The organism is Altererythrobacter sp. C41, assembly GCF_016803135.1.
Lineage (GTDB): Bacteria > Pseudomonadota > Alphaproteobacteria > Sphingomonadales > Sphingomonadaceae > Pelagerythrobacter.
Genome location: NZ_JAEVFE010000011.1, coordinates 1 through 54,595 on the forward strand (window position 1 = coordinate 1; position 54,595 = coordinate 54,595).

At 68.5% G+C, this 54,595-nt stretch carries 56 protein-coding genes, 1 riboswitch and 1 other annotated feature (1 of these 58 cut by a window edge); of the genes, 19 read left to right on the forward strand and 37 right to left on the reverse strand.

Annotated features, from left to right (window positions below):
• Window positions 1–331: 331 nt before the first annotated feature.
• Genes JNO53_RS13835 through JNO53_RS13895 form a run of 13 tightly spaced genes read right to left on the reverse strand, consistent with a single transcriptional unit; the run spans window position 332 to window position 9,835 of the window.
• The gene (locus JNO53_RS13835; protein ID WP_203112629.1) at window positions 332–1,162 is read right to left on the reverse strand and encodes a flagellar motor protein MotB; all 831 of its coding nucleotides are present in this window, start codon (window positions 1,160–1,162) and stop codon (window positions 332–334) included.
• Between the two features lies 1 nt (window position 1,163).
• On the reverse strand, window positions 1,164–2,027 hold the full coding sequence (motA, locus tag JNO53_RS13840; protein ID WP_203112632.1) for a flagellar motor stator protein MotA: 864 nt from the start codon (window positions 2,025–2,027) through the stop codon (window positions 1,164–1,166).
• Between the two features lie 25 nt (window positions 2,028–2,052).
• A complete protein-coding gene (locus JNO53_RS13845) occupies window positions 2,053–2,961 on the reverse strand; it encodes a flagellin N-terminal helical domain-containing protein (protein WP_203112634.1) in 909 nt (302 codons plus the stop codon).
• A gap of 7 nt (window positions 2,962–2,968) precedes the next feature.
• Window positions 2,969–4,297, reverse strand: coding sequence for a flagellar hook-associated protein FlgK (gene flgK / locus JNO53_RS13850; RefSeq protein ID WP_203112645.1), 1,329 nt, complete (start codon window positions 4,295–4,297; stop codon window positions 2,969–2,971).
• A 3-nt stretch (window positions 4,298–4,300) separates the two neighbouring features.
• A complete protein-coding gene (locus tag JNO53_RS13855; RefSeq protein ID WP_203112648.1) occupies window positions 4,301–4,612 on the reverse strand; it encodes a rod-binding protein in 312 nt (103 codons plus the stop codon).
• Entirely contained in the window at window positions 4,609–5,706 is a 1,098-nt protein-coding gene (locus JNO53_RS13860; RefSeq protein ID WP_203112651.1) for a flagellar basal body P-ring protein FlgI, read from the reverse strand. Before JNO53_RS13860 ends, JNO53_RS13855 begins: the two co-directional genes overlap by 4 nt.
• A gap of 13 nt (window positions 5,707–5,719) precedes the next feature.
• Window positions 5,720–6,382: a flagellar basal body L-ring protein FlgH gene (locus JNO53_RS13865; RefSeq protein WP_203112654.1), complete on the reverse strand. Its 663-nt coding sequence runs from the start codon at window positions 6,380–6,382 to the stop codon at window positions 5,720–5,722.
• Window positions 6,383–6,390: 8 nt separating this feature from the next.
• A complete protein-coding gene (gene flgG / locus JNO53_RS13870; protein WP_203112657.1) occupies window positions 6,391–7,179 on the reverse strand; it encodes a flagellar basal-body rod protein FlgG in 789 nt (262 codons plus the stop codon).
• Between the two features lie 40 nt (window positions 7,180–7,219).
• Window positions 7,220–7,963, reverse strand: coding sequence for a flagellar basal body rod protein FlgF (locus tag JNO53_RS13875; protein WP_203112667.1), 744 nt, complete (start codon window positions 7,961–7,963; stop codon window positions 7,220–7,222).
• Between the two features lie 4 nt (window positions 7,964–7,967).
• Window positions 7,968–8,780 carry a flagellar hook-basal body complex protein gene (locus JNO53_RS13880; RefSeq protein WP_203112670.1) on the reverse strand — a complete coding sequence of 271 codons (813 nt, stop codon included), beginning with the start codon at window positions 8,778–8,780 and terminating at the stop codon, window positions 7,968–7,970.
• Window positions 8,781–8,799: 19 nt separating this feature from the next.
• Window positions 8,800–9,084 (reverse strand): flagellar hook capping FlgD N-terminal domain-containing protein, encoded by a 285-nt coding sequence (locus JNO53_RS13885; RefSeq protein WP_203112673.1) that lies wholly within the window; start codon window positions 9,082–9,084, stop codon window positions 8,800–8,802.
• Entirely contained in the window at window positions 9,081–9,473 is a 393-nt protein-coding gene (flgC, locus tag JNO53_RS13890) for a flagellar basal body rod protein FlgC (protein WP_238401936.1), read from the reverse strand. The genes JNO53_RS13885 and flgC overlap by 4 nt, the downstream gene beginning before the upstream one ends.
• Before the next feature lie 14 nt (window positions 9,474–9,487).
• Complete coding sequence (locus tag JNO53_RS13895) at window positions 9,488–9,835, reverse strand: flagellar basal body rod protein FlgB (protein ID WP_203112678.1); 348 nt, start codon at window positions 9,833–9,835, stop codon at window positions 9,488–9,490.
• A 189-nt stretch (window positions 9,836–10,024) separates the two neighbouring features.
• Between JNO53_RS13895 and JNO53_RS13900 the strand changes: the two genes are divergently transcribed.
• The 11 genes from JNO53_RS13900 (at window position 10,025) to JNO53_RS13950 (ending at window position 19,392) form a co-directional block, all read left to right on the forward strand.
• Window positions 10,025–10,684 carry a MotA/TolQ/ExbB proton channel family protein gene (locus tag JNO53_RS13900; protein ID WP_203112857.1) on the forward strand — a complete coding sequence of 220 codons (660 nt, stop codon included), beginning with the start codon at window positions 10,025–10,027 and terminating at the stop codon, window positions 10,682–10,684.
• Window positions 10,681–11,151: a hypothetical protein gene (locus tag JNO53_RS13905; protein WP_203112680.1), complete on the forward strand. Its 471-nt coding sequence runs from the start codon at window positions 10,681–10,683 to the stop codon at window positions 11,149–11,151. Before JNO53_RS13900 ends, JNO53_RS13905 begins: the two co-directional genes overlap by 4 nt.
• 4 nt (window positions 11,152–11,155) lie before the next feature.
• Window positions 11,156–11,644 carry a flagella basal body P-ring formation protein FlgA gene (locus tag JNO53_RS13910; protein WP_203112691.1) on the forward strand — a complete coding sequence of 163 codons (489 nt, stop codon included), beginning with the start codon at window positions 11,156–11,158 and terminating at the stop codon, window positions 11,642–11,644.
• A gap of 90 nt (window positions 11,645–11,734) precedes the next feature.
• Window positions 11,735–12,025, forward strand: coding sequence for a flagellar biosynthesis anti-sigma factor FlgM (locus tag JNO53_RS13915; RefSeq protein WP_238401937.1), 291 nt, complete (start codon window positions 11,735–11,737; stop codon window positions 12,023–12,025).
• Complete coding sequence (locus JNO53_RS13920; RefSeq protein WP_238401938.1) at window positions 12,022–12,363, forward strand: hypothetical protein; 342 nt, start codon at window positions 12,022–12,024, stop codon at window positions 12,361–12,363. Before JNO53_RS13915 ends, JNO53_RS13920 begins: the two co-directional genes overlap by 4 nt.
• Window positions 12,364–12,442: 79 nt before the next feature.
• Window positions 12,443–13,306, forward strand: coding sequence for a lytic transglycosylase domain-containing protein (locus JNO53_RS13925; protein WP_238401939.1), 864 nt, complete (start codon window positions 12,443–12,445; stop codon window positions 13,304–13,306).
• Between the two features lie 26 nt (window positions 13,307–13,332).
• Window positions 13,333–15,408, forward strand: a complete 2,076-nt coding sequence (locus JNO53_RS13930) for a flagellar biosynthesis protein FlhA (RefSeq protein WP_203112864.1) — start codon at window positions 13,333–13,335, stop codon at window positions 15,406–15,408.
• Window positions 15,405–16,139: a sigma-70 family RNA polymerase sigma factor gene (locus JNO53_RS13935; protein WP_203112705.1), complete on the forward strand. Its 735-nt coding sequence runs from the start codon at window positions 15,405–15,407 to the stop codon at window positions 16,137–16,139. Before JNO53_RS13930 ends, JNO53_RS13935 begins: the two co-directional genes overlap by 4 nt.
• A 242-nt stretch (window positions 16,140–16,381) precedes the next feature.
• Window positions 16,382–16,597: riboswitch (cobalamin riboswitch) on the forward strand.
• A gap of 163 nt (window positions 16,598–16,760) precedes the next feature.
• On the forward strand, window positions 16,761–17,639 hold the full coding sequence (locus tag JNO53_RS13940) for an ABC transporter substrate-binding protein (RefSeq protein ID WP_238401940.1): 879 nt from the start codon (window positions 16,761–16,763) through the stop codon (window positions 17,637–17,639).
• Complete coding sequence (locus tag JNO53_RS13945; protein ID WP_203112708.1) at window positions 17,636–18,619, forward strand: FecCD family ABC transporter permease; 984 nt, start codon at window positions 17,636–17,638, stop codon at window positions 18,617–18,619. Before JNO53_RS13940 ends, JNO53_RS13945 begins: the two co-directional genes overlap by 4 nt.
• Window positions 18,616–19,392, forward strand: coding sequence for an ABC transporter ATP-binding protein (locus JNO53_RS13950; RefSeq protein WP_203112710.1), 777 nt, complete (start codon window positions 18,616–18,618; stop codon window positions 19,390–19,392). Before JNO53_RS13945 ends, JNO53_RS13950 begins: the two co-directional genes overlap by 4 nt.
• Window positions 19,393–19,400: 8 nt before the next feature.
• Here JNO53_RS13950 and purD read toward each other — a convergent pair whose 3' ends face one another.
• Window positions 19,401–20,690, reverse strand: coding sequence for a phosphoribosylamine--glycine ligase (purD, locus tag JNO53_RS13955; RefSeq protein ID WP_203112713.1), 1,290 nt, complete (start codon window positions 20,688–20,690; stop codon window positions 19,401–19,403).
• On the opposite strand from purD, the gene xseA reads away from it, so the two are divergent.
• Genes xseA through JNO53_RS13975 form a run of 4 tightly spaced genes read left to right on the forward strand, consistent with a single transcriptional unit; the run spans window position 20,689 to window position 24,341 of the window.
• Window positions 20,689–22,170: an exodeoxyribonuclease VII large subunit gene (gene xseA, locus JNO53_RS13960; RefSeq protein WP_203112716.1), complete on the forward strand. Its 1,482-nt coding sequence runs from the start codon at window positions 20,689–20,691 to the stop codon at window positions 22,168–22,170. The two genes, purD and xseA, sit on opposite strands and share 2 nt — an antisense overlap.
• Window positions 22,171–22,187: 17 nt before the next feature.
• A complete protein-coding gene (locus JNO53_RS13965) occupies window positions 22,188–22,394 on the forward strand; it encodes a DUF2093 domain-containing protein (protein WP_203112718.1) in 207 nt (68 codons plus the stop codon).
• Complete coding sequence (locus tag JNO53_RS13970) at window positions 22,391–23,329, forward strand: M23 family metallopeptidase (RefSeq protein ID WP_203112721.1); 939 nt, start codon at window positions 22,391–22,393, stop codon at window positions 23,327–23,329. The genes JNO53_RS13965 and JNO53_RS13970 overlap by 4 nt, the downstream gene beginning before the upstream one ends.
• A 40-nt stretch (window positions 23,330–23,369) precedes the next feature.
• On the forward strand, window positions 23,370–24,341 hold the full coding sequence (locus JNO53_RS13975; RefSeq protein ID WP_203112724.1) for an esterase-like activity of phytase family protein: 972 nt from the start codon (window positions 23,370–23,372) through the stop codon (window positions 24,339–24,341).
• A gap of 89 nt (window positions 24,342–24,430) precedes the next feature.
• Here the strand turns inward: JNO53_RS13975 and rpmB are convergent, their stop codons facing one another.
• On the reverse strand, window positions 24,431–24,718 hold the full coding sequence (gene rpmB, locus JNO53_RS13980) for a 50S ribosomal protein L28 (RefSeq protein WP_203112728.1): 288 nt from the start codon (window positions 24,716–24,718) through the stop codon (window positions 24,431–24,433).
• A 133-nt stretch (window positions 24,719–24,851) separates the two neighbouring features.
• Here rpmB and tadA point away from each other — a divergent pair, with 133 nt between their 5' ends.
• Window positions 24,852–25,307 (forward strand): tRNA adenosine(34) deaminase TadA, encoded by a 456-nt coding sequence (gene tadA, locus JNO53_RS13985; RefSeq protein WP_203112730.1) that lies wholly within the window; start codon window positions 24,852–24,854, stop codon window positions 25,305–25,307.
• Between the two features lie 58 nt (window positions 25,308–25,365).
• Here the strand turns inward: tadA and JNO53_RS13990 are convergent, their stop codons facing one another.
• The 11 genes from JNO53_RS13990 to JNO53_RS14040 all read right to left on the reverse strand — a co-directional run bounded on the left by JNO53_RS13990 (window position 25,366) and on the right by JNO53_RS14040 (window position 38,486).
• Window positions 25,366–26,082 (reverse strand): ribonuclease T2 family protein, encoded by a 717-nt coding sequence (locus JNO53_RS13990; RefSeq protein WP_338015366.1) that lies wholly within the window; start codon window positions 26,080–26,082, stop codon window positions 25,366–25,368.
• The gene (locus tag JNO53_RS13995) at window positions 26,079–26,504 is read right to left on the reverse strand and encodes a hypothetical protein (protein WP_203112732.1); all 426 of its coding nucleotides are present in this window, start codon (window positions 26,502–26,504) and stop codon (window positions 26,079–26,081) included. The genes JNO53_RS13990 and JNO53_RS13995 overlap by 4 nt, the downstream gene beginning before the upstream one ends.
• Window positions 26,505–26,561: 57 nt before the next feature.
• A complete protein-coding gene (gene nadC / locus JNO53_RS14000; RefSeq protein ID WP_203112743.1) occupies window positions 26,562–27,422 on the reverse strand; it encodes a carboxylating nicotinate-nucleotide diphosphorylase in 861 nt (286 codons plus the stop codon).
• A 150-nt stretch (window positions 27,423–27,572) separates the two neighbouring features.
• On the reverse strand, window positions 27,573–30,818 hold the full coding sequence (locus JNO53_RS14005; protein ID WP_203112746.1) for a TonB-dependent receptor domain-containing protein: 3,246 nt from the start codon (window positions 30,816–30,818) through the stop codon (window positions 27,573–27,575).
• A 90-nt stretch (window positions 30,819–30,908) separates the two neighbouring features.
• Complete coding sequence (locus tag JNO53_RS14010; RefSeq protein WP_203112758.1) at window positions 30,909–31,922, reverse strand: FecR family protein; 1,014 nt, start codon at window positions 31,920–31,922, stop codon at window positions 30,909–30,911.
• Window positions 31,888–32,478, reverse strand: coding sequence for an RNA polymerase sigma factor (locus JNO53_RS14015; RefSeq protein WP_338015367.1), 591 nt, complete (start codon window positions 32,476–32,478; stop codon window positions 31,888–31,890). The genes JNO53_RS14010 and JNO53_RS14015 overlap by 35 nt, the downstream gene beginning before the upstream one ends.
• A gap of 85 nt (window positions 32,479–32,563) precedes the next feature.
• Window positions 32,564–34,714: an alpha/beta hydrolase family protein gene (locus JNO53_RS14020; RefSeq protein WP_203112761.1), complete on the reverse strand. Its 2,151-nt coding sequence runs from the start codon at window positions 34,712–34,714 to the stop codon at window positions 32,564–32,566.
• A gap of 59 nt (window positions 34,715–34,773) precedes the next feature.
• On the reverse strand, window positions 34,774–35,640 hold the full coding sequence (locus JNO53_RS14025; RefSeq protein WP_238401942.1) for a universal stress protein: 867 nt from the start codon (window positions 35,638–35,640) through the stop codon (window positions 34,774–34,776).
• The gene (locus tag JNO53_RS14030; protein ID WP_203112764.1) at window positions 35,640–37,124 is read right to left on the reverse strand and encodes a SulP family inorganic anion transporter; all 1,485 of its coding nucleotides are present in this window, start codon (window positions 37,122–37,124) and stop codon (window positions 35,640–35,642) included. The genes JNO53_RS14025 and JNO53_RS14030 overlap by 1 nt, the downstream gene beginning before the upstream one ends.
• 90 nt (window positions 37,125–37,214) lie before the next feature.
• Window positions 37,215–37,268, reverse strand: a sequence feature (sul1 is cis-regulatory element that is thought to sense ions involved in sulfur or methionine metabolism; They are found in Alphaproteobacteria).
• 58 nt (window positions 37,269–37,326) lie between these two features.
• Complete coding sequence (locus JNO53_RS14035) at window positions 37,327–38,025, reverse strand: anti-sigma factor (protein WP_203112767.1); 699 nt, start codon at window positions 38,023–38,025, stop codon at window positions 37,327–37,329.
• Window positions 38,022–38,486 (reverse strand): RNA polymerase sigma factor, encoded by a 465-nt coding sequence (locus JNO53_RS14040; RefSeq protein WP_238401943.1) that lies wholly within the window; start codon window positions 38,484–38,486, stop codon window positions 38,022–38,024. The genes JNO53_RS14035 and JNO53_RS14040 overlap by 4 nt, the downstream gene beginning before the upstream one ends.
• A gap of 107 nt (window positions 38,487–38,593) precedes the next feature.
• Here JNO53_RS14040 and JNO53_RS14045 point away from each other — a divergent pair, with 107 nt between their 5' ends.
• Complete coding sequence (locus tag JNO53_RS14045) at window positions 38,594–39,844, forward strand: S8 family serine peptidase (protein ID WP_203112770.1); 1,251 nt, start codon at window positions 38,594–38,596, stop codon at window positions 39,842–39,844.
• 85 nt (window positions 39,845–39,929) lie between these two features.
• A complete protein-coding gene (locus tag JNO53_RS14050) occupies window positions 39,930–40,787 on the forward strand; it encodes a hypothetical protein (protein ID WP_203112773.1) in 858 nt (285 codons plus the stop codon).
• 67 nt (window positions 40,788–40,854) lie between these two features.
• Here JNO53_RS14050 and JNO53_RS14055 read toward each other — a convergent pair whose 3' ends face one another.
• The 5 genes from JNO53_RS14055 to JNO53_RS14075 form a co-directional block, all read right to left on the reverse strand.
• A complete protein-coding gene (locus tag JNO53_RS14055) occupies window positions 40,855–41,889 on the reverse strand; it encodes a formylglycine-generating enzyme family protein (protein ID WP_203112776.1) in 1,035 nt (344 codons plus the stop codon).
• Window positions 41,890–41,920: 31 nt separating this feature from the next.
• Window positions 41,921–42,940, reverse strand: a complete 1,020-nt coding sequence (locus JNO53_RS14060) for a glycosyl hydrolase family 43 (RefSeq protein WP_203112892.1) — start codon at window positions 42,938–42,940, stop codon at window positions 41,921–41,923.
• 111 nt (window positions 42,941–43,051) lie between these two features.
• The gene (locus JNO53_RS14065) at window positions 43,052–43,693 is read right to left on the reverse strand and encodes a 2-dehydro-3-deoxy-6-phosphogalactonate aldolase (RefSeq protein WP_203112780.1); all 642 of its coding nucleotides are present in this window, start codon (window positions 43,691–43,693) and stop codon (window positions 43,052–43,054) included.
• Complete coding sequence (locus tag JNO53_RS14070; RefSeq protein ID WP_203112783.1) at window positions 43,690–44,559, reverse strand: 2-dehydro-3-deoxygalactonokinase; 870 nt, start codon at window positions 44,557–44,559, stop codon at window positions 43,690–43,692. The genes JNO53_RS14065 and JNO53_RS14070 overlap by 4 nt, the downstream gene beginning before the upstream one ends.
• 10 nt (window positions 44,560–44,569) lie before the next feature.
• Entirely contained in the window at window positions 44,570–46,228 is a 1,659-nt protein-coding gene (locus tag JNO53_RS14075; protein WP_203112786.1) for a sodium/sugar symporter, read from the reverse strand.
• 163 nt (window positions 46,229–46,391) lie between these two features.
• Between JNO53_RS14075 and JNO53_RS14080 the strand changes: the two genes are divergently transcribed.
• On the forward strand, window positions 46,392–47,132 hold the full coding sequence (locus tag JNO53_RS14080; protein ID WP_203112789.1) for a FadR/GntR family transcriptional regulator: 741 nt from the start codon (window positions 46,392–46,394) through the stop codon (window positions 47,130–47,132).
• A gap of 14 nt (window positions 47,133–47,146) precedes the next feature.
• On the opposite strand, the gene JNO53_RS14085 is transcribed toward JNO53_RS14080, so the two are convergent.
• The 6 genes from JNO53_RS14085 to JNO53_RS14110 form a co-directional block, all read right to left on the reverse strand.
• On the reverse strand, window positions 47,147–48,175 hold the full coding sequence (locus tag JNO53_RS14085; RefSeq protein WP_203112792.1) for a glycoside hydrolase family 43 protein: 1,029 nt from the start codon (window positions 48,173–48,175) through the stop codon (window positions 47,147–47,149).
• A gap of 109 nt (window positions 48,176–48,284) precedes the next feature.
• Window positions 48,285–51,008, reverse strand: coding sequence for a TonB-dependent receptor (locus JNO53_RS14090; protein ID WP_203112795.1), 2,724 nt, complete (start codon window positions 51,006–51,008; stop codon window positions 48,285–48,287).
• A 144-nt stretch (window positions 51,009–51,152) separates the two neighbouring features.
• Entirely contained in the window at window positions 51,153–52,319 is a 1,167-nt protein-coding gene (locus tag JNO53_RS14095) for a cellulase family glycosylhydrolase (RefSeq protein ID WP_203112798.1), read from the reverse strand.
• A gap of 37 nt (window positions 52,320–52,356) precedes the next feature.
• Window positions 52,357–53,511 carry an aldose epimerase family protein gene (locus JNO53_RS14100; RefSeq protein ID WP_203112895.1) on the reverse strand — a complete coding sequence of 385 codons (1,155 nt, stop codon included), beginning with the start codon at window positions 53,509–53,511 and terminating at the stop codon, window positions 52,357–52,359.
• A gap of 73 nt (window positions 53,512–53,584) precedes the next feature.
• Complete coding sequence (locus JNO53_RS14105) at window positions 53,585–54,439, reverse strand: SMP-30/gluconolactonase/LRE family protein (RefSeq protein WP_203112801.1); 855 nt, start codon at window positions 54,437–54,439, stop codon at window positions 53,585–53,587.
• Window positions 54,436–54,595 carry the 3' portion of an IlvD/Edd family dehydratase gene (locus JNO53_RS14110; RefSeq protein ID WP_203112804.1) on the reverse strand. Its footprint extends 1,637 nt past the window's final position, so only the last 160 of its 1,797 coding nucleotides appear in the window; its start codon lies beyond the right edge, outside the window — the gene reads right to left on this strand; its stop codon occupies window positions 54,436–54,438. Before JNO53_RS14110 ends, JNO53_RS14105 begins: the two co-directional genes overlap by 4 nt.

The window sequence follows — 54,595 nt, forward strand, 5'->3', positions numbered from 1 at the left end:
TCCCGGACCCCAGGGATCGAACCGGGCCCACCGCGGCGGCGGCGGGCAAGCGGATCGTGCGCGGCGAACCTCACGCCGCGGCCCGTCCGCCGGTCGTTCGCAAGCAAACCGCCACCCGCCCGACCCCCGCGCGCACGCCTCCTGGCATGCCGCACCGGCCGCGCGATCCGAGTTTCCAGGCGTCACGCATCCGGGTTCGCCGCCGGAGGATTTCGTGTGGGTGCGGGCTTTCTCCGATTACGCGAGCAGCTTCGCCTCACCTACCCCCTTGGTGGGGACCTCCCGGCCGGCCTTAGCATTCGCCAGCGACCTGTGTCCGGCCCCCCGACCTCTACTCCGTCAGCAGGATCGACATCCGCCGGTTGCGCGGGTCCTGCGGGTTGTCGGCAACCAGCGGTTCGCGGTCGGCCACGCCTTCGATACGGCGGAAGCGGCTCTCGCCAATGCCGCCACGCATCAGCGCCTGGCGCGTGGCTTCGGCGCGGCCGGCGGAGAGCGACCAGTTGTTCGCCGTCGCGCCGCTCCTCCATGGCAGAGCGTCGGTGTGCCCACGGATCGTCAGATCGCCCGGCTCGGGCCGCACCGCCTCGGCGATTACCTTCATCAGCTTTGCCGCGTCGGGCGTGAGCACGGTCGTGCCGAGCACGAACATCGAGAAATCGGCGTCGTCGACCAGGTCGATCCGCACGCCCTCGATCGTCTCGACCATGCGCACCTGGCGCATCAGGCGGCGCAGGCGCCGGTCGTCGGCGATATCCTCCTGCACGCGCTCGCGCATGCGCTTGACCCGGTCGATGCTTTCCTTCGGTCCGCCCGAAACGTCGCGCGGGACGGTGATCGGCCGGCTGCCGGTCTGCGCCGCGCGGTGCGGATAGCTGTCGGGATCGATCAGCGAAGCCCCGCCGAGCAGTCCGTCGGAGCCGGCGCTCTTCTCCTTCAGCTTGACCAGCGTCGGGGTGAAATAGTCGGCAATCCCCTTGCGCTGCGCCTCGGTGGTCGAGCCGAGCAGCCACAGCAGCAGGAAGAACGCCATCATCGCGGTCACGAAGTCGGCATAGGCGACTTTCCACGCGCCGCCGTGGTGGCCCGCGTCCTGAACGACGGTGACTTTCTTGACGATGATCGGCGGCGGCGGATCGTTGCGCCCTGCCCGCGAAGCCATCTCACCGCCCCCGCAGGCTGTCGAGCAGCTCCGAAAGGCCGGGCCGGAACGCATGGCCGAGGCCCGAGCGCGCGCTTTCGACCACCAGCGGCTGCGGATAACCGTTGAGCGAGGCGATGATCACCTGCTTCACCGCATGGAAGATCTGCTCGTCCTGATCGATGATCTGCTTGAGCCGCGAGGCGAGCGGGCCGACGACGCCATAGGCGAGGAGCACGCCGAGGAAGGTGCCGACGAGCGCCGATCCGATCATTCCGCCCAGCACCGCCGGCGGCTGGTCGATCGAGCCCATGGTCTTCACCACGCCGAGCACCGCGGCGACGATGCCGAGTGCCGGCAGCGCGTCGGCGAGCGACTGCAGCGCGTGCTGCGGCTCGCGCATGTCGTGGAAATGCGTCTTCATCGCATTGTCCATCACGTCCTCCACCGCATGCGTTTCCAAGGTGCCGGAGGAGACGACGATCAGCGTCAGCGTATCGCAGATCAACGCAGTCAGCGGCTGGTTGGCGAGCAGGTTCGGGTATTCGGCGAAGAGTTCGGATTCCTGCGGGGTTTCCACATGGCTTTCCAGCGCAACCGGCCCCTCGGTGCGCAGCAGCTTCATCAGCTTGGTGGTGAGCGCGATCGCATCGATGTGGTCCTGCCGCGAATGACGCGGGCCCTTGAATATCTTCACGAACGAGCGGCCGATCGCCTTCAGCTCGTGCATCGAGTTGCCGGCGATCAGCGCGCCGACCGCAGCGCCGCCGATGATCATCATCTCGTGCGGCACCGCCTCCATCACGGGGCCGAGCGCGCCGCCGGTGAGGGCGAAGCCGCCGAACACCATGACGAGCAGGACGACGATACCGATTGCAGCGTACATGTCTAGGAAACCCTTGTTCTTTTTATCAGCGCATCATGTCGAACAGCGACAGGCCGGCGAGCCGCACGAAGCTCGCCTGGCTCGCTTCGAGCACGGTCGTCACTTCCTGCAGCCGCGTCATGGTGACCGCGAGATCGGCCCCGCCGATCGCCTTCTGCTCGTCGGCGACAAGTTCGGAATTGGCCACCCGGCGCTCGTCCATCACCTCGATCCAGCCGAGCCGCGCACCGACCACCGTCTGCGCGGTGGTGATGCTGTCGAGCCCTGCGGCGAGCCCGTCGAGCGCCACGCCGGTCGGCCCTGTCGGGTCGCCGCCGCCCTTGAGCGCGGTGGCGAGATCGCCCAGCACTGCGAACAGGTCGGTCGGAACGCCGCCGGCCTCGAACGTGAACACTTCGGGGCCCGTCAGCGAGGGAACGACCGACTGTCCGTCGCCGAGGTCGACCGCGTCCTTCGCCGCGGTTCCGACATAGGCGGCCGCCCCGCCGCTCTCCTGATAGGCGGCCCCCGCCGCCTGCCCGCCGAACAGCGCATGCCCGGCGCTGTTGCGGCTGTTCGCGATCTGCAGCACGGCCTGGCGCAGGCTTTCGACTTCACCGCCGATCGCAGCGCGCTGTTCTGCGCTCAGCGTCTCGGTCGCGGCCTTGGTCGCGAGCTCCTTGGCGCGGATCACCAGCGTGGCGAGCGAACCGAGCGCGTCGTCGGTCATCTTGAGGTCGGTCGAGGCGAGGTCGGAACTGCGCTGGTCGATCTGGGCCAGCCGCTCCCCGCGCGCCAGCGTGCGCAGCCGCGCCGCAGCGACCGGATCGTCGGACGAGCGCGACAGGCGTTCGCCGGTGCCCATCTGCTCCTGCAGCTTCTCGGCCTCGGCGCGCAGCGTGCCCACCTGACGGGTCGCGCGCTCGTAGAAGGCGGACGTGCTGAGATTGATCATCGCGGCCTCACCTCAGTTGCAGCAGGGACTGGAAGATGTCGCTCGCGACCTGCATCGCGCGGCCCGACGCCTGGAACGCCTGCTGGAAGCGCATCAGGTTGGCGGCTTCGGTATCGAGATCGACGCCGGCCTGCTGCTCGAGCGAGATCCGCGCCGACGATGCGATCGCGTCGAGCGCATCGCGCGTCACGGTCTTGCCCGCGACGGCGCTCGACACGTCGAACAGCAGCGCATTGGCCGAGCCGGCGACGCCGCCGCTTTCCAGCGCCTGCCGCAGAGCGGCAAGATTCGACCCGTCGTTGCTGCCCGCGGGCGCACCAGCCGGCGCGGTGGCGATCCCGCCGCTGTCGGTCATGACGACTTTGATACCGCCAGCGCCGGTGCCGGCGAAGATCGGCTGGCCGGCCGTGCCGTCCAGCCCGACGCCGCTCGCCTGCGCGGCATTGACCGCGCTCGCGATCCCGTCGGCCAGCGCATCGAGCCGGCCGCGCACCTGCGCCGCCGATTCGAGCGCCAGCGCGGCCCCCGCCAGCGCGCCGCCGGTGGGCTGCACGGCCGTGCCGCCAACCGCGAAGGAGATCGTGCCGTCGGCCGCGGTTCCCATGGAGAGCTCGGCGAAGTCCCCGCCGCTCACCAGTGTCGCACCGCCGGTGGTCACGGTGACCGCGCCGTCGGACGCAAAGCTGGTGGTGATGTCGACGATGCCGCTCATCTGCTCGAGCAGCGAATCGCGCTGGTCGAGCAGGGTCGCGCGGTCGCTGCTGCCCTCGCCCGCGCGCGACAGGCGCAGGTTCACCCGCGCCAGTTCCTGGCCGAGCACGTTCGCCTGTTCGGTCGCGGCGCTGGCGTTGAAGCGCAGCCCCTCGCCCGCGGCGCCGAGCGAATCGACCGCGATGTTGAACTTGTTCGCCAGCGTGTCGGCACCCGCGAGGACCGCGGAGCGCAGCGAGGAATTGGTCGGGTCGGAGGCGAGCTGCTGCAGCGCCGCCTCGAACTCGACGATCGAATCGTAGAGGCCCGACTGCTCGATCGCGGACTCGATGTTCTCCAGTCCGCCGAGTTCGGCATCGGCGCGCGCGAGGTCGCTGCCGGTGCGCCGCACTTCGGCCTGGCGGAACAGGTCGGCGTTGCGGTGAATGCCCGAAACGCGCGCGCCCGACAGCGAGATGTCGCCGATGCGGAGCTGCCCGCCCGAGGCGGACACTTCCTCCATCCGCACGCTGCGCCGGACGTAGCCGTCGCTTGAGGCGTTGGCGATGTTCTGCGCCGTCACGTCGAGCGCAGCCCGCGCCGCGCGCGCGCCGCTGGCGGCGATCGAGAGGAGATCGGATGCCATGCGTCAGTTCCCCCCCGGCTCGACGAAGCGCGCAAGCTGCGCCTCGATCGTGGTCGCGAGGCCGAGCGCGCCGGTGCTGGCGGCGAGTTCCGCGAAACGCGCGTCGCGCATCTCGTGGAACGTCTCGTCGCTCTTGCCCCCGAACAGCTCGTCGCCGCCGAAGTCGGTGTTGCGCGCCGCGGCGAGCATCTGACGCACGAAGATCGCCTCGAACTGCCGGGCCGCTTCGGCCAGCCGTTCGCGCTCGGAGCCGCCCGGCGCGGTGGCCGATACGATCGTGGGATTGGCGCCGGCCAGAGTGATCGGGTCCGTCATATCACCACCATCTCGGCCTTGAGCGAGCCGGCCTGCTTGAGCGCCTCGAGGATCGCGACGAGATCGGACGGCGAGAGGCCCAGCATGTTGAGCCCGTCGACCAGCTCGGCCAGCGAGGCGCCGGGTTCGAGCAGGGCGACGCGATTGCCCTCTTCGTAGACCTCGATGTCGCTGTCCTGCTCGAACGCGGTCTCGCCGTCGCTGAACGGAGCGGGCTGGACCACGGTCGGGTTCTCGTCGATCCGCACGACCAGGCTGCCGTGGCTGATCGCCGCGGGTGCGAGCCGGACCGCGCTGGAGATGACGACGGTGCCGGTGCGGCTGTTGACGATGACTTTCGCCGAAGCTTCGGCCGGATCGATCTCGAGCATGCCGATGTCGGCCATGATCCCGGCGCGCGCATTGGCGCCGTAGGGCAGCCGCAGCGCCAGGGTCACGCCGTCCTCGACCACCGCCATGCCAGGATAGCGCGTGTTGATCGCATCGCGCACCCGCGTGGCGGTGAGGAAGTCGGCCTGGTTGAGATTCCAGCGCAGCACGTCGGCATCCTCGAACCCGGTCGCGACCGCGCGCTCGACGCTCGCTCCGTCCGGAATGCGGCCTACCGTCGGCACGTTGACCGTCAGCTTCGAGCCGTCGCGGCCCGACACGCCGAGCCCGCCGACCGCGAGGTTGCCCTGCGCCATGGCGTAGATCTGCCCGTCGGCGCCCTGCAGCGCGGTCAGGATCAGCGATCCGCCGCGCAGCGACTTGGCCTTGCCGATGGTCGACACGGTCACGTCGATCCGCTGGCCCGGCTTGGAAAAGGCGGGCAGTTCGGCCGTCACGATTACCGCGGCGGCGTTCTTGAGCGCCGGATTGACGCCGGGCGGCAATTGCAGCCCGAAGCGGTCTGACACGCCGCGCATGGCGTGGGTGACGTAGGCGAAGTTGTCGTCTCCGGTCCCGTCGAGCCCGACGACGATGCCGTAGCCGGTCAACTGGTTCGAACGGACCGACTGGAACGTGCCGAGATCGCGCACGCGCTCCGCCTGGGCGGGCGCGGCGAGGCCGGCGAGCAGGGCCGCGAGGCCGAGGATCATCGTCCTGAACATGGCAGCCCCTCCCCTAGAACGGCGTCACGAGGTTGAAGAACTTCGACAGCCAGCCTTCGCGGCTCGCGCGCTGGACGGCGCCCTTGCCGGCATAGGTGATCCGCGCATCGGCGATCCGCGGGGATGCGATGCGATTGAGCTGGTCGACGTCGGCCAGGCGAATGATGCCCGAAAGCTGCACCCATTCCTCGCCCTGGCTGAGCTGCATGACCTTCTCGCCGCGGACGAACGCGGTCCCGTTGGGGCGCACTTCGGCGATGGTCACGGTGATATCCCCCCTGAAGCTGCTCGTCTGGGAAGCATCCCCCTGCCCATTGAACGACGATTGGCCGCCGGAATTAAGGACGCCCGGATCGAACGAGAACGGACCGGCGCTCGGCGGCGAGAGCGAAAAGCCCCCGTCGCGCTGGGTGTTCGAGCTGGCCGACTTCGCGGTCTGCGTACGCTCCATCAGCATCACGGTGACGAGGTCGCCCACGCGGCTGGCGCGCTGGCCGTTGTAGAGCGGCGTGAAACCGCCGGTCGGCTGGAAGATCGCGCCGTTCTCCGGCGCTGCGGCCATCGGCGGCGGCGGCGGGAGTGCGGCGTGGAAGCCGGCGGTGCGCTCGGCCCCGCAGGCCGCCAGCGCGAACGCCGATCCGGCGACGAGTGCGGTGCGGAAGAAGGTGCGGTTCATGGGACTGCTCACAATGTCTGGTTGGCGTTGCGGAGCATCTCGTCGACGGCGGAGACCATCTTCGAGCTGATCTCGTAGGCACGCTGGCATTCGATCATGTCGACCAGCTCCTCGACGATGTTCACGTTCGAGGCTTCGAGCATGCCCTGGCGGATATTGCCGCGGCCCATCTCTCCGCCGGGTGCGAGCTGGACGGCGCCGCTGGCGGCGGTCTCGACCAGGAAGTTGTCGCCGATCGCCCGCAGTCCGCCCGGGTTGGCGAAGGCCGCGACCTGAAGCTGGCCGAGCTCGGCCGGTTCGGCGTCTCCGGGCGTGATCGCAGTGACGATGCCGTCGGGCGAGACTGCGATCGAGGTCGCGCCTTCGGGAATGGTGATCGCCGGCTGGACGATGTAGCCCTGCTGGGTCACGAGCTGCCCTTCGGCCGAACGGGTGAAGTTGCCCGCTCGGGTATAGCCGAGCTCGCCCCCGGGCATCTCGACCTGGAAGTAGCCGTCGCCGTCGAGCGCGAGGTCGAGCGCATTGCCCGTGGTGTTGAGCGCGCCCTGCGACACGATCTGACTGGTCGACTGGACGGCGACGCCGGTGCCGAGGTTGAGCCCGGTGGCATAGGCCGTCTCGCCCGAGGAACGCTGCCCCGCGACCCGCGCGTCCTGATAGGCGAGCGTGGCGAAATTGGCGCGGTCCTTCTTGAACCCGGTGGTGCCGACGTTCGCGAGGTTGTTGGCGATCACGCGCATGCGCGCGTCCTGCGCCTCGAGCCCGGTACGGGCGACCTGGAGAGCGGAAGTAGGCATTGTGCTGTCCCTTTCGTCAGCGAATTCGTCGGCGAGATCGTCAGGTCAGGCGCATGAGCTGCGCGCCGCCCTCGTCGCACTCGCGTGCGGTGGCGATCAGTTTGCTGCGCATGTCGAAGAGGCGCTGCGCCTGGATCATGTCGACCAGCACCTCGGTAGGCTTCACGTTGGATTGCTCGAGCGCGCCGGTGATCACGGTCGCCTGCGCATCGGCGGGCAGGATGCCCCCGCCCTCGACCCGGAACAGGCCGTCGAGCCCCTTGGCGATCGGGCTGCCCTGCCATCCGGCGAGCTTGATCCGCCCGATTTCCATCGGCGGTTCATCGGGCGGCGCGGCCGGGTCGGTCACGCTGACCACCCCGTCGGGCGCGATCGTCGGGTTGGTGCCGAGCGGCACCGTGATCGGCCCGGCCTCGCCGAGCACCGGCAGCCCTTCGCCGTTCACGATCACCCCGGTCGGGGAGATCGAGAGATCGCCGCGCCGGGTATAGGCCTCGGTCCCGTCGGCCGCCTGAACCGCCAGCAGCGCCTCGCCCTCGATGTAGATGTCGAGGCCGTTGCCGGTCCGCGTCATCTCGCCCGCTTCCATCACCGCCCCGCGAACCGCGGCGCGCTGCATGGCGCGCACGTCGAGAGTCTCGCCGTCGACGGTGACGGGGCGCTGGTCGAGCAGTTCCGCGCGAAAGCCCACCGTGTTGGCGTTCGCCATGTTGCTGGCGATCACCCGCTGGCGGTCCATCGAGGCGTTCATGCCCGAGAGGGCGGTGTAGATCAGGCGGTCCATCGGATCAGGTCCTCAGGTTGATGACCGTCTGCGAGATCTGGGTCGCGGTATCGATCGCCTTGGCATTCGCCTGGAAGTTGCGCTGCGCGGTGATCAGGCCGACCAGTTCCTCGGCAATGTCCACGTTGGAGCGCTCGACCGCGCCCGAGAGCAGCGAGCCGTACTGGCCGGTGCCGGGCGAGCCGTACTTGGCCTCGCCCGAAAGGCCGGTCGATTCCCAGTTGGACGAGCCGATCTGCTTGAGGCCGGTCGGAGTGATGAACGAGGCGAGCGCGATGCTGCCGACCGCCTCCACCGAACCGTCGGCATAGGAAGCCGAGACGACCCCGTCCTCGCCGATCACCACGCCGACGAACTCGGCGCCCGCGGCATTGGTCGCGGCGACCTGCGCGTCGACCGGCGTGTCCGAGGTGACGTTTCCGTCCGCATCGGTCGGGAAGATCTGCAGGCGGTTGACCCCGCCGTCGGTGATGAAGCCGTTCTCGTCGGTCCCGAAGGCGCCGTTGCGGGTATAGACCGTCTTGCCGCTTTCCGCCGATTTCATGGCGAAGAAGCCGTCGCCGGTGATCGCCACGTCGAGCGCGCCGCCGGTCTGCTCGATCGGGCCGAGTGCGAAGTTCTGCGTGATCGCCTCCAGCGTCGCGCCGATGCCCTTGACCATCCGCGGATTGGTCTGGGCCGATCCGGCGACGATATCGGCGAACTGGGTGCTGCCCTTCTTGAAACCGTTGGTTTCGACGTTGGCGATGTTGTGGGCGATGACGCCCAGGTCCGTCTGGGCGTTCTTCATCCCGTTCAGCGAAGTGTAGAAAGACATGGGTCCGTACTCCTGTGCGTCATTCGGTGGGGGTGGCGGCCGCCTGCGCGGCCGCGAGAGCGTCGAGCTTTTCGGCAATCTGCTGCAGCGTCGCGTTCATCTCGGTGATCCCGGACAGCGACGAGAACTGCGCCATCTGCGCCAGCATCTCCTTGTTATCGACCGGGTCGAAGGGGTCCTGCTGCTGCACCTGCACGGTCAGCAGGCGGAGGAAATCGGCCTGGCCGAGCGTCGCGTAGTCGCGCCCGGTCGTGGCGGTGCCCGCCGCGGTCTGCGCGGCGCCGGAAGTCGCTGTTACGGTCATTTCATCCTCATCGTGTCGAGCATCAGTTGCTTGGCGGTGGAGAGCGCCTCGACCATGTTCTGGTACTGGCGCGAGGCTTCGAGCATCTCGACCATCTCGGCGTTCTCATCGACCGGGCTGGCCCAGACGTCGCCGTTTTCGTCGGCCAGCGGATGGCCCGGCTCGTGCCGGCGAACCGGCGCGACGTCGGCGCGGTAGACGCCGTCGACGCGCACCGTGCTCATGCCCGTGGCGGTATCGAGATGTTCGGCGAAGACCGGCCGCAGCGGCCGGTAGGCCTGCTCCTCGCTGCCGGCGACGCTGCCTGCGTTGGCGAGATTGGACGCCGCGGCGTTCATCCGCACGAGCTGCGCCGACATGGCGCGCTGGCCGAGGTCGAAGAGAGTCATCGGGCCCGGCATGGTCATTCGCCCTTGATCGCGCGGGTCAGCTTCTCGACCCGGCCGCTGAGGAAGCTGAGCGTCGCGGTGTAGGCGACGGCATTTTCGGCGAAGGCGGTCTGCTCGGTCGCCATCTCGACCGTATTGCCGTCGAGGCTGGGCATGACCGGGACGCGGTAGCGGGTCGCGCGATCGATCGCCGCGCCGTCGGGCGCGCCGCCCAGCTTCGCGTCGAGCGCGGCGGCGAAGTCGATGTCGCGCGCCTTGTACCCCGGCGTTCCCGCATTGGCGATGTTCGATCCGAGCATGCCCATGCGCTGCGCCCTGATCTCCAGCGCCGCGCCGTGAATGCCGAAAAGGCCCTTGCTCATGACAGTCCTCCAGACGTGTTCGGGCCTGATGGAGCAAAGAGCGTGCCAACTCTTCGCAGCGAGCCCGTTTGCCGGGAAACGCAGGCGGATGGCGGCAAACGCTTGCCGGAAGCGGCAAATGTCCGCCGCGGGCTAAATCCGGCACCGGCAGGGGCGTTCTTTCGTGGCAAGGAGAACCACGTGGACATCATGCAATTGCTCGATCCGCTTTCCGCAGCGATCGTATTGGGCGGCACGCTCGCCGCGACCCTGCTGCGCTGCGGCTGGCGCGATGCGCGGGCGGCCCTGCGCGCGCTGGCGCGGCTTGCGGGCCGTCCGTTCGACAGCGCGCGCGTCCGCGCCGAACTCGCCGCCCAGGTGCAGGAGATCGGCGAGGACGGCATCTTCCGGGCCGAGGCGCATCATTGCGGCGACGGCGAGTTCGACACGCTCAGCGAGGCGCTGATCCGCCACCGCTCGGTCGAGGCGCTGCACGAAGGGCACGCGCATTATCGCTCGCAGCGCCAGGCCGCCGCCGACACCGCCGCCCGCGTGCTGGGCGAGGCCGCCGAGCTGGCGCCGGTGCTCGGGCTCGCGGGAACGCTCGTCGCGCTGGGCGGCTTCTCCGCTGCGGCGGACGCCGACTATGCCCGCTCGATCGGCACGGCCGTCATCACCACGCTTTACGGCCTCGTCCTGGCGAACTTCGTCTTCGCACCGCTCGCCGCAGCGGTGGCGCGGCGCGCGCGGATCGAGGAGGGCGAGCGGCAGGAACTGATCGACTGGCTTGCCGCGGCGGTCGAGCGGGCGATCCCCCGCCAGGTCGCCGAGCGCCCGGTCGACGAGACGGACGAGAAGGCCGCAGCATGATCGCGACCACCCGCGTCGGCTGGCAGACCACGCTGGCCGACCTCGCGCTGATCCTGTTCATGGTCACCGCCGCTGCCATGGCCGAGCGGCCCGACGCGGCCGATCCGGCCGCGGCGGCGAGCCCCGTCCCCGCGCGCGGCGAACCGCTGGCCATCTACCGCTCGGCACCCGGTGCACCGCCGCTGGCCGACTGGCTCGCCGAGCAGCCGCACGACGCGCGGCAGAACCTCACCATCGTCGCGCGCTATGCCGCCGGCAAGAGCGCGGAAATGGCCGCCGCGGCGGTCGCTCTCGCGCGCGAGGCGGGTGCGGCCGGACGCAGCGCCCGGATCGTGGTCGAACCGGCATCGGCCAGCGAACTCACCGCGGTGCTCGATTTCGACGGCCGCGCATCTGGCACAGGGATTGCAGAGACGCCCGCACGCCCGGCGCCCCGCGCGCCGCAGGAAAGCGACATCGGAAGGTGACATCATGCGACTGATCCCAGCAGCAATCCTCGCCGCCGCCGCGCCGGCGCTGGCCGCCGGCTTCCACGATCTCGCCAGCATCGACCGCGAGGTCGCCCGCTTCACCGGTGCTCCGCAAGGCACCGATGGCGGCGCGCGCCTGCCGGTCGACCGGCGGCTCAAGCTGACCCGGTGCCCGATGCCGCTCGCGCTCGAATGGTACGGCAGCGCCAACAGCACGGTGCTGGTGCGCTGCCCGGTGGCGGGCGGCTGGCGGCTGTTCGTGCCGGTCTCGTCGGGACCGGCTGCAGCCAGGGCCGAACCGGTGATTGCCCGGGGCGAAGCCGTCTCGATAGCGGTACAAGGCAGCGGCTTCACCGTGTCCCGTCAGGGCGAGGCGCTCGAGAGCGGCGCAGTCGGCGAATGGATCCGCGTGCGTCCCGCAGGCGACAAGCGCGATCCGATCCGCGCACGGGTGATCCAGCCGGGCCGGGTCGGCATCGATTTGCCGTAAGGCCGGCGCGAGCGGCAAATTCGCGGCGGAGGCCTTAAACACCCGCATCCCGCGCCGTCCTGGGTTCCGGTACACGAACGGAGCGAACCGATGGACCGGATCGACATGCACGGGCCGAACGGCATCCTGCGCAGCCTGCGGGCGAAGGGCACTGCGCCCGTTTCGCATGGCGAACGCGCACGGCCGGCCGGTACGGACGCCGATCAGGCCGCCGGGGTCGCCCTCACCGGCGTCGGCCTCGCCGGCACCGAAGCGCCCGTCGATCAGGAGCGCGTGACCGAACTCCGCCAGGCGATCGAGCAGGGCCGTTACCCGCTCGATCCGCGCAAGACCGCCGATGCGATGATCGCCGCGGGCTTCATGCTGAGGAACGAGCGATGACCACGGACAATCTCCTTCGTGACGCACTCCGGCAAATGCTTGCCCTTCTCGAAAGCGAGCGGCAGGCGCTTGCCGCCCTCGACCTCGATTCCATCCTCACCTGCTCCGACGGCAAGCTGGAGCTGTGCGAGACGATCGAGCGTGAAGCGCACGGTCCGCTGGACGAGGAATGCCGCGGCCTGCTCGACGCCGTCGCGCGCCTCAACGAGATCAATCGCAAGATCCGCAACCTGATCGCCGCCAACGTCGATGCCCGCCTGGGCTCGCTTACCGGCCGCATCAATCTCTACGGCGCGGGCCGCCCCTCGGTGGCGCGGGAGATGCCCTACTACGCCTGAATCCAGTTCTGGGCCTGACGCCGCTATTGGCACACCTCTTGCTTGAACCCCGGCGAATACAACCAAGCCGGGGATTACCTTGTCAGGGGTCACACCAGTCCAGCACAGCGCAGCGCCGCCCGACAGCGTGCAGGCGTCGATCGCCCGCGCCTCGGCCGCGACCGGGGTCGATTTCGACTACCTGCTGGCGCAGGCGAAGATCGAATCGAATCTCGACAGCAACGCCCGGGCGCGCACCTCGAGCGCGTCGGGGCTCTACCAGTTCATCTCCTCCACCTGGCTCGAGACGCTCGACCGCCACGGCAGGACTCACGGGTTCGGCTGGGCGGAGGCGGCGATCGTCGAGCAGGGCGGCCGCGCGACGGTCGGCGATCCGGGGCTGCGCGCGCAGATCATGGCGCTGCGCTTCGATCCCGACGCATCCTCGCTGATGGCGGCGGAGCTCGCGCGCGACAATGCGGGCGAGCTGCGCGGCTTCCTCGGCCGCGAACCGGACCATGCCGAACTCTATCTCGCGCATTTCCTCGGCGCAGGGGGCGCCAAGAGCTTCCTCGGCGCGCTGCAGGACAACCCGTTGGCCCCGGCTGCGGCGCTGTTTCCCCAGCCGGCCGAAGCAAACCCGTCGATCTTCTACCAGGGCGGACGCGCGCGCTCGGTCGGCGAAGTCATGGATCTGGTGCGCGGCAAGGTCGAAAGCGCCAAGCAAGGCGGCGGCGCGATCGCCGCGCCCGGAGCCGGGTATCTGCCCCCAACGCCTGCCGCCGCCTTCACCCATGCGCGCAGCGCTTTCGCCGCCGAGCCCGCCCGGCCCGCCCGGCCCGCGCCGCGCCCCTCGATGGCCGAGACGCTGCGGGCGACCTTCGGCGGCTCCGACGGTCTGGATAGCCGCGCGGCGCAGCACGTAGGCGAAGCCTATGGCAAGTTCCGGGCGTTCGGGCTGTGACCTGGCGGTCCTTCCTCGCGCCCTCGATGGCGCTGCCGGTCGGCATCCTCACGATCATCGTGCTGATGGTCGTGCCGATCCCGCCGATGATGCTCGACCTGTTCTTCGTGCTCAATATCGCCCTTTCGGTCGCGGTGCTGATGGCGGCGATGAACGCGGAAAAGCCGCTCGACTTCTCGTCCTTCCCCTCGGTCCTGCTGTTCGCGACGCTGCTGCGCCTCGCGCTCAATGTCGCCTCGACCCGCGTCGTCCTGATGAACGGGCACGAGGGCGAGGCCGCGGCGGGCAAAGTGATCGAGGCGTTCGGCGCCTTCCTGATCGGCGGCAACTTCGCGGTCGGCCTGTTCGTCTTCATGATCCTGATGATCATCAACCTGGTCGTCGTGACCAAGGGCGCGGGCCGCGTGTCGGAAGTCTCGGCGCGCTTCACGCTCGACGCCCTGCCCGGCAAGCAGATGGCGATCGATGCCGATCTCGCCGCCGGGCTGATGACCGCCGACGAGGCCAAGGCTCGCCGCCGCGAGATCGCGACCGAGGCGGATTTCTACGGCTCGATGGACGGTGCCAGCAAGTTCGTGAAGGGCGACGCGATCGCGGCCCTGCTGATCCTGTTCGTAAATATCGTCGCAGGTTTCGTGCTCGGCATGGTCTCGCACGGCCTTTCGGCCAGCGAGGCGGGCGAGCTCTACGTGACGCTGGCCGTGGGCGACGCGCTGGTCGCTTCGATCCCCGCGCTGCTGCTGTCGATCGCCGCCGCAGTGATCGTGACCCGCGTGTCGGACGCGCGCGACCTGACCGGCCAGATCGGCGGCCAGTTCGCGGAGCCGGGCATCTGGCTGCCGGTCGGCTGCATCCTCGCCGCCATGGGCATGATCCCGGCGATGCCGCAGTCGGTCTTCCTGCCGCTCGCCGCCGGCGCTTTCGTGCTCTGGCGCATGCTCAAGCGCCGCAAGGCCTTCGTGCCCGTCGAGGAAGCGGAACCCGCGCCCGATGCAACCCGGATCGCGATCGAGGACATCTCCGAACAGGCATTGGTGACGATCGAGCTCGGCTTCGGCCTCGTCCACCTTGCCGACGACCGGCGCGGCGCGCCGCTCGTCTCGCGCCTCACCGGTCTGCGGCGGCAGCTCTGCGAATCGTTCGGCTTCATCGTGCCGCAGTTCCGGATCAAGGACAGCTTCGACCTGCCGCCCGACCGCTACCGCGTGACGCTGGGCGGTGCGCCGCTCGGCTCGGGCCAGCTCCGCCCCGACCGCATGCTCGCGATCGACACCGGCGAGGCCGGCCAGCTCGCGCACCTTCCCGGCGAGGCGACGCGCGACCCGAGCTTCGGCTGCCCGGCCGTATGGATCGACGCCGCGACCCGCGATCTCGCGGTGGCCGAGGGCTATCTCGTCGTCGACCCGGAAAGCGTCGTCGCGACCCACGTCAACCAGCTCCTCTCCGCCCGGCCGCAGGACCTGCTCGGTCCCGACCAGGTGCGCGAGCTGCTGGACATGGTGCGCGAGCGGAATGCGCAGATGGTCGAGACGATCACGCCGCAGCCGCTCTCGCTCGCTGCGGTCACCCGCCTGCTGCGCGCGCTGCTGGCGGACGGCATCTCGCTCGCGCATCCGCTGCCGATCCTCGGCAGCCTGTCGCAAGCCGCGCAGCAGACGACTGACCACGATCGGCTGGTCGACATGCTCCGCGCCGATCTCGGCCCGATGCTCGTCGGCAGCCTCTGCGCGCCGGACGAGCGACTGCCGGTCATCACGCTCGCCGCCGAGCTGGAGGAGATGGTCGTCGGCGGGCTGCAGGATCCGGCGAGCGGGAATGTCGTCATCGAACCCGATCTCGCGCGTTCGATCGGCGAACGGATCGCCGCGATCGTCGCCAGCCGCCCGGCCGGTGCGGGCAAACCCGCGCTGATCGTCCAGCCCCGCGCCCGCCGCCCGCTGGCCGGCCTGCTGCGACTGCGCGCGCCGGGATGCGCGGTTCTTTCGATCAACGAACTGCCCGTCGCCCAGCCGATCGAAGTGATCGCTGTCGTCGGCGGCGATGACCAGGCGCCGGCGCCGCAGCCGGTGCCGGATATGGACAGGGAGCCCTTGGCCGCATGAAGCTCGACCATTCCCACTTCGCCGCGGCCGAGGCCTATCGCGGCAATGTCGGCGACCGGGTGACCCGGTTCCTGCCGATGGTGCGCAAGCTCGCCTGGCACCTCTCGGGCAGCGGCGGCCCCACCGTCGACGTCGACGACCTGATGCAGGCCGGCCTCGTCGCGCTGACCGAATGCGCGCAGAAGCACGATTCGCCGAGCGAGGACGGCTTTGCCGCCTATGCCAAGCTGCGCGTTCGCGGCGCCATGGTCGACCTCCTGCGCAGCGCCTCGCCCGATCCGCGCGGAGCGCGCGCCAAGCGGCGCATGATCGAGAGCACCAGGGCGAAGCTCCACACCGCACTGGGACGCGAACCTTCTCCCGCCGAACTTGCCGAAGCGCTGGGCATGACGGCGGAGGACTTCCATCGGCTCGAAAGCGATCTGGTCGAAACCCGGCTGAACTCGCTCGACGAATGCTATTCGGAAACCGACACCGCCTTCGCCTCGCACGAACCCGACGCCGAACGGCAGGTTCTCCAGCAGGAGGACCGCGAGATCCTGATCGCGGCGCTCGGCTCGCTCGGCGAGCGGCATCAGCTCGTGATCCAGCTCTACTTCGTGGAAGAACTGAACCTGTCGGAGATCGCCGACGTGCTCGGCGTCAGCGTGCCGCGCGTGCACCAGCTCAAGGCCGCCGCCCTGGCGCAGATGCGCAAGGCGATGATAGATGCGGGTAGCGGGTCGGCTTGAACCAATTCTCCCCTCCCGCTTGCGGGAGGGGATCAAGGGGTGGGTGTAGCGGCACCGGAGGCTCGATGCCTCCGATGCCGCTTTGCGCCGCAAGAGCGACGGGCACGGCATTGAGCCGCATCCGCCGCTGCCCCACCCCCTGCCCCCTCCCCTGAAGGGGAGGGGGAGATGTTCTTTTCAAACTGACCGGCCGCCGCGGAGGATTGATTCGCTCCGGCATTGACAACCCGCGCCTCGCGGCCGCAAGTGCGGCGCCAGACGGTGCCGCACTTGCTTCACGCACGGGCGGCTAAGAGGGAAGCCGGTGCGATGCCGGCGCTGTGCCCGCAACTGTAGGCGGGGAGTCCCGGGCCATCACGTCACTGGACAATCGTTCCGAAAACGGAATGATTCTTCCGGGAAGACGGCCCAGGGGCGCCGATCCGCAAGCCAGGAGACCTGCCGTCGCGTCGTTCGTCCGGGGAGCCGGGTCAGCTCGATCGGACGGGAAACGCGTTTTCCCGCAGAAGCGACAGCCGTCGGCCGGGCTACCGGCGCCAGGGTGAGGAGCCCGGGCGGGCCAAGACTGTCCAGGGCGATGCGGGGTCCCGAGCCTTCCCGCGCCGCAAACGAGGTTCCGCCATGCGCGATGCAGCGGAAGGCATGAAGCGAGGGGGCCGACTTGCCGCGGGTCTTGCCGCGCTCGCGGCGCTGGCCCTCACCGGCTGCACTTCCGCGCCCGAGCCAGCCCCCGCACGCGGCCCCCAACCGCAGCGCATCGTCAGCCTCGACTACTGCGCCGACCAGTACGTGCTCCGCTTCGCCGATCGTGACGCGATTCTCGCGCTGTCGCCCTATGCCGGGGAGCGTTTCTCCTACATGCGCGCCGAGGCCGAGGGGCTGCCCACGGCGCGGCCGCGCACGGCCGATGTGCTGGCGCTCCGGCCCGATCTCGTCGTGCGCTCGTTCGGCGGGGGCGCCGACGTGGTGCCCTTCCTCGAGGAGCTCGGCGTGCCGGTGATCCAGATCGGCTTTCCGCAGACGATCGCCGAGGTGCGCGACGAGGTCCTGCGCGTCGGCAGCGCGCTCGGCGCCGAGGCCGAGGCGCGGCGGGTGGCGGCCGACATGGACCGCCGCCTCGCTGCCCTGCCCGAACCGCCCGAGAAACCGCGCACTGCGCTCTATATGACGCCGGGCGGCATGACCTCGGGCGAGGGAACGCTGGTCCACGAAATCCTGCGCACCGCCGGCTTCGCCAATTTCCAGAACCGGCCGGGCTGGAACGCCCTGCCGCTCGAACGGCTCGCCTACGAACACCCCGACGTGGTCGCCGCAGCCTTCTACGAGGGCGTCGAGAGCCAGGCCGAAATCTGGAGCGCCGCCCGCCATCCGGTCGCGCGGGCACAGCTCGAGAACCGGTCCGTCGTGCCGCTCGAAGGCGCCTGGACGAGCTGCGGCGGCTGGTTCCTGATCGATGCGATCGAGGCGCTGGCGCAGGCGGCACAAGGAGAAGCGCCATGACCGTTCGCGCCAACGCCCTCCTCACCCTCGCGCTGATCGCGGCAATCCTGCTTGCCCTGTTGCTCGGCTCGGTGCCGCTATCGCCGGGACGAATACTCGGCGCGCTGGGCTTGCAAGGGAACCCGGGCGACATCCTTGTCGTCTGGCAGATTCGCCTGCCCCGCGCGCTCGCCGCCGCGCTGGTCGGCGCGGCGCTGGGGATGAGCGGCGCGGCCTTGCAGGGCCTGCTGCGCAATCCGCTCGCCGAGCCCGGCATTCTCGGCGTCTCCGCCACCGCGGCGCTATTCGCGACGTTCGTGCTGTTCTTCGGCCTCGCCGGTGCCGGGCCGCTGATCCTGCCGCTCGCCGCGATCGCCGGGGCGCTGGCGGCAACGCTGGTGGTCGCCATCGCGGCACTGCGAACCCGCTCGGCGGTGACGCTGATCCTCGTCGGTATCGGCCTGTCGAGCTTCTCCGCCGCGCTGATGGCGCTGCTGATGAACCTCGCCCCCAATCCCTTCACGTTGGCCGACATGATCAACTGGACGCTCGGCACGGTCGCCAACCGCAGCTTCGCCGATCTCGCCTATGCCGCGCCGTTCCTTGCGGTGGGTGTCGGCACACTCCTCGCAACGCGGCGAGGCCTCGCAGCGCTCGCGCTAGGTGAGGAAGCGGCCGAGGGGGTCGGGCTCGACCTCAGGCGGCAGCGGCTCGCGGTGATCCTCGGCGCGGGGCTGGCGACCGGGGCGGCGGTTTCGCTCGCGGGGGCGATCGGCTTCGTCGGGATCGTCGCGCCGCACCTCGTCCGGCCCTTCGTCGGCTACGATCCTGCGCGTCTGCTGGTGCCCTCGGCCTTACTCGGCGCGCTGGTGCTGGTCCTCGCCGACATCGGCGTGCGGCTGCTGCCGACCGACAGCGAACTGCGGCTGGGTGTCGTCGCCGCGCTGATCGGCGCACCGATCTTCGTCTGGATCGCCGCGCGCGGGAGGCTGGTGGAATGAGCGTTCTGGAGGCACGCGCGCTCACCTACCGCGCCGAGGATCGACCGCTGGTCGAAGATGCCAGCTTCCGCCTCGAACCGGGCGGGCTGACGATGCTGATCGGCCCCAACGGCTCGGGCAAGTCGACCCTGCTGCGGCTCGCGCTGGGGCTGCTGGCGCCAGACGCGGGTGAGGCGCTGATCGACGGCACCAGCGTCCGCCGCCTCTCGCCCACGGCCCGCGCGCGCAAGGCCGCCTACCTGCCGCAGACCCGCCCGCTCGCCTGGCCCATGCCGGTGTGCGACGTGATCGCGCTCGGCCGCTTCGCCTATGGCGCGGCGCCCGGCCGGCTCTCGGCGAAGGATGCGGCGGCGGTCGAACGCGCGATCGTGGCCTGCCGCCTCGCCGGGTTCGAGGACCGCGCCGCCGACACGCTCTCCGGCGGAGAACTGGCGCGGGTCCATCTCGCCCGCGCACTGGCGGCGGAAACGCCGCTGCTGGTGGCAGACGAGCCGGTCGCCGCGCTCGACCCGCGCTACCAGCACGAGGTCGCGCGGCTCTTCGCCGCCGCCGCGCATGCGGGGCGCGCGGTGCTCACCGTCGTCCACGACCTCACGCTCGCCGCGCGCTACGCCGACCGGCTGATCTGGATGAAGGACGGCCGCATCATCGCCGACGGCAGCGTCGCCGACACGATGACGGCCGAGCGGCTCGCCGAAGTGTTCGGGATCGAGGCCGAAGTCACGCCCAACGGATCGCGAGTGTCGCTGACCGTCGCCGGCCCCGCTCGCTGACCCGCGCGCTACTTGCCCGCTTCGCGCTGGACCTCGCGCCAGCCGATGTCGCGGCGGCAGAAGCCGCTCGGGAACTCGATCGCGTCGACCGCGCGATAGGCGGCCACCTGTGCTGCCGTAACGTCCTTGCCGCACGCGGTGACGTTGAGCACGCGCCCGCCGCTCGCGACCAGCGTGTCCCCTTCCAGCCGCGTGCCGGCGTGGAAGACCTTGGCACCGTCCGCTTCGGCCGCGCCGAGATCGACCGCGCCGCCTTTCTCGGGCGTGGCGGGATAGCCGCTCGCGGCCATGACGACCGTCAGCGCCGCCATCTCCGACCGCTTGACCGGCGGCTGCGTGGCAAGGCTGCTGGTGGCGCAGGCGAGCATCAGTTCGCCCAGATCGCTCTCCAGCCGCATCATCAGCACCTGGCATTCGGGGTCGCCGAAGCGGCAGTTGTATTCGATCAGCTTGGGCCCGTCCTCGGTCAGCATGAGCCCGGCGTAGAGCACGCCCGAATAGGGCATGCCCTCGTCCGCCATGGTCTTCACCGTCGGCGCGATGATGCGCTTGAGCACTTCGCCGTGCATCGCCGGGGTCAGGACCTTGGCCGGGCTGTAGGCGCCCATGCCGCCGGTGTTCGGGCCGGTGTCCCCGTCGCCGACGCGCTTGTGATCCTGCGCCGTGCCGAACGGCAGGATCGTCGCGCCGTCGGTAAGCGCGAAGAAGCTCGCTTCCTCCCCCTCCATGAATTCCTCGATCACGACTTCGGCGCCGGCCTCTCCGAACTGGCCGCCGAACATGTCGGCCAGCGCAGCCTCGGCGTCCGCGCGGTCCTGCGCGATCACCACGCCCTTGCCCGCGGCGAGCCCGTCGGCCTTGAGCACATAGGGCGCGTCGAACCGGCCGAGCGCGGCCTGCGCTTCGTCGAGCGAGGTTGTGCGGACATAGCCGGCGGTCGGAATCCCGGCGCGCTCGCACAGGTCCTTGGTGAAGCCCTTGCTCCCCTCAAGCTGGGCGGCGGCTTTCGAAGGGCCGAACACTGCGACCCCTTCGCCCCGCAGCGAATCGGCCAGCCCATCGACCAGCGGCGCCTCCGGCCCGATCGCGACCAGGCCGATGCGCTGCTCTTCGCAGAAGGCGATCACCGCCGCGTGATCGGTCGCATCGAGCGCGACGCATTCGGCATGATCGGCGATGCCGGGGTTGCCGGGCGCGGCGTAGAACTTATCCTCGGGTCGCGACAGCAGGCGGGATTGCGCCAGCTTCCACGCCAGCGCATGTTCGCGCCCGCCCGAGCCCAGCAGAAGGATGTTCATGGCCGCTCCAGATTTCGACGATGATGGCAGTAACGGCGGGCTCGTAGCGCGCTCGGCCAAGGGGGACAACGCCGCGCCGCTCTCGATCACGGAAATATCCCAGTTGCTCAAGCGAACGGTCGAGGACCGGTTCGGCTTCGTCCGGCTGCGCGGCGAGCTTTCGGGCGTCAAGCGCGCCGCCTCGGGCCATGTCTACTGCTGCCTGAAAGACGAAGGCGCGGTGATCGACGGGATCATGTGGCGCACGACCGCCCAGCGCCTCTCCTTCGTGCCGGAGGACGGGCTGGAAGTCGTCGCTAGCGGCAAGCTGACGACCTATCCCGGGCGCTCCAAGTACCAGATCGTGATCGACAGCCTCGAAATCGCCGGCGAAGGCGCGCTGCTCGCGCTGCTGGAAAAGACACGCCAGCGGCTTGCGGCGGAAGGCCTCTTCGCAGCCGAGCGCAAGCGTGCGCTGCCGTTCCTGCCGCGCACGATCGGCGTCGTCACCAGCCCCACCGGCGCGGTGATCCGCGACATCCTCCACCGCCTGGCCGACCGGTTCCCGAGCCACGTGGTCGTCTGGCCGGTGCTGGTGCAGGGCCAGGGCTCGGCCGAGCAGGTTGCCGCCGCGGTGCGCGGGTTCGGCGGGATAGCGCAGGACGGACCGGTCCCGCGCCCCGACCTCCTGATCGTCGCGCGCGGCGGCGGCTCGATCGAGGACCTGTGGAGCTTCAACGAGGAGATCGTGGTCCGCGCGATCGCCGAGAGCCCGATCCCGGTGATCTCCGCCGTCGGGCACGAGACCGACACGACGCTCGCCGACCATGCCGCCGACCGCCGCGCGCCGACGCCCACCGCAGCGGCCGAAATGGCCGTGCCCGTGCGGGGCGAACTCGCGGCGACCGTCGCCGACTTCGCAGCGCGCAAGCGCCGCGCGATCCTGCGCCCGGTGGCGATCGGGCGCGAGCGGCTGGAGGCGCGCGTCCAGCGCCTGCCGCGGCCCGAAGCGCTGCTCCAGCCGCAGGCGCAGAAGCTCGACGAACTGACCGAACGCCTGCGCCGCGGCCTCAAGGATCGGGCCGCGCAGGCCCGCGAGCGGCTGCAGGCCGACGCGGCGCGGCTCTCGCCCGCCAGTCTGCGCCACCGGATCGACCGGGCGCAGGACCGGCTGGACGCCACACGCCTTACGCCCCTGCTTGCCACGGCGCGCCTCCAGCGCGAACGCGAGCGTTTCGCGGCACTCGAACGACTGCACGCCTCGCTCAACCCCAAGGCGCCGCTCGCACGGGGATTCGTGCTGGTGAAAGATCCGGGCGGCGAGCTCGTACGCTCGCGCGTCGCCGCAGCCGCGCAGGACCGGCTCGAGATCGAGTTTGCCGACGGCACGCTGGGCGTCGTCCCCGCCGGTTCAGCGCCGGGCAACCCGGCGCCGCGCAAAGTGCCCAAACGCCCTGCCGGCGCACCGCCGCGGCAGGACGATTTGTTCGATCTCGAATGACTTGCTAGGGCGATGGCATGTTGATGAATTCCGGCAGCAATGGCGAGGCGAAGCTCGCTTACGGCCCCAACGGCTTTCGCGTGATGCGCCCGGGCCAGCACGTGTTCTGCGCCGTAACGGGCGAGGCGATCCCGCTGGAGGAGCTGCGCTACTGGAGCGTCGACCGGCAGGAGCCCTATGCCAGCGCCGAGATCGCCACGCAGCGCCTGAACAAAGGCGAATGAGCCGCGCGGCCTTCGCCATTCGCGCGCTGACCGGCGCAGTCGCCGCGGCTGCGCTTGCCAGTTGCATCCCTTCGGCAGAGGTTCCGGACGCGGTGGTCCAGCCGATCCCGGCTCCCGTCCCGAGCCCGGCGCCAGCCCCCATGCCCAGTTCTACCCCCACGCCGCTGCCCGGCCCGACGACCTTCCTCTTCCAGGGCGAGACCACACAGGGCGGCTGGATCCGCGGGCAGGCACCGGCCGGAACCGTCTCGGCACGGCTCGGCGCGCAAGAGCTTGCGCTCGATGCCGAGGGCCGCTTCTTCGCCGCCTTCGACCGCGATGCCGCACCGACGGCCAAGCTCGTCGCCACTCTCTCCGACGGGCGCACGATCGAGAGCCCGATCGCGGTCAGCCCTCGGGACTGGAACATCGAGCACGTGAACGTCGCGCGCAGGTCGGGCGGGCCGAGCGAGGCGTTCATGAAGATCCGGCGGCCGGAGCTCGAGCAGATCTACGCAGCGCGCGAGATCGAATCCGACATCGACGGCTGGCGGCAGGATTTCATCTGGCCCGCGACCGGACGCATCTCCGGCCGCTTCGGCTCCCAGCGCGTCTATCGCGGGGAGCCGGGTGCCTATCACTCGGGCCTCGACATCGCGACGGGCGAGAGCGGCACGCCGTTCGTCGCGCCCGCCGACGGGGTGGTCGTGCTCGCGACCGACGAGCCCTTCAGCCTCGAGGGCAACCTGCTGATCATCGATCATGGGCAGGGGCTCAACAGCGCCTTCCTCCACCTCTCGCGGATCGCCGTGAAAGAAGGGCAGGTCGTGCGCCGAGGGCAGCACATCGGCAATATCGGCGCCAGCGGACGCGCCACCGGGCCGCATCTGCACTGGAGCCTCAAGTGGCGCGACGCGCGTCTCGATCCGCTGCTGTTCCTCGGCCCGATGCCGTGACGGCTTGACCGGCCGGCGAGGAACGGCGACCCGCGCGGCCATGCGGCGCCCCACACGAATCCGGCTCCTGGCGATCTTCGCGGTCGTGGTGCTTGCGGCACCGACCACTTGGCTGCGCACGCCGCCAGCGGAGGATTTCCGCCCTATCCTCGAAATCACACCCGTCGAGATCGGCCGGGACCGCATTGGCGAACTGGCGATCGAGGGGGTGTGGGAACTGCGCAGCACGAACAGCCACTTCGGCGGCTATTCCGCCCTGCTCGCTTTGCCGGACGGGCGCCTTCTCGCCGCCAGCGACCGCGGACGTTTCCTGCGCTTCGCCCCGCCCAGTGCTGCGCCGAGCGTGCCCGAATTTGGCGCAATTGGCGGTGAGGCTACCGAGAACAAGCACGCGGTAGACGCCGAGGCGCTCGCCAGCGACCCGGCCGCGGACCGCATCTGGGTCGCCTACGAAGGGCGCAATTCGATCGTCCGCTTCGGCCCTACACTTGTCGAGGGCGAATCGGTTTCGCCACCCGCCATGCGCCGGTGGTCGAGCAATGGCGGACCGGAGGGGCTGGCGCGCCTGCCCGACGGACGTTTTCTTGTTCTGCAGGAAGGGCGCCCCGACTGGTCGGAGCAGCGCCACGAGGCCCTGCTGTTCCCCGGCGATCCGGTGGAAGGTGCCGCGCCGGTCGAATTCCGCTACGCGCCGCCAGCAGGCTATCGCCCGGTCGATGCCGCACCGCTGCCCGACGGACGGGTATTGATCCTCCACCGGGCCGTCACGCTGGGGCTGCCCTATGCTTTCGCGGTGCGCATCGCGGTGGCCGATCCGGAGGAGATCCGCGCCGACGAGGTCTGGCGCGGGCGCGAGATCGGCGCGATCGCGGCGCCGCTGCCGGCCGACAACTTCGAAGGGATCGCGGCCGTCCCTCGCGCAGACGGATCGGTGACCGTCTGGCTCATCAGCGACGACAACAACGCCGTCCTCCAGCGCACGCTGCTCTACCGCCTGCGCTGGACGCCCTGACGCCGGACACAGCGAAAGGGCGCGCGAATCGCTTCGCACGCCCTTTTCGAAATCCTGTCGCGGGGAGGCGCCCGCAGGCGCCGTCCGGATCAGGCGGCCGCTTCGGTCTTCTTGAGCTCGCGCTTCACCTTGAGCGCGCGCGCGCTGAGCTTCTCGTCGCGGGTCTTGAGCAGCCAGTTGTCGAGGCCGCCGTTGTGCTCCACCGAACGCAGGCCGTGCGTCGAGACGCGGAACTTGAAGCTGCGGTCCAGCTTCTCGCTCATCAGCGTGACGTGCTGCAGGTTCGGCAGGAAGACACGCTTGGTCTTGTTGTTGGCGTGGCTCACGTTGTGGCCGACCTGGCGGCCCTTGCCGGTCAGTTCGCAGATGCGCGACATGGGAAAATCTCTCGTTCGTGATCTGATGGGACTGTAGGCCATGCCTGTCCCGGAAAGCGGCGCGCTTAGCGGGGCCCATGCGAATCGTCAAGCGCGTTGCGCCCCGCGCGGGGTGCGGCTAGCCCCGGATGTCATGAGCCGCTGGCCGATCCCCGCCCCCATGCAACGCGCATTGGCCCTCGCGCAAGAGGCCGCGGATGCCGGCGAAGTGCCGATCGGTGCGGTCGTCGTGCGCGATGGCGCGATCCTCGGCGAAGGGCGCAACGCCCCGCGCGCGGCGCACGATCCGACCGCCCATGCCGAGATTGCCGCGATCCGCGCCGCCGCCTCCGCGCTCGGCGACGAGCGGCTGACAGGCTGCGAGCTGTGGGTCACGCTGGAGCCCTGCGCCATGTGCGCCGGCGCGATCGTCCATGCGCGCATCGCCCGCCTCTACTACGCCGCACCGGACCCCAAGGGCGGTGCGGTCGAACATGGCGCGCGCGTGTTCGATCATCCGCAGAGCCTGCACCGGCCGGAAGTCTACTCCGGCATGGGCGAAGCCGAAGCGGCGGACCTGCTACGCGCCTTCTTCCGCGAACGGCGGTAGGTTTCAGCGGCTTAACTGGTCCGTCATCCCAGGAAGGAGGGTGATGCACCCCTGCGAGCTATAACCCTCGCCACACCTTCACCCGCGTTCCATCCTTCGCCCCATACCGCCGGGCATCGCATTTCGCCGGCCGGAAATCCTTGCCGTAGCAGAGCCGCAACTCCTCCAGCCAACCCCGTCCGTCGAGATGGACCCCCACCGCATCCGCGCGCCAGCCGCGGTTGGCGAGGAGGAAATGCTCGCGGATCGTGCCCGCCGTCAGACCCTCCCGCCGCGAGAGCCGGTCCATGTCGGGAAAGCGGAGGCTGTTCCAGAGGATGCGGGTGACCTTGAAGTACGTCTCGGGCCTCGCGACCATGCAACTCCCGTGCTTCACCCACTGGCGCGCCGCCAGCGACGCGGAGGGCATCATGCACAGGTTCCGCCGCACTTCGGCGGGCGACGCACGACGCGCGGTTTGGCACCACTGTGGCCACGTCTTGTGCCCCTCCGGCCATAGCCCGTGGACCACGAATCCGAAGCGGCCATTGCGGCCGGAACACTGCATGCGCTGCGCCGCCCGCCCCTCGCGCCCCTTGCAGAATTCCGGCGACCACGACAGCGCCAGCGTATACCCCCGCACCGGCACCTGCCGCGCCGGCCCCTCCCGCGCGACCTCGGGCACCCAGACGCTGCGCGGCACCTGGCACTGATAGGCCTGACCGTGCGCCGGCACGGCTATGGCCGCGATCAGAAATCCTGCCCCGACGGCGGCGGCGGCCCGGCGCGAATTCACTCGAACGTAGTGAAGTCGACTTCCTTCCGGTCGAGCCAGTCTTTCGCGTCCGGTCGGAAAAGGAAGTAAATCGCGGCCACCTGCATTACCGTGATCACGACCGATGCGATCATCGCGACACTGGACATTTGCGCAAGCGATCCCGGGAGCATGATGATTCCCAGAACGGTAAATGCGATGAGTATCCACTTCGCGATCTTGCTGCGCATGCGGGAAATGAGGAACCACAGCAGCAGTGTAATGCCCATCCCGACGGCGAAAACGCCGATCGCGAAACCTGCCCCGAGACCCGTCTGGGCCACGGCCGGGTCGGACCGGAGGACTTCCATAGTATCGCCGAAACTGAACACGAAGTTCACCACGCCCAGCGCCAGTGAGCCGAGCAGCAGGTAGTCGAACATCTTGATGGATTGCGGCCGCATATTATCCCCCTCTTTGCGTTTGCAGCGGCATCATACGCATGGGGACGCCGGACGCAATCAGATCGGCGTGAAGTCCAGCCCGATATCCGCCGCGGGCGCGCTCTGGGTCAGGCGGCCGACGGAGACGTAGTCGACTCCCGTCGCGGCCTTGGCGGCGATGGTCGTCAGGTCGATGCCGCCGCTGGCCTCGGTCGGGACGCGGCCGGCGACCATTGCGACCGCCGCGCGCAGCGTCGCGGGATCCATGTTGTCGAGCAGCAGATGGTGCGCACCGGCTTCCAGAGCGGGCTCGATCTGATCGAGCCGATCGACCTCGCAGATGATCGTCGCGACCCCGGCCTCGCGCGCGCGGCGCACGGCCTCCGCCACGCCGCCGGCCACGAGGACGTGGTTGTCCTTGATCATCGCCGCGTCCCACAGCCCCATGCGGTGGTTCTGCGCCCCGCCCATGCGGACTGCGTACTTCTCCAGATGGCGCAGGCCGGGGATCGTCTTGCGGGTGTCGAGCAGCACGCAGTCCGCATCGCCCATCGCGTCGACATAGGCGCGCGTCATCGTCGCGATGCCAGAGAGGTGCTGCACGGTGTTGAGTGCGCTGCGCTCCGCCGTGAGCATGGCCCGCGCCTTGCCCGAGAGGCGCATGACGTCGGTCCCGGCCGGCACGCGGGCGCCCTCCTCCGCCAGCACCTCGATCTCCATCTCCGGATCGAGCGCACGGAAGAAAGCCGCGGCGATCGGCAGCCCCGCGACCACGATCGCATCGCGCGTATCCATCGCACCGGAAAAGCGCGCGTCGGCCGGGATCACGCTCTCGCTAGTCACATCGCGCCCGCCGCCGGGCAGCCCCTCGCCCAGATCCTCGGCCAGCGTTTCGCGCACGAAGCGGGCCAAGTCGAAGCCTTCGATCCGGAACGTCATGCCTTCTCCATCCTAACTCGCCCGCTCGTTACGAACGGACGCCGCCGAAGGCCAGACATTCCGCGGCTGCCGGCACACCAAAAAGGCCGATGCCTGCCTTCGAAGAAGCCAGGCATCGGCCCAGTGATCCCTCGGGGAGAGGGAGATGTACTAGAACCCCTTGGTCACGCTGAAGCCGATGATCCGCGGATCGAGGGTAAATACGTTGGCAGTTAGGCCGGTGTCGTCGCTGTTGAGGAAGAAGTCGGTGATCGGCGCATCGTTGAACACGTTCTTCACGTAGAGTTGCAGCGCGAAATCATCATCCGGCCGCACGAGCGTGATGGCCGCATTGACGTTATCCCATGCCTTCAAGCGGTCTATTTCCGTGTTGTACACCCGCGCGTAGCTCTCCGATTGGCGATAGTAGTCGCCGCGCAGCGTCAGCATCCAGTCGCCGCCATCGATCGGAATTGTGTATTGAGCGCCGATATTGAACGTCAGGTGCGGCGCGTTGGGAAGCTCGTTGCCCGAAAGATCCGCGAAGAACCCGCGTCCGCCGTTGGGAGCATCGGTGAGGGGATCATAGGTGAAGCCGAAGAGCGCATGAAACGGTAGCCCCGGCCGTTCCGGGTCGAAGCTGCCATATCGCTGCGATCCCGCGCAAAGTGACCCCAAGGCAAAGTTGGCAAGCCCGCCGTCAGGGGGCACTGCCAGGAAGCTGTTCATTATGATCTCAACTTTGTCCCGTGGCGCGATGCAGTTCGACGGCACCGCCGGCGAGGGCCGGATCAAAACCCAGTCCTCGTTGCCCTGGGTGCGGTTCATCACATCGATCGACTGCTCGCCGTTCCCGATGCGGGTTTGGAGAAAACCCAGCGTGGCGTCGACGCGGAATCGCTCCGTCGGGTTCCACGCCGCTTCCAGTTCGACGCCCCAAGTGGTGGCATCGAAATTTTCGTTGAGCGATATCCGGTCGACGATCTGCGAAACCTGATAGTCCTTATAGAGGTTGAGGAACACCGTCGCGTTGAGAGACAGGCGCCCGCCGGCAAAGCTGTTTTTCGTGCCGATCTCGAATGCTGTGACGTACTCGGGATCGAAATCGGCGGGAAGCGGCTCATACTGGATGACCGACGGATCGACATCGATCCGGGGCGGGTTGGTACCACCAGCCTTGTATCCGCGCGACACGGATGCATACACGAGCGTATCGTCGCTGAAGGACGTCATCGGCTGCCAGTCCACCACGAAGCGCCCGGTGAACGCATCCGACTTCAGCACCGACGGCGGAAATTCGCGGAAGCCCCGGCTGATATAGCCACCCGAGGTGGGCCCGGTGTCCTGACCGAAGTTCGCGGCGCCGAGAAGGAGCTGTGTCGGGATCGGCGTGGTCGTCTTGGTGTCTTTCGTATAGCGGCCGCCAAGGGTTACCTTCAGGCTTTCGGTCACGTCCCAGTAGAGCTCGCCGAACGCCCCCCAGGACTCGATCTCAACAACGTTCTTGCTGCGAAAATAGTTATGGCCCTCGCCGTTGATTTGATCGATCGGATTGGGGTCGACGTAGACGCATTCGCGCGCCTCGGTTTCGGGTGGCCCACAATTCACGGTAGTTACACCGTTGCTTAGCCGGTCAGCATTCGAATTGAACAACAGCTCCGCGATGTACGAGAAGACATTGCTCATCACATAGTAGTCATCTTGCGTATCGAAGTTGAGGTAGTTCGCGCCGACATTGAAATTGATCGGCCCGTCCATATCGGACTGAAGGCGCAGCTCCTGAAACCACTGCTCGTTCTCCGAGCGACTGATGTCTACCGTCAACCACCGGTCTGAGGGACCGAGCTGCGGATCGGTGTAGACGCCTCCGGGGGTCAGACCGGGATTTGGGAGTAAGTTCCCGCCAGCATCGACGAGCGTGGCACTGTCCGGAAATATCGGCGCGGACACGAATCTGCTATAGTCTTGGGACGAGTAGTAGCTGTCCTTTGCGAAGGTCGTCTGCGAATAGAGGCCGACGTTGCCCAATCCAAGTTCGAGATTGAGCTGGAATATGTCGTTCTTTGCCCGGAATACAGGATCATAGCTCGTTTCGATCTCGCGCAAGTTTCGCGACTGAACGACATCGGCATAAGGAGACGTTTCGAAACTGATGCCTTGCACATTCTGGCGCGTGATGGGATCGCGCCCGACAGCCACGACGCCTGCTGCAAAGAACTGCGACGAACCGCGCAAGTTCGGCGCTCCGAAGGCCGCGTCGCTATACAAGGTGCTCGGTAGACAGCCCTGGCTCAGCTTTGCTTGCATGTACCCGTAGGGTACCGTCGTCTCGCCGACCTGCGTCGGCCCCGGGTCGCGCGTACACAGCTGCTTGCCCGTCCGCGAGCGGTTGTCGTCCTCCTCGAAGTGTTGCCAAATGAAGCTCGCGCTGAAATTGTCGCTTGGCTCCCACCCGACTGACAGGCGCGTGGACCACAGGTCGCGCCCGTTTACCCGCTTGTTGGTATAAGTGTTGAAATCGTAGCCGTCGCGCTTGGTCATCATGCCCGCGGCGCGCACCGCCAGAGTATTGCCGAGCGGCACATTGATATGACCGCTGAGCCGGCGGGTGTCATAGCTGCCCGACTCGGCCTTCACCTGTCCGCTGAACTCCGAATATTCGGGAAGCGCGGGGATCATGTTGACGACGCCAGCCGTCGCGTTGCGGCCATAGAGCGTGCCCTGCGGCCCGCGCAGTACCTCGATCCGCTCCATGTCGAAGAACTCGGACTCGAAGAGCCGATTGCGGATGAGCGGAATGTTGTTGAAGCTGACTGCAACCGCCGGATCCGAAGCGGCCGAGATGGCCTTGGTCCCGATGCCGCGGATCGAGAAGTTGTACATGCTGAAGTTGCTCTTGGAGAAGTTCACATTCGGCACGGCCCGCAACAGCTCCGAACCGCCCTCGATCTTCTGCGCATCCAGATCCTCGCTCGAAAGCGCCGTCACCGCAATCGGCACGTCCTGGATCGATTCTTCTCGCTTCTGAGCGGTGACGATGATCACTTCCTGGCGCAGCGGCTCCGCTGCCGGGGCAGCGCTCGCCGAGGGGTTCGGCGCCGGGGCCGAAGCGGGCGCGAGGGCGTAAGTCCGGTCGTCGCTCGAGACCACGCGAAGGCCCGCATCTGCAGCGATGCGGCGGATCGCCTGGTCTACTGTCATCGCACCTTTCAGTGCGCGGATCGACTTACCCCGCACCGCCGCCGCGCTGACCAGGATCTGCACTTCGGCCTGGGCGGCCACGGCGGGAATACCGGTCGCTGCTGCCTGAGCCGGCACGTCGAAGGTTCTCGTCTGCGCCACGGCCGGCGTGGCCATGACCACCGCGCAGACGGCCGCCGAAGCCGCGAGAGCGCCGCGAAGATCGCGATACCGCATGTAATCCCTCCCATGTCATCGCCCGTTGTTCGGGTCCCATGACTACGATGCATCACGTAGGTATTTCCGTTTCCCCCGTGGTCCTTTCTTTCACTTTCGCGACAGCACGATCCGGTCCGGCCCGGTCTCGACGCGGGCGCCCAGCAGCGCCGCCGCCGCGCGGGCGAAGGCGTCCGGCTCGTTGGTGCGGAAGCGGCCGATCATCTCCTTCTGCCCCAGCGCCGGATCGGCGATCTCCAGCTTGACCGCGTTATAGCGATTGAACGCCGCAGCGGCCTCGGCCACCGTGTCGCCTTCGAACACGAGCTGCCCCGTGCGCCATGAAAGCGAGCGGTCGATCTCGTTTCCGGCAGCGACCACCCGCGGGTCGCCACGCGTCTTGCCGACGAACGTGCGCATGCCGGCGGAAACGCGGCGGCGCGCACCCTCCTGCCCGTCGCGCCAGACCTCGACGATGCCCTCGGTGACCTGGACGTCGACCCCGGTGCCCGTGCGGTGCACGGCAAAGGCGGTGCCGACGGCCCTCACCCTCACCTCGCCGGCCTCGACCACAAACGGCCGCGTCCGGTCTTTGGCGACCTGGAACCAGGCCTCGCCTCGCGCCAGCTCGACCTCGCGCACCTCGGGGGTGAGCGTGACGTCCAGCGTCGTCTGCGTGTTGACCGCCGCGAGCGAACCGTCCTCCAGCGGCACGCGCCGGATCTCGCCCAGCGCAGTCTCGATCCGCTGCGACGGAGGCTGGAGAATTCCGGGAAGGAACAGGCCGGCGGCGAGGCTCGCCGCGATGGCGACGCCGGCGCCCCAGAGAACCCGTCGGCGCTGCAGCGCCGGCCCTCGATTGGCGGGCGCCAGATTTGCCTCAAACCCGCCCAAATCCTCCGTCGCCTCCTGCGCCGGAGCCTGGCCCGCGCCCAGCACGCTCGCACGGTCGAGCATGCGCCACGCGGCCTGCGCGCGGAAATAGGCGCCGCGGCGACGTTCGTCCCCGGCGAGCCAGGCTTCCAGCTCGGCACGCGCGGCCGCGCCGCCGCCCTCGCGGTCGACGCGGGCGACCCACTCGGCCGCGCGATCAGAGATCGCCTGTGCTGTCTCGCGCTCGCTCATCTCGTGCCATTTCCGTCAGTGCCTGCTCGGCGTTCCGCTCCCCCTCCGCGATCGCTTGCAGAATCAGTTTGAGCCCCCTGCCGACGTCGTTCTCCACCACATGCTCGGTCACGCCCAGCCGGCGAGCGACCTCGCGCTGCGGCAGGCCTTCAATCTTGCGCAGCTCGAATATCCTCCGGCATCGCTCGGGCAGCCCTTCGATCAGTCGCCGCACGCGCTCCAGCTCGCGGCGGCCGCCCGCCACCCGTTCGGGCGACGGTTCATCGAGAACGATGTTCAGATTGTCGATTTCCGTAACTGAATCGATCCGCACCACCCGCGCGCGCCTGAGCTGCATGAGAACGACGTTGCGCGCCGTGGTGAAGAAATAGGCGCGGCCGCTGCGGATGTGGCCGACCTCCTCGAGCCGCGCGATCTGACAATAGGCTTCCTGCACGACGTCCTCGATATCCGCGGGATCGAGTGTACGGCGGAGCCACGCGCGCACCTCGCCCTCGTGGGGAAGGATCTCGCTCCCCACCCAGTCCATGATCCTCTCGCGGCTCTGCCTGCTCACGACGCGCTGCTACACCCCCATTCCAGGCACGATGCACGGCGAACGGATTTCCGTACGCGCGCGTGAAAAATTTCTGCCGGCGCCCTCAGTCCGCTGTCGTGGCTGGCCGCTCCCAGCCCTCGCGGTAGCGGGCGAACCAGGCGAGGATGGCCGAGGCCTTGGCGGCCGATTGCGAGGGGCGCGCCGCGATGCCGCCGTGGCTGGCGCCGGGTACCTTGACCAGCGCCGTCGGCACGCCGCGCAGGCGCAGCGCGGTATAGTATTGCTCGGATTCGCTGACTGGCGTGCGGTAATCCTCGCTGCCGACCACGACCAGCGTCGGCGTCTCGACATTGCCGACCAGCGACAGCGGCGAGAGCCGCCAGTAGGTCTCGTGGTCCTCCCACGGCTGGGCGCCGAGCCAGTAGCGACCGAAGAACGCAGGGCCATCGGCGGTGAGCGCCTGCGTCGTCCAGTTGATCACCGGCTTCTGCGTCGCCGCTGCCTTGAAGCGCCGGGTCTTGCCGACGATCCAGCTCGTCAGCACGCCGCCGCCCGAGCCGCCGGTGACGAACAGCGCGTCGGGATCGGCTATGCCCAGCGCGATCGCCCGGTCGACGATGCTCATCAGGTCGAAGTAGTCGTTGCCCGGATAGGCCTTGTCGATCTGGTTCGCGAAGGCCTCGCCGTAGCTGGTCGAACCGCGAGGATTGGCCGAAAGCACCGCGTAGCCCGCAGCGGCATAGAGCTGGTTGTCGGTCGAGAAATGCGGGCCGTAGGCGGAGAAGGGTCCGCCGTGAATCTCCAGGATCAGCGGCACGCGCTGCCCCTCGACGTAACCGGGCGGCAGCGTCAGCCAGCCATCGATCTCCAGACCGTCATGGCTCGACGCGGCCGTGATCTTGCGCACTTCGCCGAGCGCCTTCACCTCGCGCAGCGAGCGGTTGAGGTCGGTCAGCATGCGCGCCTTGCCGCCGCGGGCGATCTGCACTTCCGCCGGACGCGTCGGAGTTCCGCCGGTAAAGGCGATGCTGTCGTCCGCGGCGACCGAGAAGCTGCCGCCGGTGTAGGGCCGGTCGAACCCGCCGCCCGACAGTCCGCCGATCACCTCTTTGACCGAACCGTCCAGGCCGACGCGCGCGACCTTTGTCTCGCCCCGCTCGTCGTACTGGACGTAGATGCCTCGGCCGTCAGCATCCCAGGCGATGCTGGCTGCGCTGAAATCCCAGTCGGCGGTCAGGTTGCGGCGGCCCGATCCGTCGCGATTCATGACGTAGAGATTCGTGTTCTCGTATGCGCGCAGCGCATCATCGAAGCCGAGGTAGGCGATCAGTTTCCCGTCGGGTGAGGAGAGCGGGCTACCGTCGGGACCGTCGCGGTCGGTCAGCCGGGTGAGGCCGCCGGTCGCCACGTCGAGGGCATAGATCTCCCCCTCGAGCGGGTCGGTCTGCCAGTCGGCATTGCGATTGGCGCCGAAGTAGAGCGTGCCCCCGTCGGGCGACCAGCTCAGCGGCCCGCCATCGTGGTAGCGGCCGAAGGTGAGCTGCCGCGGCGCGCCGCCGGTGGCCGGGACGACGAAGACCTTCTCGAACCCCGGCTCGATGTAGCCTTGCCCGTCGGCGCGGTAGGTGAGGAGGTCGTGGACTTCGAGCGGCTCGGCCCATTCTGCGCCTTCGGGCTTGTCAGTGGGCGCCGCGCCGAGCTTCGGCCCATCCTGCTTGACCAACATGGTGTAGGCGATCGAGCGCCCATCGGGTGACCAGGTGATGTTCGAGGGACTCGTCGGCAGGCCGGTGAGACGCACGGCCTCCCCGCCCTCCATCCAGCGCACCCATAGCTGCGGACTGCCGCCTTCGGTCGAGGCATAGGCGAGGCGATCGCCGTCGGGGGACCAGCGGGGTGCGAAGGCGTCTCCCCCACGTCCGGCGACCGGCACTTCCTCGCCGGTGCGGGTGTCGATCAGCCAGATCGTGCTCACCGCCCGGTCGGACATGATGTCGTTCGAGCGGCGGACATAGGCGATGTAGCGCCCGTCGGGGCTTATCTGCGGATCGGCGGCGATGGCGAGGTCGAACAAGTCCGCACCGGTGAAGCGCCGCTCGGGGCCGCTGCGGTCCGCGCCGGCGGCGGAACCCGACATGGCGGCCTCCGGCCTCTGCTCTGCCGAGGGCTCCGGAGCTTCCTGCGGCTCCTGTGCCAACCCGGCTTGCGCCTGAAGCATCAGAAGGCTCGCGCTCAGAACCGCCAGTTTCCGCATCGTAAAGTCCCCTCGTCCAATCCCTGAACGCCGGACCCTAGCGGCACCGAAAGGGCTTGTCAGCGCACCAGGAGCACCGGCGCTTTCACCGTGCGGATCATTGCGGTCGTCGTGCTGCCGACGAGCATCGTCCTGATCGGGGAATGGCCGTAGGCGCCCATCATCAGCAGCGCGCCGTCGATGCCGGCGACGACCTCCCCGATCGCCTGCTCCGCCTTGCCGCGTTCCACCAGCGTTTCCACAGGTCGCCCCTCGGCTATCGATGCAGCCGCGCGTTCGAGCTCGTCCCAGTCGCCCGCCCCGCGCGCCTCGGCCATGACCATGGTCACCGGCAATGCGGCGAACAGCGGCGAGTTCGCCAGGCGCTCCAGCGCGCGTCCGGCGGCGGGACTGCCGTCGTAGGCCAGCACCACGTGCTGCGGTTCATGGAATGCGTGAGCGGCGACCAGCACCGGCTTGCTGCTCGCGCGCACGATGCGTTCGATCTTCGATCCGACGTGGTCGCTGGCAAATTCATGGCTGGCACCGCGCTTGCCGATCACCACGACCCGCGCCGCTTTCTCGCGCTCGAGGATCGTCTCCACGATCCCCCCGTGGCGGTGTAGCGGGACGACGTTCGCCGCGCCCGCGCCGCGCAGCAGCGCCCCTCCCGCGGCGAGCAGGGCGCGTCCCTTCTCAACCTCCACCCGGGCATCGGCTTCGGACAGGCGGACGAGTTCCTCCATCAGCTCGCTCTTGACCCCGAGCCCGATGGCGCCGGACAGATCGCGCCGCGCAGTGACGGGATCGCTCCGCTGCACGACGTGGAGCAGCTCGATCGGCAGCGCCAGCCGCGCCGCGGCCCAGGCCGCGAGGCGGCAGACGCTTTCGGTGTAGGCGGACGCGTCGATCGCGGCGAGCACCCGTTCCATCGCGTTCTCTCCCATCAGTGCCCTCCAGAATGCGCTTCGGCGCCCGGCTTGTCATGCACGGCGTAGCGCTCGATCATCGCCGCGCTGGCCGGGTTGAGCGCGGCGACCTCGACCGCGGTGCCCTCGCGCCGGAACTTGAGGATCGCCTTGTCGAGCGTTCCGACGGCGGAAATGTCCCAGAAGTGCGCCCGGCCGACGTCGATCACCACCCGGTCGACCACCTCCTTGTAATCGAAGGCCGAGACGAAACTGTCGGACGAGGCGAAGAACACCTGCCCCTCGACACGGTAGGTGCGGGTCGTACCATCGGGCGAAAGTTCGCTCCCGACCGTGAACAGCCGCTTGACCTTGCTCGCGAAAAACAGGCCCGAGAGGATCACGCCGGCGAGCACGCCCCGCGCGAGATCGTGGGTCCACACCACCACGACGACGGTGACCACCATGACGACCGAGGACTGCCAGGGATGGTAGCGGATGTCGCGGATCGAGCGCCACGAGAAGGTGCCGATCGAAACCATGATCATTACCGCCACCAGCGCCGCCATCGGGATACGCGCGACGAGCGGGCCGAGCACGACGATCAGGAACAGCAGGAAGGAGCCGGCGACGAAGGTCGAAAGCCGCGTCTCGCCGCCCGACTTCACGTTGATCACCGACTGGCCGATCATCGCGCAGCCGCCCATTCCGCCGAGGAAGCCGGTGAAGAAGTTGGCAATGCCCTGCCCCTTCATTTCGCGCTGCTTGTCCGAACCGGTGTCGGTCAGGTCGTCCACGATCTGCGCGGTCAGCATCGATTCGAGCAGGCCGACGGCGGCCATCGTCGCCGAATAGGGGAAGATGATCTGCAGCGTCTCGAGCGTGAAGGGCACGTCGGGAATCAGCCACTGCGGCAGCGAGGACGGCAGCTCGCCCATGTCGCCCACGGTGCGCACGTCGAACCCTGCGTAGTGAACCACCGCCGTCAGGACCACGATCGCGACCAGCGGCGAGGGAACGGCGCGGGTCAGACGCGGGAAGAGATAGATGATGGCGAGGCCTCCGGCGACGAAGCCGTAAGTCGCCATCGGCACGCCGATCAGTTCGGGAAGCTGCGCCATGAAGATCAGGATCGCGAGCGCGTTGACGAACCCGGTGATCACCGAGCGCGAGACGTACTGCATCAGCAGGTGCAGCCGCAGGTATCCGGCGACGATCTGGATCACGCCCATCAGGATCGTCGCGGCGAACAGGTAATCGAGCCCGTGCTCGCGGATCAGCGGCGTGACGACCACGGCAACGGCGGCGGTCGCGGCGGAAATCATGCCGGGGCGTCCACCGACCAGCGCGATGATCACCGCGATCGAGAACGAGGCATAGAGCCCCACGCGCGGGTCGACCCCGGCGATGATCGAGAAGCCGATCGCTTCGGGGATCAGCGCCAGCGCGACGACGGTGCCGGCGAGGATATCGCGCCGGGGATTGGAAAGCCATTCGCGCCTGAGCGCGGGAATATCGATCATCTTGAAACTACGTCCGACACACGGTGACCGGCGGGCGCAGGCGCGATGCTGGTGCGATCACGATGCGCGGCGATGAAAGCCGGTCTGGAAAGTTGTCCCGGGGATAGGCGCCGGGCCGAGCCACCCGGCAGCGCCGGGTCCGGTGGAATGCGGCCCTTAGGCGGCGAACGATCACGCTGCAAGTGCGAAGAACCCGCGGGGCTTAGCGCCAGCCGTTCGCTTTCGCCTCCGCTTCGGCTTCGGCATCGAGGGCCGGGCCTTGTGCCATATCCTGCGCGCGGGCGAGAAGATCGGCGTCGCTCGCGCCCGCCATGCGGTAGTCGGTCGCAGCGCCGGCACTGCCCTCGCCGAGGGCCTCCAGGCGCCAGCCGTCCCCGTCGCGGCAGGCGATCCCGCCGCCGCCTTCGCCGCTGAAGACGCGGCAGAATTCGCCGCCCTGCGCGCGGAAACTCAGCAGCACGCGCGTATCCGCACCGGGCACCTGTTCGGCGACGAGGCGACTGTCGAGCACCGCGGCAAGCTGCGGATCGGCATAGCCCGCCCCGTTGCCGCCGCTTCCCGGCAAGAGCAGTACCAGCGCGAGCGAGGCAGCCAGCGCCGGTCCCACGATCCAGCCCCAGCGCGGGATAGTGCGTCGCGTCTCGCGGCGTTCCTTCGCCTCGGCGAAGTCGACCACTTCGGCCTCCCGCGGCCGGGTCAGCAGGGCCGCGAGGCGATCGGGCACGGGCGCCGCGGCCACCGGCGCGTAATGATCCGCCAGCCGCGCCCGGAGAGCGCGGTGCGCCTCGACCTCGCCCGCCAGCGCAGGATCGGCGGCGACGGCAGCGGCGACCCGCGCGGCGCGTTCGCCGGTCAGTTCGCCGTCTGCGAAAGCCGCCAGTTCCTCCCGTGTCACGGTCATTGCGTTTCTCCCAGCATCGCCATCAGCGCGTCGCGCCCGCGCACCAGGCGCGAGTTGAGCGTGCCGACCGGGCAGCCGGCGATCTCCGCCGCTTCCTTGTAGGCATAGCCTTCGACCATCACGAGCAGCACCGCCTCGCGCTGGTCGGGCGGCAGTTTCTGCATCGCCCGGTCGACGTAAGACAGCTCGACCGCGGCTTCCTGCGCGCCGTCGCCGCCCTGCCTTGCACCGGCTTCCTCGTCCACGAAGGTCTGCCTGCGGCGGGTCCCCGCGCGGCCCTCGTCGATCCAGATGTTGCGCATGATCCTGTACATCCAACTGTCGAGCCGCGTACCTTCCTGCCACCTGGACCGGTTGGCGAGCGCGCGTTCGAGCGACATCTGGCAGAGGTCGTCGCCGTCCGCAGGATTGCCCGCCAGCCCGGCGGCGAAACGGCGCAGCCGGGGCAGCAGGTCCAGCAAGTCCTGTTCGAACTTCGTGCTCAGTGCCTCTGCCTTCCACGGATTAAACGGACGACCCGGTGCGTTTCATCCATGCTTAATCGCTTTCGCGAGACAAGGGACAGCCGATGCGCCGAATTTTCTTCATTTCCGCCGCCTGCGCCCTGATCGCCGCGCCCCTGTCGGCACAGATCGCGCTGCCGGGCGTGCAGGTGCCCGACATCGGCGGAGTGCTCGACACCACAACCGACGTGCTCGACCGCACGACGCGCGACCTCCGCGGCACGGTCGAGGAGCTCGCGCGCGACCGGCTGCGGACCATCGACCGGCTCGTCCGGCGGCACCGCGACGTGATCGAGCGCGACGCCCGCGGCGCACCCGCGCGGCGGGGAGAGATCCTGGTGATGGATGCCTCGGCCGAAGCGCTGGCGGCCGGCGAGGCGGCGGGCTTTGCCGTCCTCTCGCGAGAAGAGATCGAAGGCCTCGGCTTCGCGGTCGTCCGACTGCAGGTGCCCGAGGGGATGGACCTCGCCGAAGCCGAGGGCACTCTGGCGCGGCTGATGCCGCAGGCGAGCGTCGCACCCGACAATCTCCACTTCCGGTCGGGCGCCGCGACCCGTTCCGTCCCCCCTCCGCCGCTTCCGATCGCCGCCGCGGCCGCGACGAGCGGCGGAGCGCCGGTCGGCATGATCGACGGCGCGCCGGGCAAGGCTGCGCCGGTCGTCGCGGTCCGCGGCTTCGCAAAGGGCGCGCCCTACCCCAGCAACCACGGCAGCGCGATCGCCGCGCTGCTTGCCCACGCCGGGGCCGGCCCGATCCGCGTCGCCGACGTCTTCGGCACCGACGACGCGGGGGGCAATGCGCTGGCCATGGCCAAGGGGCTCGGCTGGCTGGTCGGTGCGGGCTCGAAAGTGGTGACGATCAGCCTGGTCGGCCCGCGCAATCCGGTTCTGGAACGCGCGATCGGCGCCGCGCAGCGCAAGGGAGTGGTCGTGGTCGCAGCCGTGGGCAACGGCGGCCCGGCGGCCCCACCCGCCTATCCCGCATCGTACGACGGGGTAGTCGCAGTGACCGCGGTCGACGGCAAGCGCCGCGCGCTGATCGAGGCGGGCCGTGCGCTCCATCTCGACTATGCCGCGCCCGGCGCCGACATTCACGGCATCGATGCCGAGGGAGACCGGGTGCGCCTGCGCGGCACCTCGTTCGCAACGCCGCTCGTTGCAGCACGGGCTGCGCTGGCGATCGGGCGAGGCCGCGCCTGGCGCGCGGCACTCGACGCGCAGGCCGAAGACCTCGGGCGCGAGGGGCCGGACGATACTTATGGCCGCGGCCTGATCTGCGGTTCCTGCGAGGGCGTGCCGAAAAAATCTCGCGACTGATGGATTAAGCGCCCCGGGGCGTCCGTTTCCCTTTCAAGCGAACGCATCCCCCCTCCCGCGTTCGCCGGAAAGAAAGGGACATGTCATGAAGAACCTTCTTCTCGCAGCTTCGGCTCTCACACTGTTCGCCGCGCCCGCGCACGCACAGCTCCTTGGCGGCAGCGGCGGCGCGCTCGGCGGCCTCGGCGGCACGGTGAACGGCGCGATCAATTCGACCCTGCGCACTTCGACCGATTCGATCCGCTCGACCACCCGCAGCACCGTGCGCGGCGATGCCCGGACCCGCGGCGAGCAGCATGTCGACCATCGCTCCGGCGAGGTCTCGGTCGACCGCTCGCTCGACGCGAGCGTCGATGGTGCGGCCTCTCAGCTTCTTGAGGGTCCGGCGGGTTCGACCAATGGTAACGCCTCCGCTTCGGGCAGTGCTTCCGGCTCGGTGGGTGCCGACGCGCAGCTCGTGGGCACCGACGCGGTTCGCGGCCTCGCCGCGCAGGGCGTCGCCACGGCCGGCGAAGGCGTCGCCGCGGTCCGCGGCAGTGCGGCCGGTGCGGCGAGCGCGGCGGGCGATCTCGCCGCCTCGGCCAGCGGCAACGGCTCGGCCGCGGGTTCGGCGGCCGGATCGGGCGCGGCCGGTCTCGGCTCCGGCATGCTGGCTGCTGCCGGCAGCGCAGCCGCGGCAGCGGACGGCGCGTTCTCCGTCGCCCCGGGCATGCCGGTCGTGACGCCCGAGGGCGCGCAGCTCGGCACGGTCAGCGAAGTCGTCGCCGACCAGCAGGGCCGCGTGCAGCAGGCGCTCGTCGCCACGCCAGACGGAACCGCGACCATCCCCGCGGCCGACCTCAGCGCCAGCGGCGACGCTCTGGTCGCCGGCACCGGCACCCTCTCCACTGCCAGTGAAGGCGCGACCAGCTCCGCAACGCAAGGTGACGCGTCCCCCCGTTAACCCGTCCTTGCCTTGCGAACCGGAGGGGCGGCCGAGCGAGAACTCGGCCGCCCTCTTTTTTCCCGTTTCAGCGGCGCTCGTCGTAGACGAGGCGGAAGCCGACGTTGGAGGCGCCCATGCCCGGATCGCGGCCCGTGCGGGCCGCGGGGCGGTAACGGCGGCAGTAGTTGGGCGCGCAGAGGTAGCTGCCGCCCTTGATGACGCGGGGCCTCAGCCCCGGCTGAACCGGATCGTAGGCGGCGTTTTCACTGGGTCCCGGGGGGTTCTCCGCGGGAGCATCCGGATCGTGCCCCGGGGCGTAGAAGTCGGACGTCATCTCCCACACGTTGCCGACCATGTCGTGAAGGCCGTGGGCGTTGGGCGCGTAGCAGCCGACCGGCGCAATGCGGTCGAAGCCGTCCTCGCCCGAGTTCTGGACCGGGAACGCGCCCTGCCAGCTGTTCGCCTCCGTCGGCTGCTCGGTGCTCGGCGCCGCGCCCGCGCGGGCGGCATATTCCCATTCCGCCTCCGTCGGCAGCCGGCCGCCGCGCCAGTGGGCGTAGGCCGCCATGTCGTCGTAGGCGAGGTGCACCACCGGCTCGTCGGCGCGGTAGTCGGGCCCGGCGGGGCCGTAGGGCTTGCGCCAGTTCGCGCCCGGCACATATTCCCACCAGTCGGCATAATGCGCCGACGGGCTGTCGGGCGGCGTGAACACTGCCGATCCGGGCTTCAGCATGTACGGCGGAATCTGGTCCAGAGGCACGCCGAACAGCGCAGGATCGACCGGTTCTTCGGCGATCGTGCGGTAGCCGGTCGCCTCGACGAATGCCGCGAACTGGCGGTTGGTGACTTCATGGCGATCGATGCGGAAGCCGCTGACCGTCACTTCGCGCGCCGGCCCTTCTTCGGGATAGACGTCGTCCTGCCCCATCAGGAACCTGCCGCCGGGGAGACTGACGGGTTCGTCGGACGGGGTGGCGCAGGTCCGCTCCGGAGCGGCAGCGGGCCGCGGCTCGCTGTCGGCGGGCGCCGGATCGCTGCACCCGCCGATCGCCAACAACGGCACGATCAGGCACAGCGGCGCACCGAAGGGCACCGAACGCGCATATCGGGAGCGTGCCATCACCATGACGGCCGGGCGTCCGGGACCCGCCTCAGTTCGGGAACGCCTTGACCAGCGCGTCGTACTGCGCACGGCTGATCGGCAGCATCGAGCCGTGCCGGGCGCCCGGCGTCATCTCGTAACGGTTCCACTCGGGAATCCCCGAATTGCCCGAGACCTGATACCACGGCCCTTCCAGCCGCGGCGCCATCGAGAGGCCGTAGCTGGTCCCCGCATATTGCTCGTAATAGAGATACCAGTCCCCGCCGTCGGGCGAGCGGATGAGCGTCGGCGCCTCGCGGAAATTGGGGCTGAGCGGCGGGCCCGGCTCGGGGAACGGGCCGGTGAGCGTGGGGCCGCAGGTGATGCGGATCGTCTTGCCTGTGGTCCAGTTGTACGAGGGATAGCGCTCGTCCTTGATGATCGCGCAATAGCCGCCGGCAGGGTTGGGCTGCATGATCGTGTCGATCGTCGCCATGTCCCAGGTGAAGAGCCGCTTCGGCGGCGCGGTGAAGGTCTTGAGATCCTTCGAGAGCGCGTAGAGCGTGCGCTGGCTCGCCCAGTAACGCTCCGGGTCCTCGTCGCTGCCGGGCACGTTCGGGGTATGCCACATCAGCAGGAACTGGCCGGATGGCTTATCGAAGAACAGCTTGGGCGCGCCGATCCGCTGGAGCGCGTGCGGATGGTTCTTCACCTTCGCCAGATCGGGCTGGTACGTGCCGAACGGTTCCCAGCGGATCAGATCGTCGGAGACCCAGAAGCGGATCAGCGGATCGTCGTCGCTCTTGTTGCCGACGAGGTAGTAGCGCCCGTCGGGCCCCTGCGCGATCGAGGCGTGGCCGTGGTAGTCGGACGAGACCGGCTTCCCCTTGTTGAGGAAGGTCCAGTGCAGCCCGTCGGTGCTGATCGAATAATAGAGCGTGCCGTAGTCGCCCTTCATCATGTGCGCGAAGAGATAGGCCTTTTCGGATTCCGCGGCAGGTTTCGCCTCCTCCGCAGCCTGCGCCATCGCCTGCCCCGCGCCGAGCACGAACAGCATCGGCGCGAGCGCGCGCAGTATCCCCTTCACCATCGATGTCACGCCAGCCTCCTCCCAAACATTCCGAGCCGATGCGAGATCGCCGCATCCTCGGAATAGAGGAGTATCATTAATCTTATAAATGGCAACCCAGCATGTCTGCGATCAGGACGCGCCCTCGGCGCTAGCGGCGGCGACGAAGCGGGTCGCGCGTTCCCGAATCTCGGCCGGAGTCACGCCCGGCGCATAGAGCGCCGACCCGATGCCGAAGCCGGCCGCGCCGGCCGCGCGCCACGGGTCCATTCCTTCGGGCGTGACGCCGCCCACGACCAGCACCGGCAACGTCGGCGGCAGCACCGCCCGCTGGGCCTTCAGCACTTTGGGCGAGGCCGCCTCCGCAGGAAACAGCTTCAGCGCATGCGCGCCGGCCCGAGCGGCCGCGAAGGCTTCGCTGGGCGTGAAATAGCCGGGCATCGAGATCAGCCCCGCGTTCACCGTGCCTGCGATCACCGAAACGTCCGTATTGGGGGAAACTATCAGTTCGCCGCCGACATCGCGGACTTTCGCGACCTCCGCCGGGTCGGTCACCGTCCCCGCCCCCACCATCGCCGTGCCTTCGAGCTGGCGGGCCAGCCGGCCAATGCTGTCGAACGGATCGGGCGAGTTGAGCGGGACCTCGATCAGCGTGAATCCCGCCTCCGCCAGAGCCTCGCCCACGCCTTCGACCTCGTCGGGCCGGACGCCGCGCAGGATCGCGACGAGGGGGCATTGCGCAAAGGCGCTCCGGAATCTCGCATCCACACTCATTCTACCAAATCCCATATTAGCCGGATGCCGGCGACGAAGGCGGCATGGCTGTCGACGATCGTGGCCTCGCCCCCGAACGCGGCGACCGCGCGCGCGTAGAGCCGGCCGAGCTCTGGCCCGGCGAGGACGAAGGGGCTGGCGCCGGCGGCATGTGCGGCGACGTCCGCACCGATCAGCAGGCCGCTGGCGTAAGAGGCCGATTCCTCGCGCGGGCGCCGGCCCAGCAGCACGTCCGCCCGCACGCCGAACAAGTGCGCGAGCAGGTCGGGCGAGCGCGCCCGTTCGACGCCGGCGAGGAACGCCGCATCGTCTTCCGCCGCGCGGTCGATCTGGCCGGCGAGCAGGCTGTGGTTCCTCAGGAGAGCGAACATCTCACCGGTGATGGCGGTGGTGAAGCGGGTGATCGCGCCGTCGGCGACGTGGGCCCATTTGCAATGGGTCCCAGGCTGCGCGAGGACCGCTGTCGAGGGCACCTGCCCGGCCGCCACGGCGCCGAGAAACTGCACTTCCTCCCCGCGCATGGTGTCGGCGCGGCCTTCCCCTTCGAACGAGAGGCCGGGGACGATCGCGGTGCGGCCCGGCTCGACCCAGCGGACGGCCGCGGCCAGATCCCCGATCCGGGCGGGACACCGGACGTATCCGGCATCCACCCACCCCCGGTCGGAGCCGGCCATGCCCGCGCAGAGGATCGGCAGATTGCCGAACCGCTGCCGGATCGCCGCCGCCTCGCCTGCAAAGGCGTCGCGCCCGATCTTGATCACGCCCCGGTCGTCGCGCTCGGTGTGCTCCACCGTGCCGTCCTCGCCGACGACGAACACGCGCCGGTTGGTAGTGCCCCAGTCGACCGCGAGGAAACGCCCCTTCATGGCCGGCCGCTCACCACCAGGTCGCGTAGAGCGCGACGAGGATGGCGATCACCCCGAAGGCGGCGGCGTTGAAGCCGGCCGTCGTTCGATAGCTGATCCCCGTCGTTGTGATCCGGTCGCGTCCGGCGGCGCTCGGCATGGCGAGGGAGAGAACCACCGCCAGTGCGAGCGCGATCACGAACACCAGGCCCATCCGGTTCATGAACGGGAAGTCCGGCATGAACTCCTTGAACGCATAGGAAAGCACCACCGATGCGATCGCCGCGGCGATGGCGCCGGCCTCGCTCGCTCGCTTCCAGAACAGGCCGAGCAGGAAGATCACGGTGATCCCGGGCGTGAAGAAGCCCGAGAATTCCTGGATGAACTGGAACGCCTGGTCCGATCCGCCGAGCAGCGGGCGCGCCGTCAGGAGCGCGATCACCGTGGCCGCAGCGGCGGCGAGGCGGCCGACGAAAACGAGATGCTTCTCGTTCGCGGCACGCAGGCTCTCGTCCTCGGCCGGCGGATAGGGCGCGTGCCCGGCCGCATCGGGATCGCCGGCCACGCGCTCCTCGTCCTCCGCGCGCGTCGCGACGCGGCGGTACTTGGCATAGAGGTCGAGCGTGAAGATCGTCGCGATCGAGTTGATCTTGGACGCGGTCGAGGCGACGACGGCGGCCATGAGCGCGGCGAACACCAGGCCGAGCAGGCCCGGCGGCAGGTAGCGCATCATCGTCGGATAGGCCTCGTCCGCCGGATCGAGCCCGGGGGCGAGGATCACCGCGGCGAGACCCGGCAGGACGACCACCGCCGGCATCAGCAGCTTGAGGAAGGCGGCGAACACGACGCCCTTCTGCGCTTCGCCCAGGCTGCGGGCGGCGAGCGCGCGCTGGATGATGTACTGGTTGAAGCCCCAGTAGCTGAGGTTGGCGATCCACATGCCGCCGACGAGCACGGCGATCCCCGGCAGTTCCTGATAGCCCAGTTCACCGGGCTCGAGGATCATGTTGAACTTCTCCGGCGCCTGGTCGAGCAAGGTCGTGAACCCGGCCCACACGCCCTGCCCGCCGCCGACTTCGTTGAGCGTCAGGCCGGAGATGATGAGCCCGCCGAGCACCAGCAGCGTCACCTGGACGATGTCGGTCAGCGCCACCGCCTTGAGGCCTCCGTAGAGCTGGTAGAGCAGCGCAAAGCCGCCCAGCGCGTAGAGCGCGACGTCCTGATCGACGCCCGCGACCTTGTTGACCGCGATCGAACCGAGCCAGACGATCGAAGTGAGGTTCACGAAGATGTAGAGCGCGAGCCAGAAGATCGCCATCAGCGTGCGAATGGTGGGGCCGTACCGCTGCTCCAGGAACTGCGGCATCGTGTAGATTTCGTTCTTGAGGAAGATCGGCAGGAAGTACTTGCCGACGATAAGCAGCGTCAGCGCCGCCATCCACTCGTAGGACGCGATCGCGAGCCCGAGCCGGTAGCCGGCGCCGGACATGCCGACGATCTGCTCGGCCGAGATATTGGCCGCGATCAGCGAGGCGCCGATCGCCCACCAGGGCAGATCCTTGGAGGCGAGGAAATAGTCGGAGCTGTTCTTGGCGTGCCCGCCCTTCTCGCGCGACACCCACTGCGCCAGACCGAAAATGCCGATCGCGTAGATGACCACCACGATCGCATCGATGGCTGCTAGATCCAAACTCGCCTCCCGTCCCGGACTCTTGTCTTCTGCCGTGCCCATACGATAATGCGCGAAGCAGCAGGTGGTCTATTTATATGATCTATAGGACTTGTCCAGCGGCCTGTTGCCCGCTTATATGCGATGCAATGGACGGGGACATCACAGGGAGGATAGCAGCCTGATGACGGCGATGGACCCGGCAGAAGTGCGAACGCAGCTTGGCCGCAATCTTACCTACGGTATGCTCGACACGCTCGGGCGCGCGATCGTCATCGGCAGCTATCAGGACCGCGTCTTCCCGACCGAGGCCGAACTGGCCAAGGAATACGGCGTCAGCCGTTCGGTCACGCGCGAGGCGGTGAAGATGCTGACGGCCAAGGGGCTGCTGAGCGCGCGCCCGCGGCAAGGCACGATCATCCAGCCGGCCACATCGTGGAACCTGTTCGACACCGACGTGCTGCGCTGGCTGCTCGAGCGCAAGTTCTCGGTCGAGCTGCTGCGTCACTTCAACCAGCTCCGCGTCGCGATCGAGCCCGAAGCCGCTGCCCTCGCGGCCACTTATGCCCAGCCGTCCGATCTCGAGGCGATCGATGCCGGGCTCAAGCGCATGCGCGCGGCCGAGCAGGGGAACGACGATACGCTCGATGCCGACATCGCCTTCCACGTCGCCGTGCTGCGCGCCTCGGCCAACCCGTTCTACGCGCAGTTCCGCGATGTGGTGTCGACGGCGCTCAGGACCTCGATCCGCTTCACCAACCGGATCAAGGGCCGCTCCGCCAGCGTCGACGATCACGCCGCCGTGCGCGACGCGATCGCGGCGCGCAAGCCCGACGCCGCGCGCAAGGCGATGAAGCGGCTGATCGGCGACGTGCTCGACCTCATCGAAACGGCCGACGACGAGCCGGAGCGGCCGGCCGACTGATCAGCCGCGTCCGCTCACCCGCCCGTGCCGGGCGCGGGGAGCGGCGTATCGCCGGCGACCGGTTCGCCGAACACGGGCGCACCCTCGCCGTCCCATTCGAACCGCTGGATCCGCGGCGAGCGCTTGCTGGTGCATTGCATGTCGGGCCCGGGATTGGCGTGATAGATGATCCAGTTCTCGCGGCCGTTCGCGGCGGTGAAGAAGCCGTTGTGCCCCGGCGCATAGACGCCGTTCTCCGGTGACTTGTGGAAGACCGGTTCCGGCGACTTGGTCCAGGCGTCGGGATCCAGCGGGTCGCTTCCCGCGGGCGCCGAAAGCAGGCCGAGCGCATAGTTGTCGGACCAGCATGCGCTCGCCGAATAGCTGAGGAACAGGTCGCCCTCGGGGCCGAGCAGGAATTCGGGACCTTCGAGGATCTGCCGTCCGCCCTGCTTCTCCCAGGCGTGTTCCGGGCGGGCGATGATCGCTTCCTTGCCCTCCAGCGTCCACGGGTTCGCCATGCGCGCGATCGCGAGCACGCTGTCGGGTCCCACGTAGGGCGAATAGACGAAGTAGCGAGCACCTTCGTACACGAAGGTCGTGCCGTCGATGCCGCTGTAGCGGGTGTTGACACGGCCCCGGTCGACCCAGGTGCCGGTGGTCGGATCCTCCGCGCCGTTCTCCAGCACGAACACGCCGCGATGCGCGTCGTTGTCCTGCCCGCTCGCCGCCGCGGTGTAGTAGACGTACCACTTGCCGTCGATCCGGTGCAGCTCCGGCGCCCAGATCGAAACCGCGTTGGGGCCGGTCGCCGGCGGGCGCCAGATCACCGTGGGCGATGCGTCGGCGAGCTGGGCCATGTCACGCGTCTTGCGCATCTCCAGCCGGTCCCCGCTGGTGTGCATGTAGTAGAACACGCCCTCGTGCTCGGTCACCCAAGGATCGGGGCCGGACGGCAGGAGGGGGTTGGTGAACGTGCGCGGGGTGGCGGCCGTGCAGGCCGCGAGCAGCCCGCAGGCGGCCATGGTCAGCCAGCGGACGCGGCGCTTCTTCGGGTCGGACATGGGCGATCCTTCAGGCAAAGAAATGGGCGGCACGGCGGCCGCCCAAGGGAGAGGAAGGGATGCCGCCGGAAAGTCCGGCGGCGCTTCAGGAGAGTGGCGGGCCGCCGCGTCAGAACTTCACTCGGACGCTGGCCCCGTAGAAGGTGTCGTCGATCCGGATGTCGTGCGGATACCGCGGAATGTCGAAGTAGCTGAGATACTTGCCCTTCAGCACGTTCACCCCTTCGAAATTGACCGTGATGTTCTCCGTCACGTCGTAACCGATCGAAAAGTCGAGACGGCCGTTCGGACGCACGTAGTTGAAATAGATCTGCTGCTCCGGAACCAGGAGCTGCGTGAACGTGCCGTCGTAGTAGCGGTCGCGCCAGTTGTAGGCGACGCGGGCGTGGAGACCGTACTTCTCGTAAAGTGCGCCGACGTTGTAGGCGTGCTTCGACACCCCGCCCAGCGCCTCGCCCTGGAGCAGGTCGCCTTCTGTCAGAACCTCGGTATCGGCATAAGTGTAGTTCGCGAAGAGGCCGAAACCGTCGAGTCCTTCCGGCAGGAAATCGAAGAAGTACTGGCCGCCCACTTCGAAGCCCTGCAGCCTGGACGAGCCGAGGTTGCGCGGGCGATTGATGTTGTAGGTGATGCCGTCGATCACCTCTTCGGCGACGTTCCGGGCCACGCGGTCCTTGATGTCGCGGTAGTAGACGCCGGCGGCGATGTACGAGCCGCGGCCGAAGTAATACTCCAGCGTTGCGTCGTAGGATTCCGCCACCTGCGGCCGCAGGTTCGGGTTGCCGCCCGTGCCGCTCGGACGGATGTTCGCGTTCGAGGGGACCGAGTAGGTCAGACCCGGATTGAGATCGGTGAACAGCGGCTGCGAGATCGTCTTGCCGTAGCTGGCGCGGAACTGAAGCTCCGGCGTCAGCTGGACGCGGATGCTCGCGTTGGGCAGGAACTTCTTGCTCGAGGAGCTCGCCTTCACCGGCGTAAGCACGCCGACGCCGCTCTCGGTCACCACGCCGGTGCCCTCGATCGTGCGGTCCGTGATGACGTAGCGGCCACCGATCAGACCGTCGACCGGAATGGTCCCGACGTCGAACGCGTACCGGCCCTGCAGGTAGAGCGCCATGGTCGATTCGTCCGCGTCGAAGCTGCGCGTCGGGCTGTCCTCCGGGTCACCCGCGGGCGATCCGTAGAGCGCGCGCAGCACGTCGGTCTGGTCCCGCAGGAAGTCGGGATCGGGCGTGATCCAGTGCTGGCCACCGTTGATGACCGGGATCGTCGCCGGCGATTCGATCAGGAAGCCCGCAGGCAGGCCCGAGTTCGCGACCAGCCGGTCGTCCATGTTCGCTGCCGGCGGCCCGCCCGCCAGATTGCCGCGGAAGGTCGCGTTGCGATCCGCGTAGCGCACGCCGAACTGGACCTCGTCGAGGAACGAACCGACGTCGTAGGTGCCGTCGAACATCGCCTGCGTGATCGTGCTGTCGGCGCGCCGATAGTCCTGGAACAGGCTGTTGATGAACATGAAGCCGTTCGGATCGCCGACGGGATTGCCGACCATCTCGGTCGTGCCGTGCCGGTCGTCGTTGATGTCGACGTTGACCTGCTCGATCCGCTTGCCGATGTCGACGATCGTCGTCCGGTTGTTGGTCTTGCTCTGGAAGCGCGAGATGTCGAGCCGCAGATTCCACGGGCCGTCGGTGATCTTGACGCCGCCGCCGAACAGGTACTGGTCGGTCTTGTCGCGCTTCGCCTGGGTGCTGGTGTTGCCGGGCACGTTGTTGAACGTCGCCGAGCTGCCGATGCACAGATCCTGGATATCGGCCGAGTTGGGATCGCGGAAGCCGGCCGGGCTGACCGGCGCCTGGAAGCACAGGTCGGTCGCCTCGACGTTGCTGATGCTCTCAGCCGCGAAAATGTCGGAGAAGATGAAGTACGTGCCGAATTTCGCGCGGTAGCCCGTGTAGAGGCCGTCGAGATAGAATTCGACGGTGTCGTTCGGACGCCACTGAAACGCCGCATTGACCTGGGGCCGCTGATACGAGCCGGTGTCGGTCAGTCCGCCGACGCAGGTCGGCAGGACCACGCCGTCAGCGCCCGGAGGGCCGTTGGAACCCGAACGCGGATCGCAGTTGAACGAGATCGGCCGGTTGAAGGCGTTGTCGGAGTAGGACAGGTTGACGAGCGCGCCCATCTCGCCGTCACCCGCATCCCAGCGGCCGCCGATCAGGATGCCGCCGTTGTAGCTCACCTTGTCGGCGTTCTCGCCATAGGTCGCGCGACCGAGCGCGCTGACCGTCAGGCCGTCGTCGAGATCGAAGGGCTTGCGCAGCCGCAGGTCGATATTGCCCGCGATACCGCCTTCGATCTTCTCGGCCGAATTGGACTTGTAGACATCCGCCCGCGCGAGCGCTTCGGCCGGCAGGTCCTGGAAGGCAAAGCCGCGTCCGACGCCGGTGAAGATCTCGCGCCCGTCGAGCGTGGTGATGATGTCGCCGATGCCGCGGATCAGCGGGTTGACGATTTCGTTGTTGAAGCCGTTGACCACCTGCACGCCGGGCACGCGCTGAAGCGCCGCGGCGGTGGTGGTGTCGGGAAACTTGCCGATGTCCTCGGCCACGATGGAATCCACCACCATGTCCGAGTTGCGCTTGATCTCCGCCGCCTGGCTGAGACTGGCGCGAATGCCGGTGACGACGATGAGATCGCCGCCCTCTTCGGTCGGGAGGCCGGCCGAGGCGTCGACCTCCGCCTGAGGTTCTGCTGCGTCTTGTGCGTACGCTGCGCCCGACCATGCAATGGCGAGCAGCGACGCCGAACGGATAAAGCCCTTGGACCAGTTCATCATGTACCTCCCCATGCCGCGCGGCGGAACGCCGGTATTCCGGTTCCGCCATTCGTAACCCGGCTGTAATAGTCCTACAAGTAGTATTTGTAGGATAATTGACGGCGGACGCAGGTTACCCGCGCCCGCCGCCTTGATTCGATGTCAGTCGGCGGCGCCGATCGCCGGCTGCGGCGGAGTCGGAGGCACGACGCCCTTGGGCGCCGAAGCCAGGCGCTTGATCAGATCGACCTCGGCCTGCCGATAAGGCGTGCCGTCAGTGTGAAGCACGTCGTGGAACCAGACCGTCGGCTCGTCGAAAGTGTACGGCTTCTTCCAGCTATCCCAGGGCAGGCGCGTCTGCGATTCCCCATCGACGAAGCCCCAGTTGTACATCGCGATGTTGAGACGCTTGGCGATCGGCAGCGAGCCGTCGAAGGTCGAGCCGTTGCCGCGTGCCATGTACTCGGTGCACAGGACCGGCCGGCCGTAGCTCAGCATCTGCTGCGCCCGCTGCTCGAACTGTTCAGGCCAGTTGTAGTCGTGGAAGCTCATCACGTCGGATTGGGCGAGCTGGATCTTCTCGACCGCGTCCCGCTTCTCCACCCGGTGCCAATCCTCACCGATCCACAGGCCGCTGGTCAGCGGCTGGGTGGGATCGGCACTGCGCGCCCACTCGAACACGTCGTCGAGAAGCCCTGCAACCATTTCCTTCTTGTTCGGCGTGGGTTCGTAGTTGCCGCCGCCTGCGTTGTTCGGCTCGTTCCAGACGTCCCATGCTAGGATGCGGTCGTCGTTGGCGAAATGCCCGACGACGTCCTTCACGTAGCCTTCCAGCTTGTGATGCTGGCTCTTGTCGGCGAGCCGCTCTGCGCCGGGCGCTTGGACCCAGCCCGAGTTGTGAACGCCGGGGATCGGCGGGTGCTGCGCACCGGCGACCGGATGGGGATCCCAGCAACTGTCGAACAGCACGAACATCGGCCGGATGCCGTGCTTGGCCGCGATGGTCAGGAACTGGTCCATCCGCTGCTTGAGCCCTTCGGGATCGTTCTCCCACAGCAGGTTGTGGAGGTAGACCCGCATGGTGTTCATGCCGAGATCCGCCGCCCAGCCGAGCTCCTTGTCGATCGTCGCGGGATCGAAGGTTTCGGCCTGCCACATGTCGAGCTGGTTGATCGCGGTCGCCGGATTGTAGTTCGCGCCAACGAGCCACGGCTGCTCTTCGTACCAGTCGTTCGCCTCCTGCTTGGTCCACATCTCGCGCGCCTCCGCAGGCGCCGTCATCGCGGCGACCGAGACGGCCGCGAAGAACAGGGTCATCGAACGCTTCATTGAAATCTCCCGTACTATTCTGTGCGGCGCCCGCGTGTCAGCGCGCCGCCTTGGCCTGTCCGCTCGACAGGCGGTAAATCATGACGTTGCGATAGGTCTCACCCGGCTCCAGCCGCCCGGAGCCGAACGTCGGCTGGTTGGGCGTGTCGGGGAAGAGCTGCGGCTCGAGCACGATGGCGTCGCCCTGGCGGTAGATGCCCTTCGACTTGCCCGCGATCGTGCCGTCGAAGAAGTTGCCCGAATAGAACTGCAGCCCCGGCTGGTTGGACCAGAGCTCGAAGCCACGGCCCGAAACCGGCTCCTCCACGCGCGCCATCAGGCGCAGGTCGGCCGAGACGGTCTTCGCGATGACGAAGTTGTGATCGTAGCCGCGCCCGTAGACGATCTGGTCGTCACTGGCATCGCGGACACGCTCGCCCACCGCATGCGGCTGGCGGAAATCGAACACCGTGCCTTCGACCGGACGGAACTCGCCCGTCGGGATCAGCGTCTCGTCGACCGGAGTATAGTGATCCGCCGGAATGGTGAGCACATGACCCATGGCGCTGCCCGCACCTTCGCCGAGCAGGTTCCAGTAGGCATGATTGCTGATGTTGACGACCGTCGGCTCGTCGGTGGTCGCGCGATACTCGATCGTCAGCGCGTTCGCTTCGTCGAGCGAGTAGATCGCGAACACCGTCAGTTCGCCCGGGTAGCCCTGATCGCCGTCCGGGCTGACGTAGCGCATGGTGACTTTCGCCGTCGGCCCGTCTTCGACCGACACGACCTCCCACAGCACCTTGTCGAAACCGGCTGTACCGCCGTGCAGCGAGTTGGGGCCGTTGTTGACCGGCGTCTCGTAGGTCTTTCCGTCGAGCGTGAACCGCCCCTTGGCGATCCGGTTGGCGAACCGGCCGACGGTCGCACCGAAGTATTCCGGCTTGGCCAGATAGCCTTCGAGTGTGGGATAGCCGAGCTGGACGTCCGCCTTCTCGCCGTTGCGGTCGGGCATGATCAGCGACTGGAGCGTCGCGCCGAGATTGATCACGGTCGCCGACACGCCCTGCCCGTTCGACAAGGTCACCGCCGTGACCTGGCGCCCGTCGGGCAGCGTGCCGAAGCTTTCCTGCGATGCCGTCGCGGCGAGCGCCGCGCCCGGCATGCCCATCGCGATCGCCGCCGCCGCGAGCGCGGCCGCCTTTGCCTTAAGCATCATCTTCTCCCTCCTGATGCGAGTCGTAACCACGGCTCTCTATCGAGTAAAGCAGTTTAATATGATAAATACTCTAGCCTGCATACTTGCAGGGCGCGAAGCCGCGCCGTCCGGTTTCGACTTCGAACAAGGCGCCGCCGTGCTCTTCCGTTACCCCGTCGGCAGCGGAGGTCACGAACATTCGGTCCAGGCCATGGCCGGCGAAGGCACAGCTCGTGATCTGCGATGCGGGCAGTTCGACCGCCTCGTCCGGCCGGCCATCGGGCGAGAAGCGCAAAACCCGCGAGGCGCCCCAGCATGCGACCCAGAGGCCGCCGTCGCTGTCGAAGGTCATGCCGTCGGGTGTTCCCCACCCGCTCTCGAACTCGACGAATAGCTCCCGCTGCCCCAGCGCGCCATCGGCGATGGGGAAACGATAGATCAGGCCCAGTCCGCTGTCGGTGTGGTAGATCCAGTCGCCCTCCGGCGCGATCGCGGGGCCGTTGGCGATGCGGTATCCGCTGTCGACCCGGGTCACGCTGCGGTCCGGATCGAACCGGTAGAACGCGCCGTCCGGCCGGTCGGCGGTAACGGGCATGGTCCCCGCCCAGATTCTCCCGTCAGCGTCGGCTTTCGCGTCATTCATCCGATTGCCGGGCATATCAGGCTCGGGATCGGCGATGGGCTCGATCCGCAAGGGCTCCAGCAAGAGCTCGGCGAACCCGCTCTGCAGCCCCGCGATGAAGCCGGGCCGTTCGCGCCGCTCGATCACCCAGCCGATCATTTCAGGAACGGCCCATTCCTCCACCGCACCGCCATCCAGCGACAACCGGTTGAGCCGCCGCCCCAGGATGTCGACCCAGAACAGCGAATTTGTCCCGGGGGACCACAGCGGCCCTTCCCCAAGCTGGTCGCGGCGCGCGCGATCGATGACGCGAACGCGGGTCAATGGCTGTCGCGCGGCATGCTCTTGGCCGCGATCCGCTGATACTTGACTGCAGGTTCGAGCACCGCGCCGCCGTCGAACTGGCCTACGATCCCGCGCTGGATCTCCTGCCAGGGGGTTTGCGATTCCGCGATGCCATAGCCGCCCGCCGCCTCCAGC

Excerpts from the sequence above, each read along its gene's own strand:
- JNO53_RS13835 (WP_203112629.1), bottom strand. The coding sequence starts at position 1,162 with ATGGCTTCGCGGGCAGGGCGCAACGATCCGCCGCCGCCGATCATCGTC.
- motA (WP_203112632.1), bottom strand. The coding sequence starts at position 2,027 with ATGTACGCTGCAATCGGTATCGTCGTCCTGCTCGTCATGGTGTTCGGC.
- JNO53_RS13845 (WP_203112634.1), bottom strand. The coding sequence starts at position 2,961 with ATGATCAATCTCAGCACGTCCGCCTTCTACGAGCGCGCGACCCGTCAG.
- flgK (WP_203112645.1), bottom strand. The coding sequence starts at position 4,297 with ATGGCATCCGATCTCCTCTCGATCGCCGCCAGCGGCGCGCGCGCGGCG.
- JNO53_RS13855 (WP_203112648.1), bottom strand. The coding sequence starts at position 4,612 with ATGACGGACCCGATCACTCTGGCCGGCGCCAATCCCACGATCGTATCG.
- JNO53_RS13860 (WP_203112651.1), bottom strand. The coding sequence starts at position 5,706 with ATGTTCAGGACGATGATCCTCGGCCTCGCGGCCCTGCTCGCCGGCCTC.
- JNO53_RS13865 (WP_203112654.1), bottom strand. The coding sequence starts at position 6,382 with ATGAACCGCACCTTCTTCCGCACCGCACTCGTCGCCGGATCGGCGTTC.
- flgG (WP_203112657.1), bottom strand. The coding sequence starts at position 7,179 with ATGCCTACTTCCGCTCTCCAGGTCGCCCGTACCGGGCTCGAGGCGCAG.
- JNO53_RS13875 (WP_203112667.1), bottom strand. The coding sequence starts at position 7,963 with ATGGACCGCCTGATCTACACCGCCCTCTCGGGCATGAACGCCTCGATG.
- JNO53_RS13880 (WP_203112670.1), bottom strand. The coding sequence starts at position 8,780 with ATGTCTTTCTACACTTCGCTGAACGGGATGAAGAACGCCCAGACGGAC.
- JNO53_RS13885 (WP_203112673.1), bottom strand. The coding sequence starts at position 9,084 with ATGACCGTAACAGCGACTTCCGGCGCCGCGCAGACCGCGGCGGGCACC.
- flgC (WP_238401936.1), bottom strand. The coding sequence starts at position 9,473 with ATGACTCTCTTCGACCTCGGCCAGCGCGCCATGTCGGCGCAGCTCGTG.
- JNO53_RS13895 (WP_203112678.1), bottom strand. The coding sequence starts at position 9,835 with ATGAGCAAGGGCCTTTTCGGCATTCACGGCGCGGCGCTGGAGATCAGG.
- JNO53_RS13900 (WP_203112857.1), top strand. The coding sequence starts at position 10,025 with ATGCAATTGCTCGATCCGCTTTCCGCAGCGATCGTATTGGGCGGCACG.
- JNO53_RS13905 (WP_203112680.1), top strand. The coding sequence starts at position 10,681 with ATGATCGCGACCACCCGCGTCGGCTGGCAGACCACGCTGGCCGACCTC.
- JNO53_RS13910 (WP_203112691.1), top strand. The coding sequence starts at position 11,156 with ATGCGACTGATCCCAGCAGCAATCCTCGCCGCCGCCGCGCCGGCGCTG.
- JNO53_RS13915 (WP_238401937.1), top strand. The coding sequence starts at position 11,735 with ATGGACCGGATCGACATGCACGGGCCGAACGGCATCCTGCGCAGCCTG.
- JNO53_RS13920 (WP_238401938.1), top strand. The coding sequence starts at position 12,022 with ATGACCACGGACAATCTCCTTCGTGACGCACTCCGGCAAATGCTTGCC.
- JNO53_RS13930 (WP_203112864.1), top strand. The coding sequence starts at position 13,333 with ATGGCGCTGCCGGTCGGCATCCTCACGATCATCGTGCTGATGGTCGTG.
- JNO53_RS13935 (WP_203112705.1), top strand. The coding sequence starts at position 15,405 with ATGAAGCTCGACCATTCCCACTTCGCCGCGGCCGAGGCCTATCGCGGC.
- JNO53_RS13940 (WP_238401940.1), top strand. The coding sequence starts at position 16,761 with ATGCGCGATGCAGCGGAAGGCATGAAGCGAGGGGGCCGACTTGCCGCG.
- JNO53_RS13945 (WP_203112708.1), top strand. The coding sequence starts at position 17,636 with ATGACCGTTCGCGCCAACGCCCTCCTCACCCTCGCGCTGATCGCGGCA.
- JNO53_RS13950 (WP_203112710.1), top strand. The coding sequence starts at position 18,616 with ATGAGCGTTCTGGAGGCACGCGCGCTCACCTACCGCGCCGAGGATCGA.
- xseA (WP_203112716.1), top strand. The coding sequence starts at position 20,689 with ATGGCCGCTCCAGATTTCGACGATGATGGCAGTAACGGCGGGCTCGTA.
- purD (WP_203112713.1), bottom strand. The coding sequence starts at position 20,690 with ATGAACATCCTTCTGCTGGGCTCGGGCGGGCGCGAACATGCGCTGGCG.
- JNO53_RS13965 (WP_203112718.1), top strand. The coding sequence starts at position 22,188 with ATGTTGATGAATTCCGGCAGCAATGGCGAGGCGAAGCTCGCTTACGGC.
- JNO53_RS13970 (WP_203112721.1), top strand. The coding sequence starts at position 22,391 with ATGAGCCGCGCGGCCTTCGCCATTCGCGCGCTGACCGGCGCAGTCGCC.
- JNO53_RS13975 (WP_203112724.1), top strand. The coding sequence starts at position 23,370 with ATGCGGCGCCCCACACGAATCCGGCTCCTGGCGATCTTCGCGGTCGTG.
- rpmB (WP_203112728.1), bottom strand. The coding sequence starts at position 24,718 with ATGTCGCGCATCTGCGAACTGACCGGCAAGGGCCGCCAGGTCGGCCAC.
- tadA (WP_203112730.1), top strand. The coding sequence starts at position 24,852 with ATGAGCCGCTGGCCGATCCCCGCCCCCATGCAACGCGCATTGGCCCTC.
- JNO53_RS13995 (WP_203112732.1), bottom strand. The coding sequence starts at position 26,504 with ATGCGGCCGCAATCCATCAAGATGTTCGACTACCTGCTGCTCGGCTCA.
- nadC (WP_203112743.1), bottom strand. The coding sequence starts at position 27,422 with ATGACGTTCCGGATCGAAGGCTTCGACTTGGCCCGCTTCGTGCGCGAA.
- JNO53_RS14005 (WP_203112746.1), bottom strand. The coding sequence starts at position 30,818 with ATGCGGTATCGCGATCTTCGCGGCGCTCTCGCGGCTTCGGCGGCCGTC.
- JNO53_RS14010 (WP_203112758.1), bottom strand. The coding sequence starts at position 31,922 with ATGAGCGAGCGCGAGACAGCACAGGCGATCTCTGATCGCGCGGCCGAG.
- JNO53_RS14020 (WP_203112761.1), bottom strand. The coding sequence starts at position 34,714 with ATGCGGAAACTGGCGGTTCTGAGCGCGAGCCTTCTGATGCTTCAGGCG.
- JNO53_RS14025 (WP_238401942.1), bottom strand. The coding sequence starts at position 35,640 with ATGGGAGAGAACGCGATGGAACGGGTGCTCGCCGCGATCGACGCGTCC.
- JNO53_RS14030 (WP_203112764.1), bottom strand. The coding sequence starts at position 37,124 with ATGATCGATATTCCCGCGCTCAGGCGCGAATGGCTTTCCAATCCCCGG.
- JNO53_RS14035 (WP_203112767.1), bottom strand. The coding sequence starts at position 38,025 with ATGACCGTGACACGGGAGGAACTGGCGGCTTTCGCAGACGGCGAACTG.
- JNO53_RS14045 (WP_203112770.1), top strand. The coding sequence starts at position 38,594 with ATGCGCCGAATTTTCTTCATTTCCGCCGCCTGCGCCCTGATCGCCGCG.
- JNO53_RS14050 (WP_203112773.1), top strand. The coding sequence starts at position 39,930 with ATGAAGAACCTTCTTCTCGCAGCTTCGGCTCTCACACTGTTCGCCGCG.
- JNO53_RS14055 (WP_203112776.1), bottom strand. The coding sequence starts at position 41,889 with ATGGCACGCTCCCGATATGCGCGTTCGGTGCCCTTCGGTGCGCCGCTG.
- JNO53_RS14060 (WP_203112892.1), bottom strand. The coding sequence starts at position 42,940 with ATGGTGAAGGGGATACTGCGCGCGCTCGCGCCGATGCTGTTCGTGCTC.
- JNO53_RS14065 (WP_203112780.1), bottom strand. The coding sequence starts at position 43,693 with ATGAGTGTGGATGCGAGATTCCGGAGCGCCTTTGCGCAATGCCCCCTC.
- JNO53_RS14070 (WP_203112783.1), bottom strand. The coding sequence starts at position 44,559 with ATGAAGGGGCGTTTCCTCGCGGTCGACTGGGGCACTACCAACCGGCGC.
- JNO53_RS14080 (WP_203112789.1), top strand. The coding sequence starts at position 46,392 with ATGACGGCGATGGACCCGGCAGAAGTGCGAACGCAGCTTGGCCGCAAT.
- JNO53_RS14085 (WP_203112792.1), bottom strand. The coding sequence starts at position 48,175 with ATGTCCGACCCGAAGAAGCGCCGCGTCCGCTGGCTGACCATGGCCGCC.
- JNO53_RS14090 (WP_203112795.1), bottom strand. The coding sequence starts at position 51,008 with ATGAACTGGTCCAAGGGCTTTATCCGTTCGGCGTCGCTGCTCGCCATT.
- JNO53_RS14095 (WP_203112798.1), bottom strand. The coding sequence starts at position 52,319 with ATGAAGCGTTCGATGACCCTGTTCTTCGCGGCCGTCTCGGTCGCCGCG.
- JNO53_RS14100 (WP_203112895.1), bottom strand. The coding sequence starts at position 53,511 with ATGCTTAAGGCAAAGGCGGCCGCGCTCGCGGCGGCGGCGATCGCGATG.